Raw genomic sequence first — 57,671 nt, forward strand, 5'->3', positions numbered from 1 at the left:
AACAAGAAGGAATATCTCGCCACGGACAGCCTGTTCTAATTCTATAGAGAATAGCTTCAATAAAATTGCGTAAATTTGAGTTGTGGTGAATGGATAAATTACGCAGAATAACTTTCAACTTTTGCCAGTGTTGATCTGTCAGCATGGTACGAGGCATAGCGAATAGTAAAATTGGGTTTGGCGATTTGATTTTACTACTTCGCTATTTTTTTAAGCTAAAAGTGTCAACACACCCTAATGTCATAGAGAAATAGTGGCAGTCCAAGAATAGACGATATTTGTCTAGGAGAGTGGTGGCAGTCCAAAGAATAGACTAAATTTGTCTAGGATACTTGGAGCAGTCCAGTTGTCCAATCTAATCCACAAAGTTTAATGAGACTTTGAGCAAAGCTTGTAATCATACAAAGAAAGGCGGAACAGAAATTTGATCATCAGAACAACATTGAATAACTAACAGACTTAATTGACTATACCTTGAATTAATTACCACTATTTATTGTGACAAAAAATGTCAACAATTGAAAACTATTTTAATATAAAGACAAGAAATATACTGTTTACAAAAAAAATGTGATGAGTGTCATGTTTATGTTTATTTTTATTTTTATTGATGTAAAAATGCAATGACATTATGTTTAGAAATGTATCAAAAATGTTTAAATCCGAAAAAAAATTGAATCTGAGTCCTCTATTCTTGTTATTAATCTCAGGATTGACAACCTATTCTTTCGCGAATAGTCAAGCTCTAATTGCAGATATGAAAGTGTTTCAAATAGAGGCAAACCAAAAAGTAAAAAAAGAATTAAAAGCAACAGATCAGGTAAAGCCGAAGGCATTACTCGAATACAAAGTTGAATATTCAAATGTATCTAGTCAAAGTCTGAAAGATTTAAAGTTGAATCTTCCACTTCCTGCCGATGTAACTTACACAGGGCAAAGCTTACCCAAAGATGCCTATGCTTCCTTAGACGGTAAAAGTTTTGCTAAAGCCCCATTAACCCGTATGGAAAATGGCAAAAAAGTAAATGTCCCACTGGCTGAATATCGCGTTTTGCAATGGAATGTGAGTGAGTTAAAACCAAAACAGAAAATTATTGTTTCTGCTCAAGTCCAAGTTAATACATCTAAATAAAATTTTTAATTGGTCAATATCGACTTTATTGTTAGGTTCTTTATGAAAAATAATTTTCAATTAAGTAAAATTGCTGCATCACTGGCAGTAATTGGTGGGGTATCGTTGCTTGGTAGCCAGGCTATGGCTGCTGCACCTTTAGCTGGTACGAATATTAGTAACGTTGCAACCGCAACGTATACAGATAATACGCAAACTGAGCGCGTAGTAACATCTAACGTGGTTAAAACGCTTGTAGCACAAGTGGGCAGCTTTACTCTTGTGCAGTCTAATGAGCGTCAAACCGCAGCTAACAGCAGTGTAAGTTTCCCGCATATTTTGACAAATACCGGTAATGGTACGGACTCCTTCACGCTTAGGATTACAAATGAGGCTGGTACTTTTGATTGGGCTAGCCATGATGTTTATATTGACCGCAATCAAGATGGCATAGCTGATAACGGCGCAGCCGCTTTAGCATCAACAACAGCGATTGAATTAGCTGCCGGTGAATCTATTGGCCTGGTTGTAGTGGCTAAAACGCCATTGGCAGCGACAGCAGGTCAAAACGACAGCCTGACTTTAACTGCAACATCAAACAAAACGGCTCTATATGATATTGGCAAAGATACAGTGTCCAACACTGACAAAGCCACCATTATTACAGGTGCAGTCATTGAAATTAAAAAAGAAGCCAGTGTTAGTACAATTAGCGCCAATGGTTACATTACCTATACTTTGACTTTCCAAAATAAAGGTACAGCTGCAGCCACTTCAGATGTCATTATTTATGACGTACTCCCAAGCAATGTAACATTTGCTGATACGGCTGATAGCAAATTAACTGCCTATTATAATGGCAGCGCTTCAGCATTAACTCGTGATGCTACAGATAGTGATAAATTTGCTTATGTATCTAGTGGTCGTAGTGATGCAAAAGAGGTTTTTACCTTTAATGCAGGAAAACTTGCTGCGGGTTCAACCGGTAAATTAACTTTTACTGTTAAGGTTAAAAACGCTGCTGCAAATGGTGAAAAAATTACCAACACGGCATATGCGGATACTGATGGCTTCACACCAGGTACAAGTACGCCATTAACACCAGCGAATGTTCCATCTGTTCCACCGACAACTACGGATACGACATTAGTTCCATCTAACCCGAACAATGTTACTGTTGTAGGCATAACTGCCCATTCAATTAACGATGATAAAGACGTTTCTTGGATTGACAAGAATGTTCCAGTCGGCAGCGCTACGGGCATTGATGATGAAGTCCATGCAACAGCTTCGCAAGGTCAGGCCATTGTCTTTGGCAATAACACCTCGGGCGGCGATGTGATTTATGTCCACAACTCAGGCACAACGACTGACAGCTATAGCCTTAGTGTTGCTGCAACGACTGGCGCTTTGCCAAACGGCAGCATCATTGAAATTCTGAAGGCTGACGGTAAAACACCAGTGACAGATAACAATACTGGTCCGATTGAAGCGGGTGGCAGCTTAAAATTTGTGGTACGGGTTACTTTGCCAACCAGCGGCACAGTTGCTGCAGGCACTAAATTGACTATGACCAGCACTTCAGTCAACAACAGTAGCAATAAAGATACCATTTCTTTGGTTGTTGATTCATTTACAAAGAGTGCTGTGGACTTGGTACATAATACAGGCACAACAGGATCGCCCGTTTATGTCGGTGATGGCCTGAATAGCAGCACAGGTGTTCCTGACACAGCTTTAGTTCCAGGTACACCTAAACAGCTGGATGTTACGATCAAAAATACAGGCGGTACGCCGGACAACTACAATATTGCAGTTACAGGCATTCCAACCGGCTGGACAGCGGAACTTTTTGGAAAAGACGCAGCTGGCAAATGTACAAACACGAAAGTAACCAACTCCGGTACAATCGCCAATGGCGGTACGGGCAGTTACTGCCTGGTGGTTACAACACCAGATGGCACGCCAGCAACGGATATTGCAAAAACTATTACAGTCAACATCAGCTCGCCCTCTACCGGCAGCAATGATAGCATTGGATTCAAACTGACCGTTGCAGCACAGCGCGCAATCAGCTTTACGCCAGACCGTCAAGGCCAGTTAGCCCCTGGTGGCAGCATTATTTACAGCCATACCTTAACCAACATTGGTAACGTTACTGAAGCAGCTGATGGTAAAACATTGAACTTTATTTTACCAACGCCAACAGCAGGTGAAACGGTAACTGTTTATGTGGACACAAATGGTAACGGTATTCTGGATGCTAATGAAGTTGTAACAGGTACAGGTGCTTTAAACAGCATTTTGCAAAATGCAAAATTTGATGTATCTAAGTTAGCTGGTTTGCAGCAAGGCGAGTCCGTTACTGTTTATGTAAAAGTTGAAGCGGCAGCAACTGCAACGGCCGGCCAGTCTTATACATCTACAGTACAAATTCAGCCTGAAGCTAACGCTGTATTAGGTTCAAACAGCATTTTATCAATTACAGACCGCACAGTAATTAACCTGGGTTCAGTACGTTTAGAAAAATTCCAGTTTGCTGCAGACTGTACAGCAGCACCCGTTGATACTGACTATACTGCAAACTTACAGAATGCTAAACCTGGTCAATGCGTATTTTATAAAGTAAAGGCAACAAACCAGGGTAATGCTGATGCAACTGCTGTTGTAATCAATGATGCTGTGCCGGCATACACAAAGTACAAAACCGGTTCTGTAGCACGTGAGCCAGCAGCTCAAGGCACTGCACCAACAGAAGCTAACGGTAATGTAAATTACAATGTCGGTACTTTAACTCCTGGCGCTTTTGCCACATTGAAGTTTGCTGTCACAGTTGATAAATCAACCACTCCATAATCTTTAAAAACTCTTCTCCCTCTTTTTTCGAAAAGAGGGACTCGATTCGTTTGTTCTAATTATTTGTATTTTCTGTTCCGGGGGGTGGCAATGAAAAAAGCAATGAATAAAAAAGTGGAGACATTATCCTTGTCCGCACTTGCATCTGCTTTGTTCTTTGCACAGCACGGTCATGCTGCGATGCCTATGGCTGGACAAATGATTCAGAATATTGCTTATGCAAGTTATGAAGTCAGTGATTCCAACGGTGGGCAATTACTGCGAACCACTCAATCCAATGCAGTCAATGTCGAAATTGCAAAGTTTTATGGTCTTGAACTATTTCCAGATCAGCTCCAGCAAGTAGAAGTAGGTTCAAAAGTCATCTGGTTAAATCAGGTGACCAATACCAGTAATACTCAGGCATGGTTTGATTTTCAAACCGCGCCTGTTAACCATTTATCCAATTTAAAAATCTATTTAGATGCCAATCAAGATGGTGTCTTGGATATTTCAGATACCCTGATTAAAGATGGATTGGAATTACAATCCAATCAAACTGTACACTTATGGGTCGTTGCAGATACTTCATTACAAACTCCCGATCAGGCCAAGTTAGAGCTTCCTTTAACGGCGCAAATTCGTGAAGAACCGCAACAAAAAAAAACAGTGCAAGACCCTATACAGGTCTTTGAAGCAAAGTTAAAAATAGAAAAAGCCGTAGACCAATTACTGCTGACCATAAATCAGCAGGCACAAACCCTGAATTACACTTTGACGGTAACCAACTCAGCATCATTAGCTGTATCTCCTGCAACAGTCACGGTGGATGGACAGAAACAATCATGGGTGATTGTTGAAGATCCCTTGCCTGCAAATACTATTTTTGAAGATATTCAGGTTTCAGATCCGGCTTCTAATACACTGGTTTTGCATAAATTAGCAGAAGGACAATATTCAAGCCATTTACCTCAGGATAAAAGCCAAATTGGCCATGCCGTGGTTGCCTATAAACAGCCGTTTGTAGCCGGTAAAAAAAGCGAGATTAAGTTAAAGGTCAAAACTCAACCGACCATTAGCTATACCACATTGGTGAATGGAGCTTATGTTCTGCATCAAAAAGGGCAAGTGGATCAAAAAACCTTGTCCAATAAAGTTGAAACCAAGGTTATGGGTCAGCCAACTTTGGAAAGCACCACAAATGATTTTGAAATTAGCTTGTATACCGGCAAGGTTAATGAACCAATTTATTTGAAAACCAATGCCGCGCTTTGTAATGCCAACCGTTTTAACAAAGAGCAGGTCCGCATTCGTATTCAGTCTAAATTGACAGGGGATATGGTCATTATTTCTGCCCTTGAAAGTGCGGAAAATACGGGCTTGTTTCAATTTAGTTTAGAGACTGAAGAAAATGCAGAAAAAAATCTGAATGATGCTGTTTTACAAACGCTTAAACGTGATGAAGTTACAGCAAGCCTGGTTGAATGTGTAGACGAGCAAGGTCAGACCACTACACCGATTAGTGATATCTCAACGCAGATATTGATTGATCCATACGGCATTATTTTCGATGCAAAAACCAAAAAACCTGTCGCTGGAGCAACAGTGATATTGGTTGATGAAAATGATCAACCTGTAGGCAATAATGTTGCTTTTGAAGTTGACCGTACCACAGGGGCTTTACGTTCAATTCCTGCAAAACAGGTCACATCTGCGACAGGTGAGTTTGTTTATCCGCAGGTGATTCCGGGTAACTACAAATTATTGGTTGATACCTCAACAATTTCGACTCATCAATATAGTTTTGTCAGCGATCAGGTGGTGTATCCGCTCAGTTCATTTAATGGCATGGCGGTAAATTCGCAATATTCTTATGGCGGTGTATTTACTCTGGCATCCAGCAGTCCAGCATTGAATATCGATATTCCGATTGACCCGCTATTAAGCCAATCAGGCTTGATGGTACAAAAAACAGCACGTGATAGCAGTATCGAATTGGGTGATTTCACCAATTACAGCATTACCGTAAGTAATCAAGGGGATGTACTGGCACGTGATGTCAAATTGCAAGACAGTTTGCCACGTGGTTTTAGCTATGTGCCGAATACCATGCGTATTGATGGCAAACCAGTGGCAGACCCGGAAGGTGGTAAAGGGCCTTACTTAACGCTGGGTTTGGGTAATCTTGCACCCAATGCCAAGACTAAAATTGAATACCGTGTTTTGGTCGGACCCAATGCTTTAAATGGGGATGGGATTAACCGGGCTCGTGCAGTAGATGGTTTTGGTCTCAGTTCAAATGAAGCGCAGGCCAAAGTTAAAGTTCGTCCGGGTATGTTTAGTGCCGATGCGTTTGTGGTGGGTAAAGTTTATAGCGACTGTAACCGTAATGGCATACAGGATAAAGGCGAGTTAGGTGTGCCGGGTGTCCGTCTCTATATGGAAGATGGCAGTTATGTCATCACGGATCGTGAAGGTAAATATGACTTTTACGGCGTGTCGGCAAAAACCCATGTACTTAAAATTGACCGCACCACTTTACCTGCCGGCGTAGAGTTACTGACTCAGTCCAACCGAAATGCAGGTGATCCATCCAGCCGCTTTGTCGATGTCAAACGTGGAGAATTGCATCGTGCCGATTTCGCTATGGCGGATCAGGCAGATGCCTGTTCTGCACCTTTAAGGGATGCAATCAAACAGCGTCAGGAAAAAATTAACAGCAGCAATTTAAATCTTGAAAAAGCGATTAACAAGCAACTCTCTATTGATGCACCAAGCTATCTGGAAAGTAGTGCCCGTTCAGAAAACACCCAAGGCTGTTTAGCAAATGACAATGATCAAAATTGCTTACTGAATCGGGGGGATTTTGCTGCACAAAAACAACCGCAATTGTTGATCGATCCGGTAAAACCGTCTGTTTTAGTGAATCTTGAAGAATATTTAAAGCGTAGTGATAACAATGCTTTAGAAATTTTAAACCTAAAGGATGGACAAGTTCTACCTTATGCACAAACCACAATTCAGGTTCAAGGTGCAGCGGGTGCAACCCAGCGTGTTTTAGTCAATGATATGGTGGTGGCAGATAAACAACGGGGTAAACTAGCTATCCTGGATGAGCAACGCAAGCAAGGCGTTGAATATGTCGGAGTGGCATTAAAAACCGGTAAAAACAGCATTCGTGCTGAACAACTCGATTTTGCTGGCAATGTCCGTGAAAGCCAACACATTCAGGTCATTGTTCCGGATGAAATTTATCAGCTGAAGTTACAGCACATGCCAATTCCGGTCATGGCCAATGGCCGTGATGTGATGCAGCTGCGAGTTCAGTTGCAAGACAAACAAGGCGTCAAGGTGGCTACCCGTACCTCAATCACTTTAGAAAATGATATCGGGATTATTGATCTTCCAGATTTAAATCCGAATGAACCGGGCATTCAAAGCTTCATTGATGGCGGCGAGATGATTATTCCGATTCTTGCACCGAATGCGCCTGCACGTGGAAAGCTACGCGTCAGCAGTGGTTTACTCAAAGAAGAAATCGACATTCAGTTTCAGGCAGATTTACGTCCGCTGATTGCCGTGGGTTTAATTGAAGGTTCAATTAACTTTAAAAATTTTGATAATACACAGTTACACAGTGTGAATCGCAATGATGGTTTTGAAGATGAATTGAATGAAATTGCCAAGTGGGGTAATGACACCTCATTGACCGGTCGCACTGCAATGTTTTTGAAAGGAAAAGTTAGAGGTGACTATTTGTTAACTCTGGCTTATGATTCTGATAAAAGTTCTAAGCAACGCCTGTTCCGTGATATTCAACCTGATGAATATTATCCGGTGTATGGTGATGCAGCAGCAAAAGGCTTTGAAGCCCAATCGACCGGAAAATTGTATGTACGCTTAGATAAAGGGCGTTCATATGCGATGTATGGCGACTATGTGACCCGTACAGAAAAAGATGAAGGTCTGGCTTTGGGGCAATATAACCGTTCATTGACTGGTCTGAAAGTGGGACATGAAGGAGATAAGTTTCAGGCATCAGCATTTATGGCTGAAACCAAATCGCGTCAAGTGGTGACAGAAAATCGTGCATTGGGTATTTCTGGTCCCTACAGTCTGGGTTCAATTTCAAATGAACTTATTTTAGATAATAGTGAAAAAGTCGAGATTCTGACCCGCGATCGTAATAATCCGGGGTTGATTATTGCCAAACAAAGCCTTACCCGTTTTAGCGATTATGAAGTCGACACCTATAGCAACAGCATTTACCTAAAACAGGCTGTCGCCAGTGTCGATCAAGATCTGAATCCAAACTTTATCCGTATTACGGTGGAAGCGGATGAAATTGGTGAAGAATATCAAGTCGGCGGGATGAGTTTTAGTTATGCCATGAAGAGCCATCTGAAAATGGGTGGTTCATTTGTGCAAAGTAATGATCCATTAAATCAGGAACAGATTGCCAGTTTAAATACCGTGGTGAAAGTTGGGCAATACGGTAAATTAATTGCCGAAGTGGCACAGTCTAAAAATACCGACTCTACGGCAGATCAGATTACTCAGATCAATAGTGATTCAACCCGTGATAAAAACCAAGGTACCGCTGCAAGGGTCGAATTTGAATATGCACCGAGCTTTGCCCATGTTCGTGCCTATCACCAGCAAGCCGAAGAAGGTTTCCAGAATGATGCGGCAACCATTAGTGCAGGACGTAAAGAAAGCGGCATCAAGGCTTCAGTACCCATTGCAAAACTGGGCCTGGCTCGTATTGAAGCAATTCGTACTGAAGATCAAGAAAATAACGGCGTTCGTACCGGATTGTCTGCGAGTCTGGAACGTAATTTCTTTAAAATTCTCGCGGTCGAATTAGGGCTGCGTCATTATGATGAAACCAGTGCTGCGGCAACTTTAGCGACAGAAAATCTGGGTCCATATAATGGTACGACCGGGCGTATCAAATTTACCGGTAATCTGCCTTGGAAAGGCGCATCAGCTTTTATTGAATATGAACAGGATCTATCCAATTCTGACAAGCAGGTTTTATCGGTGGGTGGAACAGCTAAAGTTCTACCCAATACTGAAGTTTATGCTCGCCATGAAGTGATTTCAGCAATTGACGGCTTGTACTCCATCACTAGCACAGAAGAAACCAACAGCACGGTGTTTGGTATTTCCAGCAACTATATGAAAGATGGTTCAGCATTCAGTGAGTATCGTGTTGCAGATGGCATCAGTAACCGTGAAGCTGAAGCAGCATTGGGGTTGCGTAACCGTTGGCAACTAAAACCGCGTGTATATGTCAGTAGCAGTTTTGAGCGTATCCAGTCTTTATCTAAAAATGAAGACAATACGAGTAATGATGCCACTGCATTGAGTCTTGGACTTGAATATTTAGTTCATGAGAATTGGAAAGCAACCACCCGTTTGGAAGGTCGCCGTTCGGATACTTCAGATACACTCATCAATACCACTGGTTATGCCTACAAGCTATCTGATGATTCAACCGTGCTGACTAAAAACACGCTCAATTTTGTGGATAATAAAGCAGCAGATCAGGGTGATCACTTACGCAACCGTTTCCAAATCGGTTATGCATGGCGCGATTATGATCAAAATAAACTCGATATCTTATCGAAAATTGAATACTACTATGAAAATAATGCCACTGATTTAGAAACGGAATTCAAGCGTGAAGCCTATGTGACTTCTATTCATACCAACTATCATCCACAGCGACGTCTGACTTTATCGGGGCAATATGCAGCAAAATGGTCTGAGCTCGATGAAGATAATGTTTCTAGTAATGCTTTAACGCAGTTATTCAGTGGTCGTGTGATTTATGACATTAATGAACGTTGGGATATGAGTGTACAAGCAGGTACTTTATGGGCAAACCGCGGAGTAGGTACTCGATATTTAATTGGTGCAGAATTGGGTTATTTAGTTGTTACCAACCTTTGGGTCTCAACAGGCTACAATTTCATGGGTTACCAAGATGATGAACTTGCAAACACCAGTTCAACAGGTGAAGGCGCGTATTTAAGATTTAGATTCAAGTTTGATGAAGATTTATTTGGTCGTCGTTCGGCAAAAACAAACTTTGCTTTAGAGCCGGAACAGGGACGATAAAACATGAAATACCTTACTGGACTACTTACAATCTTACTCTTAGGGAACAGCTTGGTGTATGCTGAACCCGTTTCAGCTGCTAATACTCAACGTCAAATAGATACCTTATCCATTACTTTACAACAGTATACTGATACTGATGCACTGACTCGTTATCACGCTTACAAGGCAAAAATGTGGCTAAGCTATGCGGTCAATCAACAATCCGAGCGCAGTTTAAGCATAGCTGGACGAGAGGCTTTACAACAGGCCCAACGTATTGTCACTGGATTGCAGTCCAAGCAAAATTTGAGTTTAACCACGCCAATCTTAAGTGTGTCACAAGTCATGCGCCGGGATCTGTGGTGGCAAGTAGAGCATTTAAAACAGCAGGGCGCTATTGATAAAGCACCAGAAAGTCTGGCACATGCAGAAGTGATGCTGGTTTGGGCTGCAGCGGAATATTGTGAGTTGGGCTGGAGACACGCCCAAGAACCTTTTAATGCGGTACAACAGGCTTTATATCAAGTGGTTGAATCTACCAGTATACGGCTTACAGATACCAGCTGGCAGCCCGAGCAGTTGTCTTCATTGCAACAGCTGAATGGAAAGGGCTGTCATGGGGTAAATTCTGAATTTTGGCCTCTAGCTAAAGTACAATCAAATCAACAATCTAATAGTTTAAAAATCAATAATATTGTACATTTTGCCCAGGACAGTGCAGATTTAAGCCCAGCCAGTCAGACGGTGCTGCAACAATGGGGAACCCAGTTGAAACAATATCCACAATTGTCCGTTGTTTTAAAGGGTTATACCGATCGACATGCGAGCCCGAACTATAACATACAGCTAGCACAGCGCCGTGTTCAGGCAGTGCAAGACTATCTTGTAGTACAAGGTATGGATATTACAAATATTACGACTGAAGCCAAGGGTGCAGTTGATTTTCAAACCGATAGAGAGATGAAAATAGCTGAAGCCAAAAGTCGTCGTGTAGTTTTGCAGGTTGCAGATGCACCTGGGATTGAAATTAAATATCTACCGCAGTGGCAAGATTTACAAATAGAGTCAAAACAGCAAAAAGTGAAGGTGAAATAACATTATGATCAAGCGATATTTACCTCATGTTTTGGCATCTTCAGTTTTATTGCTCGGCGGTATGGCGCAAGTTGATGCGGCAGATACACAATTAGATAATTCAGCAACAGGCTCCACGCTGATTCAACGTAGTTTCGTAAACTTAGATTTTAGTAATCCTAATATTAATGCAAATTATAATGGCTTTGGTCAAGCAGGTACAGGAGCAACGAATGTTGCTCTGCCAGAAACACTGGTACCTGGTTGGAGGACAACGCATAGAGTTATGACAGCCGGTACATATTGGCAAGCTGGGCGATTGATTGAAATCTGGCGAGGGCAAGGTGCACCATCCGATAAGATGACAGGGGAATTATCGACATCAACCAATCAATATGCAGAACTGAATGCAGAAGAAGAGTCAGTTTTATACCAAAATATATGTTTAATTAAAGGCGAAACATTTAGCTATTCTTTTGCACATGCGACAAGGTCGAGTATCAGCGAGAAAGCAAAGTTTTCGATTGGTACAGTTACAGACACAGCCACAACTAAACGTGGTTGGGTTGCTCATCAAAATATAGTATCAGCTACGAATACGCTTACGAATAAGACATGGAAGACTTATAGTGATACTGCTACGGTAAATAGTATACCTGCGAATTCAGGAATTTATTCCTTAGGTTTTGAGGCGGTATCTACTGGGACAATAGGCAATTTTTTAGATAAGATTGCCATTACAGGTTTAAAGCCTGTGGTTGAGTTTACTACTGCTGCCGATAGTGCCTTTGAAAACGTATCTGGTATTGTGCCAATTAAATTTAAAATGGTGGGGAATGTTACTAGCACAAGTATGCCCACCTTAAAATTTAAAATTTCTTATAATAGTTCGGTCGCTTTGGAAAATCGCGCTATTTATGGAGTTGATTATGTTTTAAAGAAGCGTAATGGTGCGACGGGGACGACTTTTACAGAACTGACTGTAGCAGATGGACTAAATTATAATACAAGTACCGGAGAAGTTACTTTTTCTTATAAACCTGATTATAACTCAGGTTTAAATTATGAACAGGGTGTAGAATTTAATGGTTTAGTACTCGAGATTAAAGATAATAATAAATCTTTTGGAACCAAGACACTCCCGCTTTCATTTGAAACGATGTCAGATGTTCTTCTAATTACTCTGGATACTTGTAGCAAAACTAATATAAAAAGTTCATTTGATTTTTCTATTAAAGAAGACGATACCGATCTAGAGATTATTAAAAGTTTAACACCGGAGTCTGTCACTAAGGTATATAAAGACCAATATCTTGCTTACACGCTGGAATTAACCAATAAGACTAAAGTGGATGCTGATGAAGTTATTTTAAAAGATAATATTCTTGCTAATTTAGCTTATGAAACAGCGGGTGTAAATGCGGCAACTTTAAGCTGTGAAGCTATAACTAATGAAGGAACAACATCAACTTGCCCGACTTTACCTAATGATGCAGTAACTAAATTATTTTCATCTGGTGGATTAAATCTGGGTACTATCAAAGGGTTCGCCAAGTATAAATTTACTCTAAATAAGCTAAAAGCCAAGGAAGATGCAACAGGTGAATATACTGGTTATATAGTGAATAATGCAGTAGTGACAACTACTTCAACTGATATTGACTCGAGCAATAATACATCCACTGTAAAAACAATGATGGCTACCAAAACTGATCTGTCCAATAACAAAACAGGTGCACCCGTAACAGAAACAGGTATTGGCATGTTTGTAATTGGAAAAGAGGGTAGAACCGGTTCCACACCACTTTGGACTCAAAAATCAGACAATAACACCAAAGTTTATTTCCCGCTCAATATTCAAAATTACGGCAATCTGGCACAGGATTATCAACTGTATGCCTCTAGTAGCAAAATTGAACCAACACTGGGGACGGGTGACTATTCAACCTTGGTTAAAAATAGTATTACTCCCTTTAGTTCTGGTTTAAAAATTGAATTTTATAAGGCAGATCTTGCACAGTGTAAAACGGGTGTAAGTGGTCAGCAGATTACTCAACTGAATGTTGCCGCCAATAGCACTACACAGCTCTGCGCAGTCGTGACCGTTTATTCTTCTGTGACAGCGACCACCAATATTTGGTTTGCAATCGAGTCACTTCAGTCGGGAATGGCTGACATTATTCTGGATGCCGTGATTCCCCAGCCCAAGAAACGTACATTGGAATTAAGCAATGATCAAAGTGCACAGGTGGGGATCGGGGGAAGCTATGTATTTTTGCACCGTCTGATCAACTATGGTGTGGAAAATGAAACTAAAGTGAAGGTCAGTCTTAACCCAGTCAATCGTACCGATGGCTTTTTATATACCTTGTTTTTGGATCAAAATGGCAATGACACGCTAGATGCCAGTGATACTTTGCTATCCGGCACAGAAACTGAATTAAACAATATCATTGAACCGAATAAATCGGTCACTTTATTGATTAAAGTTGAAGCCCCATCAACGGCCAACAATGGTATGAGTAGTCAAGTTAAGCTGATTGCCAAGCCGGATAATGTCGGGAAAGACATGACATTAGCTGATTTAAGTAATACGGACTTGATTACGGTCAGTCCGAATCAGTTAAAAATTATGAAATCGCAATTCAAAGTTGAAAATTGCAGTATGGCAAATGCCGCGGCAGTGATCAATGCAACGTATACCGTACAAAATGAAAACCTGAAACCGAATCAATGTCTGATTTACCGGATTATGGTGAAAAATACTGGCAGTATGGCATTAAGCAATGTAGTGATTAACGATATGTATCCCGCTTATACCCAGCAATGGGCACTTTTAGGTATATTGCCAATTGTAGGAAGTAATGGTCAAAACATTACCGATAGTAGCAACAATACAATTGAAGATGATAGCACAGCTAAAATTAAGACAATATTAAAAGAGCTGTTATCACAACAGGAAAAGTCTCTGTATTTTGGCATCAAAATGCAATGAGAGGTTTAACATGATAATGATTGTCTAATTTATGATGTTCCTATCATGGTAGTGCTCTGTACTAACGTGATAGCTATCTAAACCATTTTCATTCTGTAATTTCCAGTTGCCTGCAAAGGTATAAGCTGATTTACCTTGCAAGACTTTAAGCTCACCCGTTGGTGACTGCTCAACCATTAAATCAAGAAAGACCTTGGCATCACCTAAGAAATCCTCCAAAGAATCTGTCGCCTCACTGTCTAAGCTGATAAATACGAAACCGCGATAATTAGAAATGCGATCTTGTTTGAGACCAAGTGTGGTTTTATCGAAGTGTTCGCAATATTCATCTGGAGCCTTCACTTTAATTAAGCAGCCATCTGATTTACAGGTCCATGCATGGAAGGGACAGGTAAATGTGACTTATTTTTCTCTACTGAAACGTGTCAAGGTAGCGCCGCGGTGTTCACACGCATTGACCATGGCATGCAGTTCACCATTACTATCACGGCTAATAATCAGGGGTTGGCGACCAATTTGAACCGTCAAAAAATCATTATTATTTAGAATTTCACTTTCATGACAGGCATAAATCCAGACTTTTTCAAAGATCTGTTCTATCTCCAAGTCAAATAGTTCAGCTTCAGTAAACATTTCTCGAGCAATGCGTTACAAACCATCGTGTGGCATTACAAACTAGCAAAGATCGCTCAAATTCTGCACATTTTATTGAGTTTATTCTGCAAATGATTGTAGATGAACTTGTGGCATCTAGCACTAGTGATCAAGACACCGTTCAAGCTGATTAAATATCCAATACAACCTGATATGGTTTAAATCCCTCTAGTACAGCTTGAGAAACCAGTTGAATAAAAGCTTCAGTCTTTCCATAAGCCATCCATTGATCTAGGGCTTCATAGTAGGCCAATCGGTTTTCAACTGTGATGACGCAAGGTGGATAACCAGCTTTAAGCAATTCGAGATTCATCAATAGACGTGATGTACGGCCATTGCCATCAATGAATGGATGGATACCTACAAAATCAGCATGTACTTTAGCTCCACGTTCAATGGGGTGAAGCTTATGTGCCTCTGAATTATACCAATCAACTAACTGAGCCATCTTTTCATTTAATAATGTGTAATCAGGTGGGGTAGATGTAGCACCAGAGATTAGGACATTTTGTTGACGATAGCGGCCAGCATTATCATCATCAATATTCTTTAAGATAAGCTGATGGATATTACGAATTTGCCATTCAGAAAAAGGCTCCTCTTTCCGAATGATATCTTCAACATAGTAAATTGCATTTCTATGGTTGATCGCTTCGAAGTGTTCTCTTAATGCCTTTCCACCAACAGTAATACCTTCGAGTACTACTTTAGTTTCTAGCAGGGTGAGTGTATTGCCTTCAATTGCATTCGAATGATAGGTCCAACGGACAATAAGATCTTCTTGTAAATTTTTGACAATTGATGGAGAAAGAGGGCGATGTTGATCTAATTTTTTCTTTAAATCATCAATAGTTTCAAACATTAACTTATCCCTGAATGAGTCTAAAAGAATAATACATCAAAAAAAAATATCAAAGAAATGAGATGGACTGCTCCCAGTATCGTAGACACGAGACAGCCTCATTTTGAAGCTGCCTCAAAGACTTCTGGACTCATCCCATCGAGATGCGAATGACGCCTGATTCGATTGTAAAACATCTCGATGTAATCAAACACATCTGTACGAGCCATTTCTCGTGTTTTATAGATCCTCTTTTTAATTCTTTCCTTCTTCAAGCTGCTAAAAAAGGATTCAGCAACAGCATTGTCCCATGAGCAGTATACTGCGCAAGGCCTCTACGGCTCATGCTGGGTATTAAGTTATGCTTCTGACAGAATTTCTGCCAGTCTCCACTGCTGTATTGTGAGCCTTGGTCTGAGTGTATGATCACAGGTTCATTTGGCCTACGTCGCCATACCGCCATAAGAAGTGCATCCAAAACGATATCCTTGGCAAGCGTAGGTTTCATTGACCAACCGATGACTTTTCTCGAATATAAATCAAGAACCACAGCTAGATATAACCAGCCTTGCCATGTGCGAATGTAAGTTATATCAGTCACCCAAGAGGTATCAGGTGTGTTTACAATAAACTCTCGATTTAAATGGTTAGATGGCACAATCTGAGGACGACCACGACCATAGCTTTTATGCTTCTTATATCCTCGAACAGCGGCAATACCATTGTGCTTCATGATCTTCAGCATACGATTAGGTCCACAGCTTTCACCTAGCTCTTTAAGATCCAGCGTAATGCGACGATAACCGTAGATGCCATAACTGGCATCATAAGAAGAACGGATGAGCTGTAATAACCGCTTATCTTCAATAGTCCTGCCTGATTCGGGTTCATCCAACCAAGCATAGTAGCCAGCACGAGCAATCTTAAGAACCCGACACATCGTTTTAATCTTAAATTGATGGCTGTATTCCAGGATAAACTGATACTTTACTCGGGCAGGCTTGCAAAGTACCTTGCGGCCTTTTTTAGAATATCCCGTTCCTCTTCAGTTTGTTTGAGCTGACTTTTAAGGCGAAGGATTTCTTTCTTTGCCTCGAGCAATTCATGTTCATCAGGATTGTTGCGTAAAGGCTGTACGGCCTTTAGCGATTTATAAATGCTGTGTTGTGATACACCTAAACGTTCTGCAACATCAGTGACAGAATATCCACGTTCGGTAATCAATTTAACAGCTTCATCTTTAAATTCTGGGGTATAGCGTTGTCCACTCATAAGGTTCTCTCCTATGCAAAAAGAATAGACGAAATTTGTCTAGGAGAGTGGTGGCAATTCAATCTATCTAAAGAGGATAAAAAAAAATAATTTTTGAATAGTGAGAATATATATAAAACTATGTAATAGATGAGTGGTTAATAAATAGAGATAATAGAAATGAATACTATCAATTTTGAAAATGATTATGTTGTCGGGCAGAAAAACAATAATTATAATGAAGTGATGGCTAAGTTCAAAGAGCTAAATCATTTAGCATTGATCAGCAAAAAATGGAAAAAAAATATATATTATGGTTTTCATGAGCGAGAATGCTTTGACCTGTGCTATGCAGTAGGGGATGCAAAAGCAATTTTTGTTTACCTACATGCGGGGTATTGGCAATCAAGAGATAAAAACCAGTTTTACTTTATTGCTGACCATTTAGCAGAACTTGGATATCATGTTGCAATTATGAATTATCCTCTTTGCCCAGAAGTAAGTATTGAAAAAATAAAAAAATCATTAAGTTATTCTTTATTTACATTAAATACACTTTTAAATTTTGATTCAAAAAAATTACCTATGTATATTTGTGGGCATTCGGCAGGTGCGCACTTAATAACAGAGCTCGTATTAAATACCAGATGTTTAATAAAAGACTGGTTAAATGTTAAGGGTATAATTCCTATCAGTGGTATATACGATTTAGTTCCTTTGATATCTACTAGCTTAAATATAAATATTAAATTAGATAGTTCTCAGGCAAGGGAGAATTCACCGATATTAAGAGTATCTGACGATTTAGTTCCTGCTGAGTTTTTTGTTGGAAGTTATGAAACCGAAGCCTTCATTCAACAATCCCAAAAAATGAAAGAACAGTGGGAGTTTAAAGGGAATTTAGCAAATTTTAGAGTTCTTAAAGACAGTGATCATTTTAGTTTGCTTTTTCACTTTCTTAGAAATGGTGAAATTGTAAAATCAATTGAAAGTCTTTATACATCTACAAATATATAAAAATTTTAAAAATTAAAAAAACTACTTTCAAAGAGTAGTTTTTTTATTAATAAATAATAAAAATAGCTGCTATAGCTAAGATTATGGTGAAAATAGCCGAAGATAATAATATGAGACGATAAGTAATTAAATTTTTATTATCAGTTCTTAAGGTTTTTATTTTATTAAAGTTAATGAGTAAAATAAAATAATAGAGACAAATTGCTGTGGTAATGAAAATAGAAATATAAAAAAAATAATAAGGCTTGTTGATCAAATATTTAAAAAAAGTAAAGTTTACTATGATATAAGAAAATAAACTCCTTTCTATAGATAAAAAAGTTCTTTCAGGTTGAAGTCCACTATCTTGCATAATAATTCCTATTTAATATGAATAAAAATAAATATAATTAGAATTAAACTAAAAATTGATAATATTGGGGCCATAAAAGGATAGGGGAGAGACTGTTTGGTTCTCAGTGCATATTCAACTCTAAACCAACGAAAAATAGCGCTAATACTAAGAAGAATAGAAAGTAAAATTAAAGAGATAAAAATATGATTGGCAATTACTTCTTCAATTATTCCATTATTCAATGTAATAAATGCTATGGCACCCACTAATATAGCGAGTGCTGTTCTATTCCATGCTAAAAATGTTCTCTCATTGGCAAGTGTAAAACGAGGATCCGGGTCTTCTCCATCAGTTAGTTTAATGATTTTAATTAAATTTTTCATAATTTTTTGATCAGTTAAAATCTAGAATATATAACTCTTGAGTAATAAATGCTATGCATTCTTAGATGATAATCTATGTATTTTATATGTCTTATTTGAATAGAAACTCCTTAATAAATGCATAGTTCATATTTTGAAAAGTTGTTGAAATAACAAAAAAGGGAGACTTACAATGCAAATGCTAGATCAGAAACATTTATCTTCTTTAGTGTTTAATGAAACACGATTAAATAAAGAGCTTAAAAATATTAAATGGAATGTGCTTGGACATGTATATGAACCTATATTAGGAGGAGATCAGCAGTCAAGTTTTGCTTGGATTTCAAATGATCCTCCTGGAACTTTTGTTCCTCCTCATATGCATCCTGTACAGGATGAACATGCTTTTATTCTTGAGGGCGAGTATTCGCTATATTTAGACGGTGAATGGACAACTGCCAAAGCAGGGGATTATCTTTATTGGCCACGTGGAACAACACATGGATATAAAGTTACTTCAGAAGGCCCCGCTAAAGGTGTTTTTTGGGTAAGTCCAGGTAATGATTTAGCCAGTTTGTTTTCAGAACTGCACAATTTGACAGATCCAGAGAAGGTAGTCCAGGTCTCAGCAGCTCGTAATATTCGTTTCTTTAATCCATCCAGCCTTCCTAACTGTGAGTTCTAATCGTTAAAATATTTATTCTAAATAATTAAATAAAAAGCCTTCATAATTATGAAGGCTTTTTATTTAATTATTTTACCAAAAATTATTGTGTGTTCACTTGGATTTAAGCAAATGAAAAAAATTAAATTAAGCATAATAAATTTATAAAAAGTGAATATTAGTCGAAGAATAAAATAAATTATATTTATAGAGTGTTATTAGCATGAATTTAAAAGGACTATTCAATGAAAATTAATAATCAACAGGGAATGAAAATTATTGCTTTAGGTACAGGTGGTGGCCCAATCGTATCTAGTTCTAGAGCAGGAATCTCAACAGCTATTTGCATAGATAATGCGACCTATATCGTCGATTGTGGTATGGGGAGTATTCGTAATTATAGAAGTCATGCTACTTGGGGTGAGTTACGAGGTATTTTTATTACTCATCATCACTCTGACCATATCTATGATTTAGGCTCTTATTTATTCACAGGTTGGCAAGTCCCAGGTGAGTCTTTTAGCCAGCCTATCCAAATTTATGGTCCTGGAAAGCCTTTACAAAATCCAGCTATGCCGACTCATACTCATCCCAAAATTAAAGGCTGTTGTGGCGGAGATCATCCTATGGTAGGAACAGCTGCGATGGTTGATGCTTTAATACACAATGTATTTGCATCAGATATTGCAATTCGAATGGCAGATGAAGGTCGTTCAAGTCCAACCGAATGGATTAAGGCATTTGATATTCAGATTCCTGAAAATGCCAAAGCAGACCCTGTCCATAATCGACATCCGGAAATGGAACCTTTCGTTATTTATGAAGATGAGCTGGTTAAAGTGAGCACAATTTTGGTAGACCACCGTCTATGTTTTCCTGCTTTTGGTTTCCGGTTCGATTCTAAATATGGTTCTGTCGTAATTTCAGGTGATACGACATATTCTAAAAACTGTATTTTACTAGCCAAAGACGCAGATGTATTAATGCATGAGGTTATTGATCTAGACGCAATTTTAGCTACGTTCCCTGAGGGACCGACACGCAACGGTATTGCAGTCCATCTTGAAGAATCTCACACATCTTATGAGAAAGTAGGCGTAGTTGCCCAAGAAGCAAATGTGAAAGCACTTATCCTGCATCATATTGTACCAAATACACCAGACTCAGCAGATGTTCAGAAGATGGTCAATACTGCTCAAAATGATTTCGATGGTTTGGTATTGGCAGCAGAAGATAATGATACTTTTAATGTAATTGATATTGTAAAAACTCATCTTGATGAGCGCAGAGCACATGAGTTTTTACGGGAGGTAAATACATGAAAAGCCAAATCAAAAGCCTTCCTACTTCACTTATAGAGCCATTAGAAACTGGGAGAATTACAAGTCGAGCGTGGTTAATTACTGGAATGCTCATCATATTCCAAATGATCAACTTTGCTGATAAAGCTGTTTTAGGCCTGGTAGCTGAACCCGCAATGCGTGAACTAGGAATGTCGAGTAGTCAATTCGGTTTTATTGGTAGTTCTTTTTTCTTTTTATTTGCTATTTCATCGATTGCGGTAGGTTTTTTGGCGGCAAAAATACAAACCCGCTGGATCCTGCTTACCATGGGAATTGCATGGGCAGTTTTACAATTCCCCATGCTCATGGGAGGAGGGATAACGCTCTTATTGGTCACACGAATTATCTTAGGTGCTGCAGAAGGGCCTGCTACACCTATTACTTTGCAACATATTCATGGATGGTACGAGCCAAAGGAACGTGGATTGCCAAGTAGTTTGGTGGCCATAGGATCGACCTTAGGTCCTATTATTGCTGCTCCAATTTTAGCAGCTATTATTGCTCATCCGTCTTATGGATGGAGATGGGCATTTGGTTTTTTAGGATTTTTTGGTCTTGGCTGGAGTTTGTTATGGTTTTTAATTGCGAAAGAAGGGCCATATAGTCATATCAAAGCGAAACAGCAGCTTACTCAACCTAAACCACTTGTGCATCCTAGTACAAGTTATATTAATAATAAAAGTATTGCTGAGTTTTCAGACCAATTAAAAGTAGTACCTTTATTTAAAGTTTTTATTTCACCCATGTTCATTTCTGCTTTTTTAGCAGGTGCTGGATGTTTTTGGGCTATGGGCTTTTTAACCACATGGTCGCCTCGCTATCTATCTGCGGTTATAGACACGTCTCCTCAGATGATCGGTATGATTTCAACTTTTCCATGGATATTTGGCGCTTTAACTTTATTGGTAGCAGGCTATCTATCTAAAATTTTAATGAAAAAAGGGTGCTCAGTACATAAATCCTTAGGCTGTGTATTTGGTATCTTAATTTTAATGTCAGGTATTTTCTTTTTACTATTACCTTATACGACAGGGATTGCTGCAGTTGGTGTTTTGACCATTGCTGCAGGTTTGGCGATGACATTCCCATTAGCACCTATTACTTTGGCCTATAGTATTTGTTCTAAACAACGGGCAGCTGTTATGGCGACTGTTACGGCTCTAGCCTCTTTAGGGGGGATGATTTCGCCAACTATGGTAGGAATGTTTATGGAGTCTGCAGGATACATCCAGCCAGTAAAGGGAATACTTCCAGATGCTATAATGCTCAATAAACTAGTTATGGGAATGAACTTAAGTTTTTCTTATATTGGTATCTATTTATTAATTGTAGGATTAGCTGCTGTAATATTTCTTAATCCAGATAGAACAGCGAAAAAAATGCAAAAAGATATTCTAAAAGATGATGAAGAAAAAGTATAAATAGATTATCTGATTCAAAGATAAGAGCACTTTATAAATGAAGTGCTCTTTTAATTAGCTTAAATCTATATAAATAAAATAGGTGGTTTTAGTGAATACTATTTTTTAATGTTTCAGAAGGTAACTCTCCAAAACGGTTTTTATATTCTTGTGAGAAGCGTCCTAATTGCTGAAAACCACAATCCATTGCAATACTTGAAACATTTTCCCAAGGTTTTATATTTTTTAAACGTTTATAAGTTTCTTCGAAACGCAAATTACGTAAGTAAGCTACAGGAGATTGACCATAGTAAGTATTAAAATCCTGGTATAATTTTTCACGTGAGATGCCTAGAATTTTTTCAAGCTCATTAAGTGTAATTGGTTGAGAAAGATTTTCTTTAAAAACATCTTCAATATAATTTAAATATGAGGGTTTTCCTTTTAATCGATGCTCAAGCTCTAAACTGTAATTATGAGGTTGAGAGTTTAATAAAATAGAAATTAAATTTTTTTCAAAGTTGCTCCAGATATTTTGAAAATCTAGAAGATATTCAGCCTCTAACAAAAATTCTTGAAAATTCATGGCTAAATTAAACCATTTTTTAATCGAACCTTGCATAGGTGCTTGAATATCAAAGATTAATGGTTTAACTATCTTATAACCTAATAATTGGGAAAGATAGTTCTCTACCTTATCTTTTGAAATTCGAATCATTTGTTTTTGGCAGTTAGGTTGTAAAATCATAGAAAATGGTTGATGAGGTGAAAATATAGCAGCTACCTCATCACTAGAATATATAGTTGATGATTTAATTTTAATTTCTTGAATGCCTTCAATAGGTACATTAAAAATATAACAATGTTGTAAATTATCAATAGAAATATTTGCTAGAGTAGAATATTGAACAGTACCGAAAGTAATCGCACCAACGTTAATACCCTCATGTAAAAAATCAATTTTTTGAGGGTCTGGAATGTAGAGGCGATGCGGGCCATTTACCTTTATCATCCATTGCAACACATCTTCTGGATGCTTTAAATTAGTAGAAAACTTTTTGGGTGAATTTTTTTCAAATTTATCTAGATTAATCATCACGATATCCTTGTAGACTGATTAAATATAGGTACTTCTAACTAATAAATCTTATTATGTATTTTATATATAGCAAGAAATATTTAATTTAAACAATATTTTTAATGTAAGAATTATTATTTATTTAATATACCCTATTGGTATAAGTAAATATTTTAAAGGTATTTTTTTGTTTTTAAGTTTTATGGTGCTACGCTAATTTTTATGTCATTGATTATAATGGTTATATTAATTTTTTATTTTACCAATAAATAAATTGTAATACTAGGAAAGGTTTGAGATTGAATTTAAATATAGAATCTGTCTATCCAGATAGCTGTCCTAACTGATATATTTAACAATATTATAAATTTTAGCTAGGTGAACAAGGAATGCAATCACTAAGCCAAGAAGATATTGAATTGAAACATTATTCAAAAAAAGCCGATTTTGCTCAAAATCTTATGTCAAACATTTGTGGCGAACATCGCTTGGATACCAGTTATCGGAATACTTTAGATTTTCATTATGATGGAATGCGCCTACCTAGTAAGCAGATGACGATCGGTACCATTTCTTATGGCGCTAACGTAGCAATAAATACTTCCCATCTTAAAGCTTATAGTATTAGCCTACCTCTATGTGGCAAACAAATTTTAAATATGAGGGGAGAACAATATTATTCAGATGAAAACACTGGACTTATTATCTCAAATGCCCAGTTGCAAGATCTTGCAATTGATAAAAACTGTAAAAAGCTTCAAGTAGTCATTCCTGAAAGAAGTTTACATCTTGTATTAGCAGATCTTCTTAAGCAACCTGTGGATGATTCTGTTATATTCAATCCGAAAATGCATTTTGATTCACAGCAGCTTACTAATTCGTGGTGGAAATACATCCAGAATTTCTTAAACTCAAAATCTCAATATATTAGTTTTCATGGATTATCTTTGCTTGCTGAAGACTATGAAAATTTCATCATTAAAACCTTATTACTTTCTCAAGAAAATAATTATTCAGAGCAGCTTAGACAGTTATCGAATCAACGGCAGCCTACTTATATTCAAAAAGTACATAAATTTATAATTACCCATGCATGTGAGGAAATCAGTGTTGATACTTTGCAAAAATTAGCAGGAGTCTCAAAATCAAAATTATATGAAGAGTTTCAAGCCTATTATGGAACGAGCCCTTTAGCTTATCTAAAAAAGTATCGATTACAACAAATTTATAAATCCTTATGTACGCCTGAGCCTGGTAAAAGAATCTCTATTTCACAGTTAGCTTTTAAATGGGGGTTTAATCATTTGAGCCGATTCTCTCAAGATTATCATGAGGAGTTTGGCGAAAAGCCGAGTGATACTAAAAACAAATTTAAAGAGTTTTATTAAAATATTAAAAATGTAAAGATTAAAAGCCAGGTTTAAATCTGGCTTTTAATGCTATTAGATTAGTTTAAGCTATTTCTTTAATTTCAGTTTGTTCTGGGTATTTTGATTTCTCACTTAACACTTTTAAACTCAAGGAAATAAATGAAATAAATGTAGGAATTGCAAGGATGTAGAATAAGCCGCTTAAACTCAGATCAAATGTGAAAATTAAGGATCCAAAGAAAGCACCTAAAATTGCTCCAATTCGACCAATGCCATGCATCCATGAGACGCCTACAGCTCGACAGGTTGAAGGATAGGAAATGGCTGCTAAAGGTAGTAAGGAAGATTGAGCACCAGTAAGCAAAGCACCAATTAAGAATATGGTAATTCCAAAGAAAAATATGTCTGAACTTAAGAAGCCTGCTACAATAAATAAGCCAAAAGCAACCAGATAAGAGTATCGAATAACTGTATTAGGATTGGTTTTATCCATATACCAACCCATGATTATAGCGCCAATTACTCCACCAAAAGGAAAGATAGCGGCAATTAAGCTGAATTGCTGAGTAGTAAAACCTGCTGTTTTTAAAATGACTGGCATCCAACTGGTTAAAAGATAAAAGACTAATAAGCTCATAAAACAGCAAAGCCATAACATACTTGAGCTTACTAAATATTTACTTAAAACTTGCTTAACAGGACTTTGAGTAGACTGTATTTCAGTATGAGCCAATCTAATTGTGATTATATCGGAAAAGGGTTTTCCTTGTATAAGCTCTAAAATATGCTGAGCTTTTGAGAGTTGATTATTTTTGATTAAATATTGTGGTGATTCTGGCAATTTGACGAGTAGTATAATGACCAGAATAAGTGGAATAACACCGCCAATAATAATGACTTTAGCCCAGCCTAAACTCTCTAATAAATAAGCGGATAGAAGGCCGCCACAAGAAATTCCAAGCATGAATCCACAACCTGCCAATCCAGTTAAAAATGCTTTACGTTTTACAGGCATATATTCTGAAACAATTGTACTAATATTTGGCATAGCTGCACCTAAGCCAATACCAGTAATGAACCGGTAAATCATCAACTCTTGTGTTGAAGTAGCAAGTCCGCATAAAACTGTAAATACACCAAAAAGTAATGTGGTAAAAGTAATAACTTTTTTCCGCCCAAATTTATCAGCAAGAGGGCCAGACAGAATAGCGCCAATCGACATACCGACCAGGGCAGCACTCAAAACTGGTGCAAGTTGAGGTTTGCTTATCCCCCAATCATCTAATAATGCAGGTGCAATAAAACCAATAATACCAGTGTCTAAACCATCGCAAAAAAATACTAAAAAGCCTAGCGTAAATACTAGCCATTGTAATGGTGATAGTTTTTCACGGTCTATCACCGTATTAAGATCAATTGTTTTCATCTTTATTCCCTTAAAATTTTTAGAATTTTTTACTGTAATTTACAAAAAAACGATTCTCTGTGAAATCAGTGCCATATTTAACGTGATAATCAATTAAAAGATATTGCAAAGCTAAACCTTTAAGATAGGGTTGTTGAAATGCATAGCTTCCAATAAAATTAGCTTCACTTTCTCTATTTTCGCGACCATCAGCGGCGTTAAAGTTATTACCATATACATATTTAAGTGTTGTATTCAGTCCTGGAATATAATCTTTAAAATCGTAGCTATAGATGAAGTGATAAGACTTTTCATTTTCTTTAAAAAATCCTGTTGCATTCCAATTGATAAAATAAGGCTCAGGTAAAAAACCATCAAGTAAAGGATAGGCAGATTCACCCATAATTTGTTGATAACCTATACCGATACCGTGGTTCTTTATCTTTACGGTTTCAAGTAAACCAATGTTTTGCGCATCTATATTGAGTTGGTTATTGTCCTGTTGCGCATTAAAATATTTTAGCCTTGAATTTAAAGAAAAATGATCGGCTTTCCAGTTATGCTCAATACCTAAGTAATGTTTATTATAAAGATTTTCGAGATTACCAAAATAATATTCTGTTTTTAAATTGGGTGAAACTTGATAGCGCAGATCAATATAATTTAGAGCATCTGAATAGTGTTTGACTCCTGCAGCAGTATAAGAAAACTTGCGAAAATCTTCTTCATTTCTTGGAGATAACTTAGTGATATGTCCAAGCTCAAGCTGCAGTTGATCATTTATTTGAGAACGTAAATTTCCACCCCAATAAGAGTTCAGTAGCTGACGGCTACCGTCAACTGTAGTCAAAGGAAGATCTAGCCAAAGCTCTCCTAAGCTCAATAGCGTATCTTGATAGCCTAATTTTAAGGTAGCCCCATATTTAAAATAGTCAGCAGCTTGTGATTGAGTGATAGGATCAAACGGTAAAATAGCATCAGGTACATGTTTGTCTGAGCTGAGACGTACTGCATATTGGGTTGAAGCATTGACACCTATAGTGATAGGACTTCCTGCAAGACTAAGCGGAGTATCCTTCATTTGCGACGTATAAAACAATGATGCTGATTGTGACCAGCTTCCGATATCTTTTATTGAAGAAGAGTCAAAATCTCGTTCAATATAAACATTTTTAAGTGTAAATTTCCATTCTTGCTCAGTTGTTTCCGCTTGGCCAGATAAGCTTATTCCACTTAAAATACTAAATAATATAAATGATTTTTTTGATCCTACTTTTATTCCTTGCTGACCTATCATCTCATACCTTCCTTAGAGAAATTGATTATTCCTTGCTGTATTTCATTCACTTAAAAAACTTTTTCAGAGTATTGATTGAACGCTTTTTGCTTCTTTTAAACTATCCAGAAATTCCTAAACACCATCCATTTTTTCCAAATCAGATAATTGGGATATTTAGCTAAATAACTAAAAAAGATTGGGGGTATGATGTGTGAAGGAAAGATTTTCCAAAGAGAAGATTGTGCTAAAAGACTAGAGGCTTTTAGGAATATATTATTTTTTTAATAAAATAGGATTGAAGATAGATACATCAGTTTTTTAGAGAAAAGTAAAATAATTAAGGATAAAAAAATATCTATTTCAATTGAGAAGTTTAGAAAATGGGGATGATATAATTAAGTTTAGCTTAATTTAAAACCCTCCACTTGAACCCAGATTAAGACTCAGTTCAAGTGGAGAGAAAAAGAGCACTATGCACATAAGCGACGACGTTCAACTTCTGCTGAAGGCGCTGAAACACTGTTTTTGACCAGAGATATATTAAATGTAATATGTTTAAAAGGTCTATCTACGCCATAACGTTTAATTTCGCTTGGATCGGTAACTTCTACTGCTGTTGCGACTAAACCATCGCGCGTTGCGAAAGCAAAGTCATCCCATAAATATTGATCACCTTCAATATTGAACTGGGTGGTGAGCTTACGGAATCCAGGCGCAGATACAAAATAGTGCACGTGGGAAGGGCGATTACCATGACGGCCTAACTTGTTTAGCAAAGCCTGTGTAGTACCTTCTGGAGGACAGCCATAACCGACCGGCATCGTGGTTAACGCTACATATTTTCCTTTATCATCGGCAAAAATTGTGCGGCGTAAGTTGAAGTCTGATTGAGCTTTATCGAAGAAGGAATAATTTCCTAAACTGTTTGCATGCCATATTTCGACTTTGGCATTTTCAATTAGATTACCTTCTGTATCGGTTACTGTCCCTTCAATAATGAGAGTATCAATTTGATTAGACTCAGAGCCATCATCCATACGGGCAAAACCCACAGACTCAGGTGCACCTGCTACATACAGAGGGCCTTCAATGGTACGTGGCGTACCTCCAGTGATACCTGCTTCTAAGTCGATTTCATCAGCTCGCAAGTCTAAAAAATGCTCCAATCCCAAGCCAGCTGCGAGTAGGCCCAGTTCATTAGCTTGTCCAGCATCAGTTAAATATTCTAAGCCTTTCCACACTTCAGACGGCTGAATATCGAGCTCATCAATGGCCTGAAAAAGATCTGTGACTAAACGGACAATAATTTCCTGTACTCGTGTGTCGACAGGTCCAGTGGCGGTGTCTACATTCATTTGCTTAACCAGATCACTAATTTGTTTGCGTTCCATGCTATTTTCCTTAAGTAGGTGTTTGATTTACATCCAAGCTATAAAGCTCAATACTTTTATTTTGGGTATTCCCATGTTCTTAAAAACGATTCGTTGTATTGCTTTGCAAAAATTTTTCACTATAAATGCGGTAGTCCTGTAGGGCTTGATCTTCCAGCCAGTCTTTTACCGCTTCAATCATTGGGGGTGGCCCACATAGGTATATGTCAAATGCTTGCTCTGCAAGCTGGTCTTTATTTAAATGGTCCTGAATATAACCGGTTTTACCAGTCCAACTTTCTGACGCCTTACTAATTATTGGCTGATACTTAAAATTAGGCATACGTTCGGTATACTTATGTAAACGTTGTTGTTCACACAAATCGGCTTCTTGGTTCACGCCATAATAAAGATGTACTGCTGGGGCATTAGGTTGTTCAACGATATTATCCAGCATCCCTAAAAAGGCAGATAATCCCGTCCCACCAGCAATAAAGACCAAGGGGCGCTCGACTTCACGCAAATAGAAACTGCCTAAAGGAGCTTCCATATAAATGGTCTGTCCTACTTCACAACATTCACGCAAGTAATTGCTCATTACACCGTTTGGCAGCAGGCGAATTAAGAATTGCAACTGGTTGGTTGCATTAGGCTGGTTTGCAAAAGAATAAGAACGCCATTCCTCAGAATTCGGAATTTGCAGACGTGCATATTGACCCGGTAAAAAGTTCAAAGGTTGCTTATAACTGCTGGCATCAATATGCAAAATGGCCGTGGTTTCAGAAACAAGTTCTACTGCAGTCACTGTAGTGGCAATTTTTAAAGATTCGCCAGCATTACAAAGATTTGAATTATGATCGAAGTAAAAAGAAGCATTAGATTTTACCCGGGTTTGGCAAGCCAATATCTTACGTTCTGCCAAATCGCGTTCACTGAGTGCCTCTTCATCGACATATTCCTGTTCGTAAGAACCGCTTTCACATTGGCCCTGACAGGTTCCACATACCCCTTCACGACAATCCAAAGGTAGTGTAATCCCTTGACGAATTGCTGCATTGAGCAGCAATTCGTCATCATGTACAGAGATGAAGAAGGTTTTACCATCAGCGAAATTGAGCGCGACTGAATAAGTCATAGTATTGATCCTTAAACATGATAAAAGTCTAAGACAGAGTCAATTTTGTCATTTAGCAAAACTGTATGTTGACGGCGGATACGGAAGCTATCTTGATCTTTGCGTAAGGTATAAGTGGCATGACCATAAAAACTGCCTTCCAAGCCTTGACGGTTATACAGGGTGTGCCATGCTACTTTTGCTTCAATTAAGCCATCATCCAGTTCTTTAACCCGAACATTCTTAATCATGTGTAAGGTGCGTGGTAGGGGCGTGGCAGAGGCCGCCTTACCGGTACGGATGCGAAAAATTCGGTCTTCCAGCCCTGTACGGTCTTCATAATAAATATACGACAAGCCCTGATTCGGATCTTGGATATAGTTATGATCATCAATCCACTGTGGAATATGGTATTCACTATCTTCATCATATAGATCAAGATAAGCATCCCAATCATAGGTATCACAAAGTTCAGCTTTTTTGATTAAAAACTGAGAAACAGCAAAGTTAAGTTCAGCAGTCATGATTACACCTCGTCCTTGATAGTGTGTTGCTCAAAAGTCACATCTTGCATTTTTAATGCTTTTTTATTTAGGCCATTTAGCATTAAACGTTGCCATTGACCATGTTGATTGACATACAGGCCTTCATGGGTAAATTCACGTCCAGTAATGACTGGCTTAATGTTTAAATCTTGAGCATTTTGGGTAATACCATATTCCCAAGTATGATGACCTCTAGAAATATCACTCCAGCGCTCGAGTCGAGCTTGGAAACCTTTTTGTTGTTCACGGAATTCTACAAGGTCATCTGGGGTGCCTAAACCTGACACGTTAAAAAAGTCTTCAAACTGGCGAATACGGTTACGACGTGCTTCGGCAGACTCACCCTTAACCCCAATACATTGACTAATAACTTCTGTTTTATTCCATGCCACAGGACGAATAATACGTAACTGAGAGCTGATTTGATCCATAAAGAATAGGCTAGGGTACAAATTCAGATTTCTTAAACGATGCATTGCCCATTCGGCACGTTTTTCTCCGTATTTTTCTAAAAGGTATGGCATTACAGTGCTATAACCTGGACGAACTGTTGGATTAGGCATATCACTGAACAATACACTATGACCATTTTTAAAGCTGAACCAACCATCATCAGTTGCAGAATCACCAGCACCTAATTTGCTGTAATCTAACGTATCTAAGTCAGCCCCTTTTTCGAGATTGACTTGCTGACGATGTTGAACAGTCGATACATAATTATAGTGCACTGTACTAACGTGATAGCCATCTAAACCATTTTCATTCTGTAATTTCCAGTTGCCTGCAAAGGTATAAGCTGATTTACCTTGCAATACTTCAAGCTCACCCGTTGGTGACTGCTCAACCATTAAATCAAGAAAGACCTTGGCATCACCTAAGAAATCCTCTAAAGAATCTGTCGCCTGACTGTCTAAGCTGACAAATACGAAACCGCGATAACTAGAAATGCGACCTTGTTTGAGACCACGTGTGGTTTTATCGAAGTGTTTGCAATATTCACCTGGAGCCTTGACTTTAATCAAGCGGCCATCTGATTTATAGGTCCATGCATGGAAAGGACAGGTAAAGGTAGCTTGATTGCCTTTGCTTACACGTGTCAGGGTAGCACCGCGGTGTTCACATGCATTGACCATGGCATGAAGTTCACCATTACTGTCACGGCTGATAATTAGTGGTTGGCGACCAATTTGAACGGTCACAAAATCATTATTATTTGGAATTTCACTTTCATGACAGGCATAAATCCAGACTTTTTCAAAGATTTGTTCCATCTCAAGCTCAAACAGTTCAGCTTCAGTGAACATGTCTCGAGCAATTCGGTACACACCATCGTGTGGACGAAAATCAATACAGTTCTTAACGAAGTCTTGCCATTCAGTAATGCTGCGTGAGGTCATTGTTGTATCCTCTAGTCCATTAGGGTTATTTCCCTCATTGAAGCGAAATTCATCCTACAGAGCTATCCGAATCCTCCAGATCTTTATCCGCTTTTTAGGATACTAAATAATTACTTAATATTTAGGGTATGTCTGAACAGCCATCGCGGTGTGGGTGTAATGTCAGGGAATCGAGTCGTGCATATAGCTTCGCCTGCAAATCAAGTCAACCGTTTAAGAGGAGCTATTGCAGTGGTTAGCTGAAGGCAATGAGCACTCATTAATTCACAGTTCAGTATTTTATTATGAGACACCTATTTACTGATGGTAATGGGCGAATAGAGCGTTTGTGGCAAACTTTAATCTTAAGCCAGTGGAATCCAATTTTTCTCAATATCCTTGTAGAAAGCTTGATTTATCAAAACCAAAAAGCTTATTACGATGCATTGTAAGCGAGCACAGATCGTTCAGATTCTGCACCTTTTATTGAGTTTATTTTGCAGATGATTCTAGATGCAATACTTAGTTCTGATGCCAGCGATCAAGATACCGCTCAAGTTAGCGATCAAGTTAAATATCTCATCCAGCATATGGAGCAGAAGGAATATAACCTAACTGAGCTGATGGCTTTATTAGACTTGTCACACCGAGCAACATTCCAAAAAAAATATTTAAATCCAGCATTGGAGGCTGGGTTAATTGAACGAACGCTCCCTAATAACCCAAAGAGTCCTAAGCAAAAGTACAAATTAAAAAATTGAACTGTACTGAAGTTGATGTGATTATTAATATCATAATGAGCTAATTGAAATGTTATAACATTACATTTACTTCTAGGTGTAATTTGCTGCTATAATGCCGTACGCCACTTTAAATCCTCAATTCGGATTTGAACAAGATTTTAAAGTGATTCAATGCACTAAATCTAATTTGGGTCAAAATTGGGTCAATGAATTTTTTTATTCAATAAAATATATTTAGAATGAATAGGTTAGGATTTGAGTTCAATTGACGCCACCTCTACCAAAATTCTTGTTATAAATCAGCCGCTTATTTAAGTGGCTTTTTTATTGCCTAAATTTTATAAGCAATTTAAAAGAGCAAATCAAAACTAGAACGAATACGCTCAATTAATAAATGTTTCGACTCTGACAAATGGGTATTTTTGCGGACCATCAATTGGGTCTGAGCCGTGTTTCACAGCTCGGAATCAATAGTTAAGGCAACGGCCTGACCTTCTTTAACCGCATCTGCGATATCTGCATAGCGCATGGCGGAAATCCCATGTCCAGCCACCACATAATTTTTTAAGGCATAAATAGAATTGGTGGTCAGACCAATATTCAGGTTCACTTGTAAGCGCACCATTTCACTGTCGAGTAGCTGACGGAAACCATGCCCTACGGGCATTAAGGCAAATTTATAGTCTGAAATTTCGGAAAGACAAATGCGATGCTTGAGCTTGGCAAGAGGATGACCGGCAGGAACAGCCAGAATAAAAGGTTCTGTTTTATGGGCAATGGTGCTGATGTCTGTATGAAATGGAGGATTATACGCCAGTCCAATATGCGCCAGGCTGTCCACAATATGTCGTACCACATGCTGGGCACTCATTAATTCTAACTGGATTTCAAGATTTGGATATTTATAATGCACATGTCGAAGTACATCATAAATCATGTGTTGCATATAACTTTCACTTGAAACAATGTTCACTTTGCCGAGTTGAGAAGATTGCAGCTGAAATAAACTATCAAATAATTCATTTTCACGATTTTTATTTTCCTTGAAATACTCAAGTACCAGATAGGCGGCTTCAGTCGGAATAATATGCCGACCCTTACGTTTGAACAGGTTTATTTTTAATTCTGATTCAAAGAGTTGAATTTGTCGGCTCATGGCGGACTGTTCAATATTCAGGATATCTGCCGCTTTGCGCATCGAGCCAAACATCATCACCGTATAGAAATAACGCAAACGCTTTTCATTGATTCCGTTCAGTGGCGCAAGGAATTGCAAGTTTCTGTCCATAAAAACTCTGATGCTTTTAAAGCATCAGTATGCTAAATAAATTACATTGTTATCAAGTCAGGAGCATGCTTACATGGATTTTGAACAATAAGAAGATCTAGATAAAAAGGAGTTTTAGATGGATTTAATAACTTCCCGTCAACAACGGTTAGACCAGATTTACAAGAAAGTAAGCTGGCGGCTACTGCCATTTTTATTGCTGTGTTATTTCTTTGCTTATCTGGACCGGATCAATATCGGATTTGCCAAGTTACAAATGCAGCAGGAGCTGGGCTTTAACGATGCAATTTATGGCATGGCAGCCGGCATATTCTTTTTAGGTTATGTGCTGTTTGAAGTACCAACCAACCTGTATTTTGAAAAAGTCGGCGCCAGAAAAACCATTACCCGTATCATGATTTTGTGGGGCCTGACCTCCATGTCGATGCTGTTTGTCACCACCCCACAAATGTTTTATATCTTGCGCTTTTTGTTGGGTGTATTCGAAGCCGGTTTTGCCCCGGGCATGATTTTCTATCTGACCTATTGGTATTCCGGTGCACGCATGGCACGTGTGATGGCGATTGTTATGCTGGCTGGGCCGCTCGCTTGCATGTTAGGTGCGCCGTTATCGACGCAAATTATGAGTACTTTCCATCAGATTTATAATCTTTCTGGCTGGCAATGGTTATTTTTATTAGAAGCTGTGCCAACCGTGCTATTGGGTTGCGTAGCGTACTTTTATTTAACCGATCATCCTTCACAAGCAAAATGGCTGTCTCAAGAGGACAAAGCCTTATTGGTGAAAGAAATTTCCCAACATCAGTCTGCCACTGGTCATAGTAATTTTAAAGCGGTATTAAAGGATCCCTGGATTTATTTCATGGCCTTGGCCTACTTCACCATTATCTGTGGGATCTATGCGATTGGCTTCTGGCTACCATCTTTACTGAAGTCGGGCGGTATCCAGAATTTGCAGATGATTGGCTGGCTGGTGGCGATTCCATATTTATGCGGCGCAATTTTCATGATCATTTTTGCCCGCAGCTCGGACAAATGGCAGGAACGGAAATGGCATTGTGTAGTGCCTACGGTATTGGCCGGAGTCAGCTTGATATTGTCGGTGATCAGTGCGAATTTCCTGCTGTCCTTTATTGCGATCTGTACCGCAACGGCCTTCATGTTTAGTGCCTATACCATTTTCTGGTCGATTCCATCGAAATACTTAAGCGGTAGTGCGGCAGCAGGCGGAATTGCCTTAATTAACAGTATTGGATTACTCGGTGGTTTTGTCAGTCCAAATATTATGGGCATGGCGTAGTCAATGACCGGTTCCATGCTGGCAGGCTGGTTCACGATTGCTGTGATCATGATGCTCGGAGGCACTTTCCTGATTTATGCCTTCAGACTGAAAAAGCAAGTTGTTTCCCAGCAAGTCACACGCGCTGCCTTAATCGTCGATAAATAATCAATCATGCAGCATAGGAAGGATTCAAGATATGAAGAAAATCATCATTGCGGGCTTTCAACATGAAACCAATACCTTTGCCCCGACCAAAGCAAGCTACGCCGATTTTGTCCAGGGTGGGGGGATTTCCGCCGCTCAGCCGCGGCGCAGATGTCCTGAAATTTCGGGAACAGAACATTCCGATTGGCGGTTTTATTCAACAAGCAGAACAATTCGGTTATCAACTTTTGCCAGTGATCTGGGCGGGTACTTCACCTTCAGCACATGTAGAGCAGTGCACTTACCAGCGGATCTGTGATGAAATTATCGCGAGCATCCAGCAGCATCCGGCAGATGCAGTGTATCTGGATCTGCATGGCGCCATGGTCAGTGAACAGGTGGATGATGGCGAAGGCGAATTGTTAAGACGGGTTCGTGAAGCAGTCGGGCCGGACATTCCGGTAATTGCCAGTCTGGATTTCCATGTCAATGTCACGCAAGCGATGTTTGCTCATAGTGATGTGCTGATTTGCTATCGGACCTATCCGCATGTAGATATGGCTCAAACCGGACAACGCTGTGCCCAACTGCTAGATCAAATATTCCGGGGTAAAAAGCTGCATAAGCAAATGTATAAGCTGCCGTTTTTGATTGCGCTGAATGCACAATGTACCGAGCTGGAACCTACCCAATCATGCATGAATTTACTGGAACAGCTAGAGCAAAATAATTCTGTCCAGATGAATTTCACGCCGGGTTTTCCGGCGGCAGATTTTGAGGAATGTGGTGGTTGTATCTGGGGTTATAGTGAAAACGCTGAGCAGTTAGATCAGGCCATGCAACGCTATATCGCCCATGTGCTGCAACAAGAAACGCATTGGAATATGGATTTTTTATCACCAGATCATGCCGTGCTGCAGGCACTTCAACTTTATCAACAGCATCATTCGACCAGACCCGTGGTGATTGCAGATACTCAGGATAATCCGGGAGCCGGTGGTGATTCGAATACGACCGGGATGCTATCGGCGCTACATCGGCATCAGGTTAAAAATGCACTGATTGGGCTTATTGTTGATCCTGCGGTGGTGCAACAAGCCTATCAGCTTGAGCTTGGTCAGCATTTTTATGCGAAATTGGGCGGAACATCAGGTATTGCGGGGGATGCTCTATTTAGCGCTGAATTTAAAATCAAAGCCTATAGCGATGGGAAATTCAGCTATGGCGGGCCCATGATGCATGGCGTTAAGGCGGATATCGGCCCGAGTGTATTACTGGAAATAGATGGTATTGAAATTGCAGTCAGTTCCTACAAAGCCCAGTTGCTCGATCGTAATATGTTTAGAATTTTTGGTGTTGTGCCTCAAGATAAATCGATCATCGTGGTGAAAAGCTCGGTACATTTTCGTGCAGATTTTCAGGACATGGCTGCTGCCATTTTAGTCGCGAAAGCGCCTGGAGCCATGAAAGCAGACCCGAATGACCTGCCTTGGCAAAAGATTGATCCTGATAGACGACTCGTGCCGATGGACGAAAGTCTGGCGCAACGTGATCAGCCATTGCGTCGTACTGTTTAACATTTAACTAATATCCAATTAACACCCAAACGATTGAACAGGCTAGATCCATCACGATCAAGCCTGTTTTTTTTGATCACATCTTCATTTCCTTAAACTCAATATAATTTTCTGGTACCTGATCCCGCGTCTGAATCTGCCAAAGATGGACTAGTCTGATATCAAACAGGGCTAGCTAAAAAAAGCGGACAGGAATTCAACATTCTTTTCAAACTCAACAAAATACCTATAATTCCAATTAGAAACTTGTTGTAAATTAAACCTTAGGAAAAAAACAAATACAGTTTTGACTTTCTTATTTTAAATTAGACGAATCAACCGGAGATTCTCATTGCGCGCTGCCCGCTATAAAATTTTGCTCATTATCGTATTGCTACTGGCAGTAGTGTTTGCTCTATTTCGTTGGTGGCAGGGGCCAGTGGTGCCTAGTTATACGCTGAGTGCCATGCCGCTGGTACAAAATGTTGTTGCGACCGGACGTGTTGCGACAGTTTCACGTGCCCAGGTAGGCAGTGAAATTAGTGCTGTGGTTCTGCAACGTCTGGTGCAGGAAGGCGATCAGGTTAAACCGGGTGATCTGCTGGTGGTATTGAAATCGGATGAATTGCTGGCCCAAGTCAGACAGGCCGAGCTGGCATTGACCAAATTGGCAAGCAGCCGACGGCCACAGGCTGCAGCAGAACTGGCCAGTGCCAAAGCCCAGCTGGAGCAAGCCAGCCGAGAAGCTACACGTCGACGTAATGCAGAAGCCGGTATCCTGTCGAGGGAAGAAGTCGAACAGGCTGTGGAAGCAGAAAGAGTCGCGCGCAATAATTATGAGACAGCTCGGGTAAAAGCAGCCGCATTGGCTGCGGGTCAAGTCGAAGAAGCGTCGCTTCGGGAGCAGCTTGCAGTGGCACAGGCTCAACTGGCCAAAACCAAGATTCAGGCTGCGGTCGCCGGCACAGTACTGACACGCGATGTCGAGCCGGGTGATCTGGTTCAGCCGGGACAAACTTTATTTACCATTGCGTTAACAGGGAATACAGAAATCCGGGTACCGCTAGATGAGCGGAATTTACCGCAACTCGCCTTGCAGCAAAATGCGACCGTCATTAGCGATGCCTATCCGGATCAGTCTTTCCCAGCTCGGATCAATTTTATTGCGCCAAGTATTGACCCACAGCGCGGTACAGTAGAGGTCAGGTTAACTGTCAACCCCGTACCTGATTTTCTGCGTCAGGACATGACGGTATCGGTGAATGTCGAGACGGCCAAACGAGCCCGGGCACTGGCTATTCCAAATGATGCTTTAAGCAGTATCAAGGGAGATAAAGCCGTGGTGTTAATGGTACGTGATGGAAAAGTACAGCGTCAGCAGATTACTTTAGGCTTGCGTGGCTTGGCCATGTCGGAAGTGAAATCCGGACTGAGCGAGGGTGATCAGGTGCTGGCAGATGCCGAATCTTCATTGGAGGATGGCACCAGAGTTCGCTTAAAACCACAACAGAGTTCATTGCAGAATTCTGCTGATATAGCCAATAGCAAAAATGAATTACCGGTGAACTTCGATTGAAAAACTTATTCGGGCGGCTCTGGATCGAATGGAAAATCGCGGTCAGTTTTTTGCGCGAGGGTCGCGCGCAGTCCATCATGATTACCATCGGGGTTGCCGTGGGCGTAGCGGTGATCGTCTTTATCACCGCTTTGATTCAGGGGCTGCAAGCCAATATTGTCGAACGAACCTTAGGTACACAGGCACATATTCGTCTGTTGTCACCGGATGAAGTCAACCGGATTGTGTCACCTCCCGCCGGGACCGTGCAATTATTGCAGGAAGACAAACGGGCACAGCGCCTGCGTTCGATCAACAATTGGCAACAGATTACTGAAACGCTGGATCAGTTACCTGTACTGACCGCTGTCTCGCCGGTGGTGTCTGGGCCTGCTTTTGTGCAACGCGGTGATGCGATTGAATCCGTGGCCTTGGTTGGGATGAATTTGGAGCGTTATCAGCAGATCATTCCATTAAAAGAATATTTAACCAGTGGTCAGTTGCGGGTTGGCGCGGATGATGTACTGATCGGCAGTCAATTGGCCAAAGACCTCGGTGTTCAGGTCGGCAGCAAGTTGCGGCTGGATACCGGCCAACAGAATAGTGCCTTGGTGAATATTGCTGGTATTTTTGAGCTGGGCGTGCGCGAACTGGATGCGCGTTATGTCTATCTGGATCTCAAGCAGGCGCAGTCCTTACTCGGTCTGCCGGGTGGCGTAACAGTCATTGATCTGACCATTGCCGATATTTTTGAGGCAGACCAGGTTGCAGCACAAGTCGGACGCCTGACCTCATTAAAAGCCGAAAGCTGGATTGAAACCAATGCACAATTGATGAATGCCATTACTGCACAAAGCCTGTCCACCAATATGATCATTGTCTTTGTCGCAATTTCGGTGGCTTTCGGGATCGCCAGCGTTATGTCCGTTAGTGTGGTGCAGCGCACCCGGGAAATTGGTATTTTGCGGGCGACAGGCGCGACCCAATCGCAAATCCTGAGGGTTTTTCTGTTTCAGGGCGCAATCTTTGGCTTGCTCGGTTCAGTGCTGGGCAGCATAGTCAGTTATGGCTTGGTTTGGGTATTTAATAACTTTGGGCCGGGATTATTCTATATTCCGATATCGATTGAACTGGTGATATTGGCGCTATTGTTGGCAACATTAACAGGCGTACTGGCTGCAGCGGTGCCATCACGCCGGGCTGCGGCACTCGATCCGGTGGAGGCGATTCGTCATGTCTGAGCAATCTCAGGAAGTTCTGCGTCTGGAAGCGCTACGCAAGTCTTATAACATTGGACAGCCCAATGAAGTTGAGGTTTTGCATGGCATTGACCTGCGCATTGATCGCAACGACTTTGCTGCACTTATTGGCCCTTCCGGTTCTGGAAAAAGTACCTTACTGAATATTCTGGGACTGCTGGATAAACCAACGAGTGGCGAGCTGTATTTGTTGGGACAACCTACCAGTGCGATGGATGATACCGGCCGTACGGCGCTGCGCGGCAACAGCATCGGATTTGTATTTCAGTTTCACCATCTGATTCAGGCATTTAGTGCACTGGATAATATTCTCATGCCTTTAATGATGGCGCATGGCAAACCGAATCAGCAGGCAATGCAACGCGCACGTGATTTACTAGCGGCAGTGGGACTGGAAAAATTTGCCGAGCGTAAACCGAATGAATTGTCCGGAGGACAGCAGCAGCGGGTGGCCATTGCTCGGGCCTTGATTACTGAGCCGGCATTATTATTGGCCGATGAACCGACAGGTAATCTGGATACCCAGACCGCGGCTGATATGTTTGAACTGTTTCGTAAAGTGCATCGTGAACGCGACTGCGCCGTACTTTTAGTCACGCATGATCCGCGCCTGTCTGCCACTTGTGATCGTACCATCAATCTGGTCGATGGCCGGATTGAAAGTGATTCGAGCAATTCTCCTCAAGATTAAGCTGTACTGTAAGGAGCCAGGAGGGCTAATTTTTTGAAGCGATCGAAAAGATATTTCAGATTTATAGCTTTCAAAAAATGATAGCCATATATGAGATTGAAATAATCTGTAAACAATCTGTTTGTTAAAAAAAGGATGTACGCGATTGCCTACATCCTTAAATTTTGACGGTTTAATTTTAATGATCCTGACTTTTAGCTTGATCTAATCATTGAGTGCCGATAAATCCCTCTAATATAAACGTCAGGATGAAACCGAACTTAGTGGAACTACCACAAGTTTGCGCTTCATCCTTGCATAAGCCCCATCTCAAAGATTCAATCCGACTTTATTGTTCCAGATTACTTCTCAGCATCCAGGCAGTTTTTTCGTGTACTTCCAGTCTTTGCGTGAGAATGTCAGCAGTCGGCTGATCATTGGCTTCTTCAATGATCGAGAAAATACTTCTGGCAGTACGTGCCACAGTTTCATGCGCATCTACCAGTAAACGTATCATTTCTTCGGCTTTAGGCACACCTTCGACTTCTTTAATGGAGGTAAGTTTCACAAACTGTTTATAAGTACCGGGTGCTGCAAAACCCAAAGCCCGAATACGTTCAGCAATGACGTCCAACGCATTCCACTGCTCGGTGTATTGAGTCATAAACATGTTGTGCAGGCTGTTGAACTGGGGGCCGGTGACATTCCAGTGGAAATTATGGGTCATTAAATACAGGGTATAACTGTCTGCTAAAAGTCTGGATAAACCTTCGACAATTTTGGCGCGATCATCATGCGAAATCCCGATATCAATTTTCATTGCTTTAGATTCTTTTTTAGAAGAGGCCATGCTCTTACTCCTTCAAACTTAACGCGATACGGTGTATTAAAATAAAGTCGGATGTAGTCGAAGCCCGAGCCAAGAGATGAAATGATCTCTATGACTTTGTATTTGATCTGAACAGGCTAAGAGATTTAAGTGGTTATAAGTTATAGATATTAGATCAATATACGGGCAGGAAGTTTAGTCATTATGTATAAGCAGGGCGCGGGATTGTAACTATTTAAATCTGTCAAATTTTGATTATCTTCAGCGGTAGTACGTTAATTTCTCATAGCAAATTCAACTTCTAAAAAACTCCTAAGTATTTCAGGATTGAAACATCGTGTTAGGGTATGACATCTATTTATGAGCAAGATCACATATCACCATACTAAATCTTTATTTCGAAATATCTCTGCGAAATTTTAATATTTTATTTTAAATAAATAACTTAGATGAAAATCTGAATCATTAATAAACCCGAAATTTATAAAAAATAACACAATGCTGCCTTAATTAAACAAGGCACTACAAACAATAATAAATCTCTTTCTCAAATGCAGTTATGTTAGGACACAGGCGAAACCAATAACAATATTCCCAGAAAAGCAAAAATGCTTCGAGTCAGCATATTCAGAAGAAATATGAGGCTGATACAGGATCGGATGTAGCAGATTGACTTGCGGGATGAGTTTGATTGGTCAAACCATGCAACATATCAGCTCAAGCGACTTTGAGATAGACCAAAAATATCTGAACTAAACTCAAGCTCAGCAAGGAATACATCATGAAAATTAAGGCCAATAGCCCCGCGACTGGTAAAGACGGTTTAGACAAACAAAATACCAATAAAAAAAGTGAGCAGCTCGACGCATATCGCAGTGATGCGACCGAGCAGGCACTCACTACTAATCAAGGGGTTAAAATTTCCGACAACCAGAACAGTCTCAAGGCAGGCGTTCGCGGTGCGACCTTGATCGAAGATTTTATTCTTCGGGAAAAAATTACCCATTTTGACCATGAGCGAATTCCAGAACGTATTGTGCATGCCCGCGGTGTCGGCGCACATGGCTATTTTGAGGCTTATCCGGGGAATGAAAAACTGACCAAGGCAGGCTTCCTGACCAATACCAGTGTGCAAACGCCAGTATTTGTGCGTTTTTCTACCGTTCAGGGCCCGCGTGGTTCAGCAGATACGGTACGTGATATTCGTGGTTTTGCGACCAAGTTTTATACGGATGAAGGTAATTTTGATCTAGTGGCGAATGATGCGCCGGTATTCTTTATTCAGGATGGGATCAAGTTCCCGGATTTCGTACATGCAGTCAAGCCTGAACCTCAGACCGAGATTCCTACCGGTGCATCTGCACATGATACTTTCTGGGATTTTGTCTCATTAGTGCCTGAATCTGCACATGCGGTGATGTGGGCTATGTCGGATCGGGGCATTCCGCGTAATTTAAGAGCCATTCAAGGCTTTGGTGTGCATACTTTCCGTTTTATCAATGCCGAGAATAAAGCGGTTTTTGTGAAATTCCACTGGACCCCAAAACAGGGTCTCGCCCAACTGGTGTGGGATGAAGCACAAAAACTGGCAGGTAAAGATCCGGATTTCCATCGTCGTGACTTATATGAAGCGATTGCCTCCGGTAACTATCCAGAATGGGAGCTAGGTGTACAGGTGGTTCCAGAAGAAGATGAGATGAAATATGACTTTGACCTGCTGGATCCAACCAAGATTATTCCGGAAGAGCTGGTGCCGGTGACACCGATTGGCAGAATGGTACTGAACCGTAATGTGGATTATTTTTTTGGTGAAACCGAGCAAGTGGCATTCTGTCCGGGACATATTGTGCCAGGACTGGATTTTACCAATGATCCATTATTACAAGCACGTCTGTTCTCCTATACCGATACTCAGCTTAGCCGTTTAGGTGGTCCGAACTTCCACCAGATCCCAATTAACAAGCCGGTTTGTCCATTCCACAATAACCAGCGTGATGGTTTACATCAGCGTATTGTGCATACTGGTCAAGCCAGTTATGAGCCGAACTCGATTGACAATAACTGGCCGGCTGAAACACCACCAGCAGCACAAGGTGGGGGTTTTGAAAGCTATCAGGAACGTATTGATGGACACAAGATCCGTCAGCGCAGTGAATCTTTCAGTGATCACTTTAGTCAGCCCCGCCTTTTCTATCGCAGCCAGGCGCCACATGAGCAAAAGCATATTGTCGATGCCTATGTCTTCGAGCTGAGCAAGGTAGAACGTAAATATATTCGTGAGCGTGAAGTTCTGGAAGTGCTCTGCAATATCGATCTGGACTTGGCACAGCAGGTTGCTGACCAATTGGGTATTGAAATTCCGGCAGAGAAAAAAGCTGCGAAATTGTTAGATGTGCAGATTTCACCACGTCTATCTTTCGAGACATTTAAACCCGAAGATATTAAGGCACGCAAAATTGCGCTATTGGTGCACGACAAGGCCAATGAGGCCAGTATCAAAGCTGTTCAAGCTTGGGCAGAATCGGAAGGAGCTGTAGTGGATGTACTGACCCCAAAACCGGGTCCGGTACTGGGTCAGCAAGGCGAGGTGATTCCTTCCGATGGGATGCAAAAAGCCGAGCCATCCATCGCCTATGATGCCGTGGTGATTGCTGACGGTGATAATTACGATGTGGTGATGAAAGATGGCGTGGCGACTCATTATCTACTGGAAGCCTACAAGCATTTAAAACCGATTGTGTTCTTGGGCGATAAAGGCAAGCTGATTGAAGATCTGCGCTTGGTTAGCGATGAAGGAACTCTGGTAAACGGACAGTTTGAAGCAGTACAAGATAGCTTCAAGACTTTGATCCTGAACCATCGTGTCTGGGCGCGTGAAGCAATTGCGGAAGCGATTCCTGCCTAAATGATTCAATTAATGTTTTAGAGGATAGAGGCTCCGGCTTCTATCCTCATGGTTTTAAAATGGATGAAGAGATGGTGAGACCGGATGTCAAAAAGTTGTTGGCTCAAGCACAACAAGCCAAATGGAGCAGAGAGCAGGATATTTATCTCATTGAACATAATCATTTGCCTTTAGCTGAACTGATGCAGCAACTTTGTTTCAATGAAGAAGAGATTAATACACGGCGTAAGATATTAGGGCTGACCACTCGTTTAAAACAAATGCGCAAGCTTTCTCATTAACTGACTTTACAAACACAACAACATTATCCGTATTTTATGAGGAACCGCATGCATGAACCTCGGTTCAATATTACAAAGATTTGAAAATTCTCCTCTGGAGCTACAAGAAAAAATTCAGCACACTTTAATGGAGCTGGTGGCGATTTCTGACCAGGTGCCTTATTCCGCTTCCGGAGCCACCTTAAAACGCTGGCAGATACTCAGCCAGGTTTCAGCCAGCAATCTGAGTTTGGGAAAACTGTATGAATCGCATTTAGATGCTTTAGCTATTCTGCATGAACTGAATGTTCCTGTAGAACAAAAAGGCTTATGGGCAGTTTGGGCGGCAGAAGGTGGACCCAAACCTTTAACATTGCAAGCAGGAAAGTTAAGCGGGATTAAGCCTTGGTGTTCTGCATCGGTCTGGGTGCAACATGGCCTGCTGACTTACCGTGATGAGCAGCAACACTCCCAGTTACTAATTCTAGATTTGTCTCAAGAAGGCATTCAGCATCGTCAGGATGCCTGGCAGGCAGTGGGTATGCAGCATACCGTGACTGCCCGGCTGGAACTGGATCAGGTCGAGGTAGAAAAAGTCGCAGCTCCGGATGCCTATCTGGATCGGCCTGGATTCTGGCACGGTGCCGCAGGTGTGGCTGCGTGCTGGTATGGCGCAACCGTGCGTTTGGCTGAATATTTAAGGCAGACGTTCTTGCTCAAACCGCATGCCTATAAAGCCATGTATCTTGGTGAAGTTAGTCGGGAGCTTTTAGCGACACAGTCCTTATTTCATCAAGTCGCTACATTGATTGATCAGCAACCGCAACATTCACATGAATTAAAGATTCGTAGCTTGCGTGCTCAGGTTGAAGCGACGGCTTTAAATGTACTGACTCATGTAGGTAAGGCCCTAGGTGCTGCGCCGTATTGTGAGCATCCGCATTTCGCCCGGCTTGCAGCAGATCTTCCGGTATTTATTCGTCAAAGTCATGCCGCATTTGATTTGGAGCGAATTGGTGAGCTGACTGCACAGGAGGAACAATTATGGACGTTATAAGACATGAGATTGTAGGTGATCGTGTCATCCATGGTGAAGGCACACGGCTCGAAGAATGGCGTTCCTGTCAGATCCTGCAACAGATGCCGGAGTTCGATATTCCTCAGGTTATTCCCCTAGATGCAAGAGTCTGCATCATTGCCCCTCATCCTGATGATGAAATTTTGGGCTGTGGAGGCCTGATTCAGCGTCTGGACAAATTGGGCTATCAGATCGTACTTTTTGCCGTTACCAATGGGACAGCCAGTCATCTCGGCTCTAGTCTGTATACTCCCGAAGAGTTGAACCAGATTCGTCCTGCTGAAACGCGAGCAGCTTTAGAAGCGTTACCTTTAAAACAGAATATTCTGCGGATCGCTTTAGACATTGAGGATGGTAAAGTTGCAGAACAGCGGAATGTGTTGCAACAGCATCTGCAATCTTATCTGCAGCTGAATGATGTGTTAATTAGCACATTTGTTCATGATGGACATCCCGATCATGAAATTACGGGGCAAGTCACACAGCAGCTGGCGACTGAGCTTAATTTAACCTGTATTCAGGTCCTGATTTGGGCATGGCATTGGGCAACACCTGGAGATACCAGAATTCCCTGGACCGTCGCTCATCAACTCAAATTAACTGAGGAAGAATTACAATATAAGTCTCGAGCTGCGCGGTGTTTTAAGAGCCAGATCGAGCTTGATCCGACGATAGATCAATCACCGATTCTGCCAGAGCAGGAATTACAACGTATTTTACAGCCCTGGGAGGTGTATCTGTATGAACAGTAAAGCAGCCTATGATCAGGAATATTTCGATGCCTTATATGCACTGAATCAGGGAGATCCCTGGCAATATGAACAGCGTTGGTATGAACAGCGCAAACGGCAGATTTGTCTGGCGATCTTGCCGCACTTGCAGTTTGACTCCGCGATTGAGATTGGTTGCAGTAATGGCATCTTTAGTCAGGAACTGGCGCGGCGGACAAATAGCTTAATGTGTCTGGATGCCAATAATACTGCGATCCATTTGGCGCAGCAGCGTTTACAAGCTTATCCGCATGTACAGGTGTTACAGCGGATCGTGCCAGATGATTTGCCCGAACAGAAATTTCAGCTCATTGTCGTCAGTGAGATTTTATATTATTTGAACCCGATTGCTCTGCAACAGGTGCTGACATGGCTGCATACTGCACTGGAACCGGGCGGATGTATCTTGAGTTGTCATTGGCGCGCGCCAATCTCGGGATTTAGCCTAAATGGTGAAGATGTCCATCAGTATCTCAAAGCGCATTTAAACTATGCACATCGTTTAAGTTTGCAGGATTCCGATTTTTTGATAGATCTCTGGCTGAATTCAGCGCAATCCGTAGCAGAGCAGGAGGGCTTAAGATGAAAAAAATCGGTGTGGTGATTCCGGCCTGTAATGAAGAAGCCTATATTGAACGCTGTCTGTTAGCCTTAAAATCAGCACAAACTTATTTTTTTCAATATTTTAAAACAATAGAAAATCTTCCTGAAATCCAGATTCTCGTGGTCTTGGACCATTGTACTGATAGCACCGCCGTTAAAGTTCAGCAAATGGGCATTCCGGCTATGAGCTGCGACTTCCGAAATGTCGGTAAGGCACGCCATTTGGGGATTCAGCAAATGATCGAGCAGGGCTGTGACTGGATTTGCTGTACCGATGCCGATTCATTCGTACAGTGTGACTGGTTTCAGATGATGTTACAGCATCAACCCACCGATGCGATTTGTGGTGTAGTCGAGCTGGATCAATGGGATCATTTAAGCCGGAAAACCCGTCAGGCTTATCTCCGACATTATCAGGACAGCATGGGACATCGGCATATTCATGGCGCAAACCTGTGTTTTAAAGCTTCGGCTTATATACAGGTCAATGGGTTTCAGCAACTGGACTGTCATGAGGATGTTGATTTCATCCGTCGTTTAGAAAAAGCCGGCGCGCAGATTGTCTGGTCGAATCAACTGAGAGTCACCACCAGCAGTCGTCTCAGCTCAAAAATTGCTGCAGGTTTTGCCCATTTTCTGCAAAAACTTGAGCTTAAGCAGGCCGCTAAAAAACCGATCAGCCTGTGCAAATAAAAGCATAAAACTATAAATTTTATACAATCAGATACTTGTAAAAAATCTTAAAATTCGGTTCTAAAAACTATTCCATTTAAATTTATTCTGTTTATAATTCACGCAAATTCAGCCCCGCATACTTATATATTTCAACTATAAGTCTGTGGGGTTTTTCTATGGATGATCGGTAATGGATGCCTGAGCCTTCTTTTTTGGTAATACAATGTTCAATCAAACACTGCTTTCTCGAATTCAGTCTCCATCACCATATCTATGGCAGAAAATAGCGACTGCGTTGTGCTTCTTTAGCTTGGGCTTTAGTACTGCGGCTTGGGCACCCTTAATTCCATATGCACAGCAGCGCCTGTTATTAAATCATGCTGATTTTGGCCTGTTATTGCTGTGTGCCGGAATCGGTTCAATGCTGGCGATGCCACTGGCTGGCCGACTGGCCAATGCCTTAGGTTGTCGTACCGTTTTGGCTGTAATTCTCAGTGCATTTTTGTTCATTTTGCCTGCTCTGGCTTATAGTCCGAATCATTTAATGATGGCAATCAGCCTGTTTTTCTTTGGTGCCAGTGCCGGGGCTTTGGGCGTGACTGTCAATATTCAGGCTGCACAGATTGAGAAAAAACTCGGTAAAAGTTTAATGTCGGGTTTTCATGGGGTGTGTAGTTTAGGTGGTCTAGCAGGCGTACTGGGCATGACCATGTTAATGGGATTCGGCTTGGCACCTTTAACTGGTGCGGTGATTGTTAGTGTGATTTTGCTGCTTATTGCCTTATTTGCTGTTCCTTTGAGCTTGGGTGCTGAGCCAAAAACAGCGGTAGAAGACACATCATCAGAACAGCCAGTGAAAAAAGCAGCACCGACCTGGGCAATTTTAGGTATTGGTCTGATCTGTTTTGTGGCTTTTCTTTCGGAAGGTGCCGCCATGGACTGGAGTGGTATTTATCTTGCTACTGAGTTCAGCCTGCCTGCGGCGCAAACCGGTTTGGCTTATAGTTTCTTTGCTGGTTTGATGGTACTGGGACGTTTTAGTGGACACCTGATTATTCAGCAGTTTGGTGAAAAAAATACGATTCTGTTAAGCGCACTCTTGGCTGCAACCGGTTTATTAACCGTAGTCTTTGCGCCAGTCTGGCAAGTGGTGTTGGTCGGCTATGCGATTTTAGGTTTAGGTAGTGCCAACATTGTACCGCTGATGTTTTCCCGTGCAGGACGTCAGAAAACTTTGGCTTCACATGTGGCATTGTCTTATGTATCGGTATTTGCTTATACAGGTTCGTTGATTGGGCCAGCATTGGTCGGCTTTGGTAGTGAAATCATCGGATTGAGTCTGGTATTTAGCGTCATTGCGATTGGTCTATTGAGTATTGTGATTTTGAATCATCTCACTGCAGACCCAAGCGAAGTACAACAAAGCGAAGAGATTGTGGCTCCTCTTCAAAACGAAACACCAGCTTAATGCTGGTGTTTTTTTACTTAAAAATTTAGGCATGCACACTGAACTGGTTTGAAGCTCCTGCAGCCACCGGGCGATAGATCCGCAGGCTTTGTGAGTTTTTCAGGTCAGTGATAAACTGATCACGCCAGCGAATAATATCGAAATTTTTCAAGCCTTGGCTTAAATAACGATAGCGCTCTAAACGTTCTGATTTAGACATGCGCAGTGCTTTTTTTAAGGCTTTGGCCATACTGTCATGCTCATAAGGATCGACCAGTAAGGCTTCTTTCATTTGTTCAGCAGCACCGGCATATTTAGATAAAATCAAGACACCTGGATCTAAAGGGTCTTGTGCTGCAATATATTCCTTGGCGACCAGATTCATGCCATCCCGGATCGAATTTACCCAGCAAATATCTGCCTTACGATACAGTTGCATCAAGGCCTCATGGCCCAAGGTGTCATAGCTGCAATCGAAGGGTAACCAGTCTGCTGTGCCATGCTGGCTATTGAGTTCATGTACGGCAGATTTAAATTGCGTATACAGGTTCTTATAGGTTTTTACATCCAGTCGGCACGGGCAGGCAATTTGTAATTGCTGGAATTGATTTTTAAACTCCGGTTGATCTTCCAGCAAGCTCTGCAAAGATCCGATTTTCTCCAATAAGCCTTTACTATAATCAATCCGGTCAACTGAAATGATGGTCTTATACGGCTGCACTGTATCCAGATCAAAGGGAAGCTTTTCCAGATGAGTATCTGAGGCCTGATTCTGTAGTTGCACAGGATGTACACCAATCGGATAGCATTTCACATGAATCTTCCGAGATTGATAATTCAGGATTTCATTGTGACGATGCTGCACTTTTAAGGTCTGTTCAAGGAAATTCAGACAGTTTTCCTGATCGCGAGAGGTCTGCAAACCCAGTACATCGTAGTTGGCCAAATGATGTGCCAGATCGCGATGGGCGGCTAAAGTCTGCCAGAGCCTTAGTTCAGGAAAGGGAATATGCAGGAAAAAGCCAATACGGTTACGCATGCCCAGTTTACGGCAATAATGCGCCACGCTTAAAAAATGATAATCATGGATCCAGATAATGTCATGTGGAGATGCCACCTGTTTCAGGTGCTTGGCAAAACGCAAATTGACATCCTGATAGATCTTAAAATCCTGCGGCTGATAATCTACAAGCTGATGCTGGTCGTGCATCAGTGGCCACAACGCATTGTTGGCAAAACCACAATAAAAACCTTGATATTGGGATTCAGTCAATGGACTCGTGTGATATTCAACATTTTGATGCTTCAGGATTTGAAACTTCTGCTCTTTTGTCTGGTCAACTCGGGATCCATTCCAGCCAACCCAGATACCGCCTATATCCTGCAAAGCATCCTGCAATGCCACCGCTAATCCACCTGCCTGTGTATTGTCTGACTTAGGTAGATTTACACGATTTGATAACACTATGAGTTTCGACATGTAATTTCTCCAATAATAATTGTTGTTGTGCTTTCAGTATTTCTAGAAATTCCGCTAGAAAAGCCTGTACTTGAGTCACGTTTTCGAGGCGATGTTGTGCCACGGTGTTGCCTGTACCGACTTTGATAGAGCAGCCTTTGAATGTGTTGATGAGTTGAAAACCGGCTTCGTCGGTCAGGTCATCGCCGATAAAAATGGGGTAATGATCATTTAAGTGATATTGCTGAATGATTTGTTGGATAGCTGAACCTTTATTTGCACCTTTGGGCACCAGTTCAAATACAAACTTTCCAGCCTTAAGTTCAAAATCCTGAAAATGAGCGAGACAATCCAAGGCAAATGCATGCACTTGATGCTCTAAATGGGGGTGTTCACGAAAATGCAGGGCGACTGAATAGTCTTTAATTTCTATTCGAGTCTGAGGAATATTATTACTATGCTCTGTAATATAATTTTTTAATAATTCAAACTGTTCAGGATTTAAATCAATTAACTTGCTTAAACGCAATTGATAGCTTAATTCCAGACCATGAGAGCCTGCAATATTCCAGTCAAATGGATAAATAAGTTTTTGGGCTTGTGCAATTGAGCGACCGGTCACTAATACTAGCTGAATATATTGTTGTAACTCTTTTAAAGTATTTAAGGTTTCGCTCTTAATTATACTTTTTGCTGGATCTGGGTGGAATTCAGAAATGGTTCCATCAATATCAAGAAATAAAACAATTTTATGAGAATAAATAATAGGTTTGAGTTGATTTAAAATCACTTGAGGTAATATATAAGAAGATGTAGCAAGTGAATCTTCTAGGTCTTGAGCTTCTTTTAGAGTCGACATAAATACTACCTAAGCCTCTGAAGTTAAATTGATTTAAAAGTTAGAATTACCTGAATGATCATTGCTTTGATTAAATTTATAACATATTTCATTTAACAGACTGGCTTTAAGTGCAGAAACGAAACACTTTTAACAAGTACAGTTACTTTGTAAGATTTAGAAATATTTTGGTAGAAATCCAGTATTGTTAATAAATTTTAAAAATAAATTATGAGGATTTTATATTTTAAGATTTTCTTGGATTGATTGTTTTTCAGGATTTTACATAATAAGATTTATTATTTAATCTTTATTTTTGAATATGTATTTTTTAATTAATTTTTTAGAATAGAGTATTTATTATTAATTTATTTTTTTATTTTTTTATTTTTAAATATATGAGGGAGATGTAATTTTGAGATCCTTTTAAATGTAAAAATCTAAATAAATTTATAAATCAGGTATATATAATTAAAATATTTAACTTAAGTTTATGAAAATTAATAATTTTTAAAATTGGCTAAGCTGTCTTAAAAGAAAAAATACTAATATTGGCTAGAGGGAAATTTCGTATTATCAAATTTTCTTGGGATCAATTGCAGAGCTATACAATTTAAACAGCCTCTTAATTTAGCATCTCAGATTATTTTTTAATTCCTATTGATAAATTTTATCAGAGGATAAAAAATCGAAGAAAGATGAACACCAGTTCTATGACTAAACTCTGAAAATAACTTGAATATTCTTTTTTTTGAATCGAAGCGTAGGTATTAGATGAAGTTGAGCTAAACAGAGAGAAGAGATGTAAAGGTGTCATCGCAAGGACAGAGTAGATACAAAAGACCGAAAACAGATCATTAGTGATCTTACATAGGTTACAAAACTAAATGATGTTTCAATTAAACAGAATTTTTTGCTCAAATGGATATGAGCCAATTTAAAATCAGTAAATGATGACAGAAGAGGAAAGAAATAATTTTTTGAAAAAATAATAAAAGAGCAATCAAAGCGGAGAGAAGCTAAGGGTCGTATCATATAAGTAAGTTAAAAAACCAAACTCAGATACAACCCGTCTATTTGCATGAGATAAAAATACTCAGATCTCTCGCCACACTTCATTTTTGTCTTTTAAAGGAATTGTAAAGTTAAAGTCATCATCATTACTGACCAGAAGACTGGTTGGAGTCTGCATAACCACTTTAAAAACAGTACCTGCTTCAAAAATAATAGGATCGCAGTTTTCTTTTTGTAGAGTCACCGGTTTAAGTAATTCAATTACTGAACTTTCCATAGTTTTTTCCAAAATAAGATTACTTTTCGATAATTAAATCATAGCATGATTTTTGAAAATTTAACTGTTTCTTCAAAAACTGAGAACTTGATCAATGACTTATTCAAATAGGGAGAAGTGGTCTATTTAGATAAAAGATACCTAGAAGACATGCAGTATGCCTGATTTTCACCCTATTCTCGCAGTACTCGGAAGCATAAGGTTCTTTTACATAAAACCGACAGATAACAGGCATAAAAAAAATTATCAAAATAACGAAAGGTCAAAAACATGATAATTTTTTTGTTTTTGATATCGCTCGGCTGAATGATAAAAATCGAGAATATAAGGAAAATCATAACGCAGAGCTGAATGATAAAAATAAGTTTCTAGAGACTCGATATCCTTCTATCCTTTTTTACACTAAATTGAAAATTAATGCTTTATAACAGTAAAAATCTAAAATAAGAATAAACTATGCGTCATTTGGATGACCAAGAGACATAAGGAGAACTGGGTCGGCATGTTTAAGTCATTTTTCCCGCAACCCGTCTGGTTTTTTAGCAGCCTGATTTTGTGGTTTATCATTAATCTTGTGCTTTGGCATGGTGGCGGATCAGGATGGGGAACCTATCTGGGTTTTCCTGAGGGTTATTTTGATGAAAAGCTTACAATCGGTATCGGGCGTTTCTGGTCAGCTCAATTTATCTGGTTCTATCTCTGGTATTTCATTGCAACTACGATATTTGCGCTGTTCTGGCAATGGAAAGCCGGACACCGATGGCAGCGCTGGTCGGTCTGGGGCTCGGCATTTATTCTGTTTAATATCTGGTTCGGGGTACAGGTCAATGTCGTATTAAATGAATGGTATAGCCCGTTTTATGATCAGATTCAACAAATGCTCACTAAGGGTGGTGGGGATGTTTCATTGCTGTATCAAGGCGCATTAACCTTTATTTATATTGCGATGGTTTATGTCACTTTAGCGGTATTTAACCTGTTTTTTGTCAGCCATTATGTCTTCCGCTGGCGTACCGCGATGAATGATTATTACACCGCACATTGGGAGCAGTTACGTCATATTGAAGGTGCATCACAACGTATCCAGGAAGATACCATGCGCTTTGCCAAAACCACGGAGCAGTTAAGTGTTTCCTTGATTGAAGCGCTGATGTTGCTGATGGCATTCCTGCCGATCTTATATCAGCTCTCTAGTCACGTGAAGGTTTTACCAATTGTCGGGGAAATACCGCATGCTTTAATGTGGGCCTCGATTGGCTGGGCGGTATTGGGTACGGTCATTTTAATGGTCGTGGGAATGAAATTGCCCGGACTGGAGTTCAATAACCAGAAAGTTGAGGCAGCCTATCGTAAAGAGTTGGTCTATGGCGAAGACTATGCTGATCGCGCACATCCGCTGACATTACAAGAACTGTTTAGCCGGGTACGCTGGAATTATTTCCGGTTGTATTTTCACTATGCTTATTTCAACATGGTTCGGATCTGGTACTTGCAGTTAGACAATATTTACGGATTATTTATTCTGTTTCCAAGTATTGCAGCAGGGGCAATTACTCTTGGTTTGATGATGCAAATCCTGAATGTATTTGGCAAAGTGCGGGAATCTTTCCAGTATCTGATTCTGTCTTGGCCGACGATTATTGAACTGATGTCGATCTATAAACGCTTAAAAGCATTTGAATCACATATTGATTAATTTTTTCTCATATTATTATCCTGCTTTATCAGCCAAACAGTTTTAGGTTTGGCTTTTTTTAGGGCGAGTTAATTTACAAAATCCAATGGAAAATATCGATCTGACCGTTGGTCAGATGACTTGGGTAAATCGTGTCAGAACCTCCCAATATTGGGGTATTCAGATATTTTTTTCTTGTCTAAAATCCTAAGGGCCAGCCAAGATGGCGTTTAATTTCCGATGGTTTGACGTATAAAAATAACAAATGTACGTTGAGGAAATTATTCTTATGCTGAACTTGTTCAGGCAATGTTATAGCGGATAAAAGGTAAATTTATTACCCATTATAATAAAGGTCTGTAGCGTTCCCTGAATAAGCCGCTGGAGAAGGACTCACCGCCTTCTTCGGTTTTTTATGTGTTTTTTCTATCTTTTTCTTGAGTCCTGAATGGAATTGTTTATTATTTGATCTTGGTTAAAAATGATACTTGTGTCAATTTTTATCACATGAAGCTTGGCACAATCAGCAAAGTTGAGGCTGATATGTGCCTTTTTACCGTTTAAATATTATAGTTATCAATATCTTGTGTTTGTTGTTTTGTGCTATTTAAGCTATGTTATACGGGATTTTGGGGTTGAGATGTTTGCTGTGAAGCTAAAAGTAATAATTCTAATAATAGGGGCAGCAGGTTTAGCTGGGTGTAATAGCGTGAATCGGTTGAAATCAGAGGTTTTACATCCTTTTGCCAGTCCGGAAGAACTGATTGCCAAACGGGCTTTGAATCAACGTGATGGTAGTGCAAAAGATTATGTTTATCTTTGGGGACAAGCTCAGAAAAATAATACGACTCAGGCCATGTATCCGCGTTCGATACTGACGCAATATTGTCATGAACAGGGCGGTAAATTTTCCCTGCTGTATAAAAGTAATTTTAGTGCAGTGGCAGATGTTTCCCAGCGCAAACGCCTGAGTGCCAATCGAGGTGTTGTACAGGGGAGCGGTGCCTATCAGTGTCGTATGGATGACCTGACTGAAAGTTGGATTGTCTCGATTGAGCCAACTTCTGAACGACAAGTTGATAAAACTAGCCAGACGCGTAGCGTTCGACTACTCACCCAGGTCATGACTCCTTCTCAAGCGAAAAACTTTTATCGTCCAACTAAAGCCAGGGTTGCTGTGGAGAAAACCACCCCTGCATCGATAAAAACTACGACTCCTCCTAAGACTCCTGCCGCAAAGACGACAAATGAACTGAAGGAATCAGCACGTAAAGAATTAGAGCGAAAGGAATTAGAAAGAAAAGAGCTTGAGAAAAAAGAAGCAGAGAAAAAGCAGCTAGCAGCGGCATCAGCTCGAGCTGCGGTAGCAGAAACACCGCAACAACATCAGATGAAAATCTATGTGGCAGCGCGACGTGATATTAATAGCGGTAAGAATCTGAATAATGCCTGTAACAACGCCCAGCGTGCCTATAACTATGGCAAATTGCAGGGCACAGAGGGAACACGTGTCTATACTGAATCAGGGATGCTGGTAGCGCGCTGTTTAACCAGTGTGCCGAGTTATAGCAGCCGTTTCCCAAATGCTAAAGCGCAATCCAAGCGGATTTTGCAGAATTTGGCCAATAACTATAATCATGCCGGAGCCAAGAATCTTTTGAGGAAGTTAAAATAAGCGCGGGATCAAAAGACTTAATCCAAAATCCGTATGATCCTTTTGACGATCGAGAAGATAGGCGCAAAAATCTGCTCGATCCGACGGGAGAGAACAGAAGAAAGCCCGCTTGGTTTAGTGGGGAGATCACGTGATCCGAGAATCTCCTTCCGCGATGTTGGATGGATGAATAAAAATACGATCAAAACGAAAAAAAGACAAGTCCCCACAGTATGATGCTGTGAAATATGTTGGTATTCATAATTATAAGTTTTTATTTTTATTGTTTTAGTCTAAATCATAGCGCTAAGTTTGACTGATCAATATCCTGACCTGATGAATAGCAATATGGACATCAGAATGACCATCCAAGTGTTGTAAATCTGGGTCAGTTTTTACAGAGTTCTATCAGTTTATTGCCCTGTTCCATGCTACAACTAACTGGTTTCATATCATTGGCTGGACATCGAAGAACAGGAAATTATGATGGCACATAAATCTTTTACAAAGCTTCGTACGTTTTTAATAAGTGCAACATTATTAAGTGTAACTCAGGTGACATTGGCTGGTCCGACAGTCAACCAGCTCAGTGACTGTTTGATGAAATCCACCACAGCCACAGATAAAACCACAGTCTTGCAATGGACCTTTGTGGCTTTAGGAAATCATCCCGATTTAAAGGCCCTTAGCAATGTGACCGCGAGTCAAAAGGAAGCATTAGACAAGAATCTGGCGACGGTGTTGCAGCGCATTTTAGTGGAGCAATGTTCAGTACAGACCAAAGCGGTGATTCAGGCTGAAGGGTTACAGGCTGTGGGCGATAGTTTTCAGGCTTTAGGCAAAACCACAGGCGAGGAAATTTTAAAGAATCCGGAAATTAATAATCAGCTCAAAGGTGTGCTGCGTTATATCGATTTGAATCGTGTTGCACAGACTTTTTTAACCCCAGATTTGTTGAATAAGTTGGGTTCGATAAGAAGCAAATAATATGAAATAAAAAATCCTCCGATACTGGAGGATTTTTATGAGGTACTAAATATAAGTATTTATTTCCATGCTTCTGGGAAGCTGAATAAATCCAATCCAAAAGCAAGCGGGAAAATAAAATAGACTGAAGCTACGATTAAAAGGGTAGCAAGAATGGTGACTAATGTCCCTTGCATAAGCATATCCCGAATGCTCACTTTACCTGTGGCAAAGATAACGGCTTGAGATGGTGTGCCAATAGGCAGCATAAATGCAAAACCGGCACCCAGTGCAGCAGCTGTCATTAAAGGTAAGGGGTGTACATCTAGGGCTAGAGCCAAAGTAGCGGCAATCGGCACAAAAATTGTCGTTACAGCAGTATTTGGAGAGACTTGAGTAATACTAATCGTTAGTGCTGTTGTTAATAATAATGCAATTAAATATGGCATACTTTTTAATAGCAGTAACTGCTGACCAATCCATTGTGAAAGATCTGTATTACTAAAACCAGCAGCTAAGGCAAGGCCACCCCCGACCAGTAATAAAACATCCCAAGGCATTTCATTAAGCGAATCTGCATTTAATAGACGTTTGCCATCCGTTGCGGGTATTGCATATAGAGCCATGGCCGCTGTAATAGCAATCATGGTATCCGAGATGCCTGGAATGATATCTTTCCAGATAAATGTACGCGTTAGCCACATAAATGCAGTTACTGCAAATACGATTGCGACCGCTTTTTCTTCATAGGACATTTTGCCTAAGCGGGTTTTTTCTGACTGAATAAATGCCTTACCTTCAGTAATTTTCTTCGCTTTCATTGGATAGGCAATTTTGGTCAACCAGAAGGTCGTGAATATGGCTAGAATTAAGCAAAGGGGAAAAGCGAAAATGAACCATTGCGCAAATCCAATTTCATAACCATAAATTTCTTTGACCAATCCAGCTAGAATCAGGTTGGGTGGGGTACCAATCAGGGTTGCACTACCACCAATAATGCCACCAAATCCAATTGCAAAAATAATGGCTTTAGTAAATTTGACCTCATCATCCGGATCGTGACTTGCTTCTTGTTTAAGTAAAGAAATGATTTTATGGACAATTGCCATTCCGATCGGTAATAGCATCATGACCGTTGCTACGTTTGAAATCCACATGGATAAAAACGCTGTGGCGAACATGAATCCATAAATCAGAC

At 40.3% G+C, this 57,671-nt stretch carries 43 protein-coding genes and 5 pseudogenes (1 of these 48 running past the window's edge); 29 read left to right on the forward strand and 19 right to left on the reverse strand.

From position 1 onward, the window contains the following. The coding region (locus MWG72_RS09890; RefSeq protein ID WP_153561934.1) for a transposase at positions 1-157 on the reverse strand (157 nt) is incomplete at its 3' end. A gap of 190 nt (positions 158-347) precedes the next feature. After that, positions 348-448 (reverse strand): annotated as a pseudogene (locus MWG72_RS15625) (IS5/IS1182 family transposase); the annotation flags it as partial. A gap of 183 nt (positions 449-631) precedes the next feature. Here MWG72_RS15625 and MWG72_RS09895 point away from each other — a divergent pair. The 5 genes from MWG72_RS09895 (at position 632) to MWG72_RS09915 (ending at position 14,123) form a co-directional block, all read left to right on the forward strand. Next, positions 632-1,132 carry a hypothetical protein gene (locus tag MWG72_RS09895; RefSeq protein ID WP_184413727.1) on the forward strand — a complete coding sequence of 167 codons (501 nt, stop codon included), beginning with the start codon at positions 632-634 and terminating at the stop codon, positions 1,130-1,132. A gap of 105 nt (positions 1,133-1,237) precedes the next feature. Beyond that, positions 1,238-3,967, forward strand: a complete 2,730-nt coding sequence (locus MWG72_RS09900) for an isopeptide-forming domain-containing fimbrial protein (RefSeq protein WP_247143942.1) — start codon at positions 1,238-1,240, stop codon at positions 3,965-3,967. Between the two features lie 90 nt (positions 3,968-4,057). Continuing rightward, the gene (locus MWG72_RS09905; protein WP_247143943.1) at positions 4,058-10,072 is read left to right on the forward strand and encodes an SdrD B-like domain-containing protein; all 6,015 of its coding nucleotides are present in this window, start codon (positions 4,058-4,060) and stop codon (positions 10,070-10,072) included. A gap of 3 nt (positions 10,073-10,075) precedes the next feature. After that, entirely contained in the window at positions 10,076-11,149 is a 1,074-nt protein-coding gene (locus MWG72_RS09910; protein ID WP_184413733.1) for an OmpA family protein, read from the forward strand. 4 nt (positions 11,150-11,153) lie between these two features. Then, a complete protein-coding gene (locus MWG72_RS09915; RefSeq protein WP_184413735.1) occupies positions 11,154-14,123 on the forward strand; it encodes a hypothetical protein in 2,970 nt (989 codons plus the stop codon). 45 nt (positions 14,124-14,168) lie between these two features. Here the strand turns inward: MWG72_RS09915 and MWG72_RS09920 are convergent. Then, positions 14,169-14,771 (reverse strand): annotated as a pseudogene (locus MWG72_RS09920) (Rieske 2Fe-2S domain-containing protein); the annotation flags it as partial. Between the two features lie 17 nt (positions 14,772-14,788). On the opposite strand from MWG72_RS09920, the pseudogene MWG72_RS09925 reads away from it, so the two are divergent. Continuing rightward, positions 14,789-14,905 (forward strand): annotated as a pseudogene (locus tag MWG72_RS09925) (Fic family protein); the annotation flags it as partial. 2 nt (positions 14,906-14,907) lie between these two features. On the opposite strand, the gene MWG72_RS09930 reads toward MWG72_RS09925, so the two are convergent. Further along, positions 14,908-15,639, reverse strand: a complete 732-nt coding sequence (locus MWG72_RS09930; RefSeq protein ID WP_247143944.1) for a Fic family protein — start codon at positions 15,637-15,639, stop codon at positions 14,908-14,910. 98 nt (positions 15,640-15,737) lie between these two features. After that, positions 15,738-16,890, reverse strand: a pseudogene (locus tag MWG72_RS09935) (IS3 family transposase). A 159-nt stretch (positions 16,891-17,049) separates the two neighbouring features. Between MWG72_RS09935 and MWG72_RS09940 the strand changes: the two are divergent. Next, positions 17,050-17,886 carry an alpha/beta hydrolase gene (locus tag MWG72_RS09940; protein WP_247143945.1) on the forward strand — a complete coding sequence of 279 codons (837 nt, stop codon included), beginning with the start codon at positions 17,050-17,052 and terminating at the stop codon, positions 17,884-17,886. 360 nt (positions 17,887-18,246) lie between these two features. On the opposite strand, the gene MWG72_RS09950 is transcribed toward MWG72_RS09940, so the two are convergent. After that, a complete protein-coding gene (locus MWG72_RS09950; RefSeq protein ID WP_005107645.1) occupies positions 18,247-18,603 on the reverse strand; it encodes a YidH family protein in 357 nt (118 codons plus the stop codon). A gap of 172 nt (positions 18,604-18,775) precedes the next feature. On the opposite strand from MWG72_RS09950, the gene MWG72_RS09955 reads away from it, so the two are divergent. From MWG72_RS09955 to MWG72_RS09965, 3 genes are all read left to right on the forward strand, one after another. Continuing rightward, positions 18,776-19,267 carry a cupin domain-containing protein gene (locus MWG72_RS09955; RefSeq protein WP_005107644.1) on the forward strand — a complete coding sequence of 164 codons (492 nt, stop codon included), beginning with the start codon at positions 18,776-18,778 and terminating at the stop codon, positions 19,265-19,267. Positions 19,268-19,491: 224 nt separating this feature from the next. Continuing rightward, positions 19,492-20,568, forward strand: coding sequence for an MBL fold metallo-hydrolase (locus tag MWG72_RS09960; protein ID WP_005107643.1), 1,077 nt, complete (start codon positions 19,492-19,494; stop codon positions 20,566-20,568). Further along, positions 20,565-22,010, forward strand: coding sequence for an MFS transporter (locus MWG72_RS09965; RefSeq protein ID WP_046206029.1), 1,446 nt, complete (start codon positions 20,565-20,567; stop codon positions 22,008-22,010). Before MWG72_RS09960 ends, MWG72_RS09965 begins: the two co-directional genes overlap by 4 nt. Before the next feature lie 88 nt (positions 22,011-22,098). Here the strand turns inward: MWG72_RS09965 and MWG72_RS09970 are convergent, their stop codons facing one another. Next, positions 22,099-23,085, reverse strand: a complete 987-nt coding sequence (locus tag MWG72_RS09970) for an AraC family transcriptional regulator (protein WP_005107641.1) — start codon at positions 23,083-23,085, stop codon at positions 22,099-22,101. A 371-nt stretch (positions 23,086-23,456) separates the two neighbouring features. Between MWG72_RS09970 and MWG72_RS09975 the strand changes: the two genes are divergently transcribed. Beyond that, the gene (locus tag MWG72_RS09975; RefSeq protein WP_005107640.1) at positions 23,457-24,455 is read left to right on the forward strand and encodes an AraC family transcriptional regulator; all 999 of its coding nucleotides are present in this window, start codon (positions 23,457-23,459) and stop codon (positions 24,453-24,455) included. A gap of 64 nt (positions 24,456-24,519) precedes the next feature. Here the strand turns inward: MWG72_RS09975 and MWG72_RS09980 are convergent, their stop codons facing one another. The 6 genes from MWG72_RS09980 to antA all read right to left on the reverse strand — a co-directional run bounded on the left by MWG72_RS09980 (position 24,520) and on the right by antA (position 31,547). After that, the gene (locus tag MWG72_RS09980; RefSeq protein WP_247143946.1) at positions 24,520-25,863 is read right to left on the reverse strand and encodes an MFS transporter; all 1,344 of its coding nucleotides are present in this window, start codon (positions 25,861-25,863) and stop codon (positions 24,520-24,522) included. Between the two features lie 19 nt (positions 25,864-25,882). Beyond that, the gene (locus tag MWG72_RS09985; RefSeq protein ID WP_100355936.1) at positions 25,883-27,139 is read right to left on the reverse strand and encodes an OprD family outer membrane porin; all 1,257 of its coding nucleotides are present in this window, start codon (positions 27,137-27,139) and stop codon (positions 25,883-25,885) included. Positions 27,140-27,591: 452 nt separating this feature from the next. Then, positions 27,592-28,512 (reverse strand): catechol 1,2-dioxygenase, encoded by a 921-nt coding sequence (catA, locus tag MWG72_RS09990; RefSeq protein WP_005107637.1) that lies wholly within the window; start codon positions 28,510-28,512, stop codon positions 27,592-27,594. A gap of 79 nt (positions 28,513-28,591) precedes the next feature. Then, complete coding sequence (antC, locus tag MWG72_RS09995) at positions 28,592-29,626, reverse strand: anthranilate 1,2-dioxygenase electron transfer component AntC (RefSeq protein WP_247143947.1); 1,035 nt, start codon at positions 29,624-29,626, stop codon at positions 28,592-28,594. An 11-nt stretch (positions 29,627-29,637) separates the two neighbouring features. Beyond that, positions 29,638-30,129, reverse strand: a complete 492-nt coding sequence (gene antB, locus MWG72_RS10000; RefSeq protein WP_005107634.1) for an anthranilate 1,2-dioxygenase small subunit — start codon at positions 30,127-30,129, stop codon at positions 29,638-29,640. 2 nt (positions 30,130-30,131) lie between these two features. Beyond that, a complete protein-coding gene (antA, locus tag MWG72_RS10005; protein ID WP_005107633.1) occupies positions 30,132-31,547 on the reverse strand; it encodes an anthranilate 1,2-dioxygenase large subunit in 1,416 nt (471 codons plus the stop codon). A 78-nt stretch (positions 31,548-31,625) separates the two neighbouring features. On the opposite strand from antA, the pseudogene MWG72_RS10010 reads away from it, so the two are divergent. Continuing rightward, a pseudogene (locus MWG72_RS10010) lies at positions 31,626-32,287 on the forward strand (Fic family protein); the annotation flags it as partial. Between the two features lie 436 nt (positions 32,288-32,723). Here the strand turns inward: MWG72_RS10010 and MWG72_RS10015 are convergent. Then, on the reverse strand, positions 32,724-33,557 hold the full coding sequence (locus MWG72_RS10015) for a LysR family transcriptional regulator (RefSeq protein ID WP_247143948.1): 834 nt from the start codon (positions 33,555-33,557) through the stop codon (positions 32,724-32,726). Positions 33,558-33,675: 118 nt separating this feature from the next. On the opposite strand from MWG72_RS10015, the gene MWG72_RS10020 reads away from it, so the two are divergent. From MWG72_RS10020 to MWG72_RS10050, 7 genes are all read left to right on the forward strand, one after another. Continuing rightward, positions 33,676-34,857: an MFS transporter gene (locus tag MWG72_RS10020; protein WP_247143949.1), complete on the forward strand. Its 1,182-nt coding sequence runs from the start codon at positions 33,676-33,678 to the stop codon at positions 34,855-34,857. Between the two features lie 3 nt (positions 34,858-34,860). Then, entirely contained in the window at positions 34,861-35,004 is a 144-nt protein-coding gene (locus MWG72_RS10025) for a hypothetical protein (protein WP_017397680.1), read from the forward strand. Between the two features lie 31 nt (positions 35,005-35,035). Then, positions 35,036-35,302 carry a M81 family metallopeptidase gene (locus MWG72_RS15545; RefSeq protein ID WP_276520275.1) on the forward strand — a complete coding sequence of 89 codons (267 nt, stop codon included), beginning with the start codon at positions 35,036-35,038 and terminating at the stop codon, positions 35,300-35,302. Further along, entirely contained in the window at positions 35,199-36,560 is a 1,362-nt protein-coding gene (locus MWG72_RS15580) for a M81 family metallopeptidase (RefSeq protein ID WP_338149412.1), read from the forward strand. Before MWG72_RS15545 ends, MWG72_RS15580 begins: the two co-directional genes overlap by 104 nt. A gap of 331 nt (positions 36,561-36,891) precedes the next feature. Next, positions 36,892-38,115 carry an efflux RND transporter periplasmic adaptor subunit gene (locus tag MWG72_RS10040; protein ID WP_247143950.1) on the forward strand — a complete coding sequence of 408 codons (1,224 nt, stop codon included), beginning with the start codon at positions 36,892-36,894 and terminating at the stop codon, positions 38,113-38,115. Next, positions 38,112-39,335 carry an ABC transporter permease gene (locus MWG72_RS10045; RefSeq protein ID WP_247143951.1) on the forward strand — a complete coding sequence of 408 codons (1,224 nt, stop codon included), beginning with the start codon at positions 38,112-38,114 and terminating at the stop codon, positions 39,333-39,335. The genes MWG72_RS10040 and MWG72_RS10045 overlap by 4 nt, the downstream gene beginning before the upstream one ends. Next, positions 39,328-40,044, forward strand: a complete 717-nt coding sequence (locus MWG72_RS10050) for an ABC transporter ATP-binding protein (protein WP_004646198.1) — start codon at positions 39,328-39,330, stop codon at positions 40,042-40,044. Before MWG72_RS10045 ends, MWG72_RS10050 begins: the two co-directional genes overlap by 8 nt. Before the next feature lie 328 nt (positions 40,045-40,372). On the opposite strand, the gene MWG72_RS10055 is transcribed toward MWG72_RS10050, so the two are convergent. Next, positions 40,373-40,873, reverse strand: a complete 501-nt coding sequence (locus MWG72_RS10055; RefSeq protein WP_086044053.1) for a Dps family protein — start codon at positions 40,871-40,873, stop codon at positions 40,373-40,375. Positions 40,874-41,633: 760 nt separating this feature from the next. Between MWG72_RS10055 and katE the strand changes: the two genes are divergently transcribed. The 7 genes from katE (at position 41,634) to MWG72_RS10090 (ending at position 48,611) form a co-directional block, all read left to right on the forward strand. Further along, positions 41,634-43,757: a catalase HPII gene (gene katE / locus MWG72_RS10060; RefSeq protein ID WP_247143952.1), complete on the forward strand. Its 2,124-nt coding sequence runs from the start codon at positions 41,634-41,636 to the stop codon at positions 43,755-43,757. Between the two features lie 71 nt (positions 43,758-43,828). After that, positions 43,829-44,038 carry a hypothetical protein gene (locus MWG72_RS10065; protein ID WP_247143981.1) on the forward strand — a complete coding sequence of 70 codons (210 nt, stop codon included), beginning with the start codon at positions 43,829-43,831 and terminating at the stop codon, positions 44,036-44,038. Positions 44,039-44,090: 52 nt separating this feature from the next. After that, on the forward strand, positions 44,091-45,074 hold the full coding sequence (locus MWG72_RS10070) for an acyl-CoA dehydrogenase (RefSeq protein ID WP_247143953.1): 984 nt from the start codon (positions 44,091-44,093) through the stop codon (positions 45,072-45,074). Next, complete coding sequence (locus tag MWG72_RS10075; protein ID WP_247143954.1) at positions 45,062-45,847, forward strand: PIG-L deacetylase family protein; 786 nt, start codon at positions 45,062-45,064, stop codon at positions 45,845-45,847. The genes MWG72_RS10070 and MWG72_RS10075 overlap by 13 nt, the downstream gene beginning before the upstream one ends. After that, the gene (locus MWG72_RS10080) at positions 45,837-46,451 is read left to right on the forward strand and encodes a class I SAM-dependent DNA methyltransferase (protein WP_247143955.1); all 615 of its coding nucleotides are present in this window, start codon (positions 45,837-45,839) and stop codon (positions 46,449-46,451) included. Before MWG72_RS10075 ends, MWG72_RS10080 begins: the two co-directional genes overlap by 11 nt. Then, positions 46,448-47,161 carry a glycosyltransferase family 2 protein gene (locus tag MWG72_RS10085; protein ID WP_247143956.1) on the forward strand — a complete coding sequence of 238 codons (714 nt, stop codon included), beginning with the start codon at positions 46,448-46,450 and terminating at the stop codon, positions 47,159-47,161. The genes MWG72_RS10080 and MWG72_RS10085 overlap by 4 nt, the downstream gene beginning before the upstream one ends. 205 nt (positions 47,162-47,366) lie before the next feature. Then, positions 47,367-48,611, forward strand: a complete 1,245-nt coding sequence (locus MWG72_RS10090) for an MFS transporter (protein ID WP_247143957.1) — start codon at positions 47,367-47,369, stop codon at positions 48,609-48,611. A gap of 25 nt (positions 48,612-48,636) precedes the next feature. On the opposite strand, the gene MWG72_RS10095 is transcribed toward MWG72_RS10090, so the two are convergent. From MWG72_RS10095 to MWG72_RS10105, 3 genes are all read right to left on the reverse strand, one after another. Next, positions 48,637-50,070 carry a trehalose-6-phosphate synthase gene (locus MWG72_RS10095; protein ID WP_247143958.1) on the reverse strand — a complete coding sequence of 478 codons (1,434 nt, stop codon included), beginning with the start codon at positions 50,068-50,070 and terminating at the stop codon, positions 48,637-48,639. Then, entirely contained in the window at positions 50,027-50,908 is an 882-nt protein-coding gene (otsB, locus tag MWG72_RS10100; protein ID WP_247143959.1) for a trehalose-phosphatase, read from the reverse strand. Before otsB ends, MWG72_RS10095 begins: the two co-directional genes overlap by 44 nt. Positions 50,909-51,983: 1,075 nt before the next feature. After that, positions 51,984-52,178, reverse strand: a complete 195-nt coding sequence (locus MWG72_RS10105) for a hypothetical protein (RefSeq protein ID WP_153567199.1) — start codon at positions 52,176-52,178, stop codon at positions 51,984-51,986. 502 nt (positions 52,179-52,680) lie between these two features. On the opposite strand from MWG72_RS10105, the gene sbmA reads away from it, so the two are divergent. The 3 genes from sbmA to MWG72_RS10120 all read left to right on the forward strand — a co-directional run bounded on the left by sbmA (position 52,681) and on the right by MWG72_RS10120 (position 56,494). Continuing rightward, entirely contained in the window at positions 52,681-53,874 is a 1,194-nt protein-coding gene (sbmA, locus tag MWG72_RS10110; protein ID WP_247143960.1) for a peptide antibiotic transporter SbmA, read from the forward strand. A gap of 619 nt (positions 53,875-54,493) precedes the next feature. Continuing rightward, positions 54,494-55,528, forward strand: a complete 1,035-nt coding sequence (locus MWG72_RS10115; protein ID WP_247143961.1) for a hypothetical protein — start codon at positions 54,494-54,496, stop codon at positions 55,526-55,528. Positions 55,529-55,993: 465 nt separating this feature from the next. After that, positions 55,994-56,494 carry a hypothetical protein gene (locus MWG72_RS10120; protein ID WP_247143962.1) on the forward strand — a complete coding sequence of 167 codons (501 nt, stop codon included), beginning with the start codon at positions 55,994-55,996 and terminating at the stop codon, positions 56,492-56,494. 59 nt (positions 56,495-56,553) lie between these two features. Here the strand turns inward: MWG72_RS10120 and MWG72_RS10125 are convergent, their stop codons facing one another. Then, a protein-coding gene (locus tag MWG72_RS10125; protein WP_247143963.1) for an SLC13 family permease crosses the window boundary here: on the reverse strand, positions 56,554-57,671 show its 3' portion. It continues 526 nt past the right edge of the window; 1,118 of the gene's 1,644 nt are visible here — the last part of the coding sequence; its start codon lies beyond the right edge, outside the window; the stop codon is at positions 56,554-56,556.

The sequence above is a fragment of the Acinetobacter lwoffii genome (assembly GCF_022967985.1).
In the GTDB taxonomy this organism is placed as follows: domain Bacteria; phylum Pseudomonadota; class Gammaproteobacteria; order Pseudomonadales; family Moraxellaceae; genus Acinetobacter.

Bases quoted from the DNA above. Each gene is read 5' to 3' on its own strand.
- antC (WP_247143947.1), bottom strand. From the start codon at position 29,626: ATGACTTATTCAGTCGCGCTCAATTTCGCTGATGGTAAAACCTTCTTC.
- MWG72_RS10025 (WP_017397680.1), top strand. From the start codon at position 34,861: ATGACCGGTTCCATGCTGGCAGGCTGGTTCACGATTGCTGTGATCATG.
- MWG72_RS09910 (WP_184413733.1), top strand. From the start codon at position 10,076: ATGAAATACCTTACTGGACTACTTACAATCTTACTCTTAGGGAACAGC.
- MWG72_RS09905 (WP_247143943.1), top strand. From the start codon at position 4,058: ATGAAAAAAGCAATGAATAAAAAAGTGGAGACATTATCCTTGTCCGCA.
- MWG72_RS10105 (WP_153567199.1), bottom strand. From the start codon at position 52,178: ATGGAAAGTTCAGTAATTGAATTACTTAAACCGGTGACTCTACAAAAA.
- MWG72_RS10115 (WP_247143961.1), top strand. From the start codon at position 54,494: ATGTTTGCTGTGAAGCTAAAAGTAATAATTCTAATAATAGGGGCAGCA.
- MWG72_RS10070 (WP_247143953.1), top strand. From the start codon at position 44,091: ATGAACCTCGGTTCAATATTACAAAGATTTGAAAATTCTCCTCTGGAG.
- MWG72_RS09975 (WP_005107640.1), top strand. From the start codon at position 23,457: ATGCAATCACTAAGCCAAGAAGATATTGAATTGAAACATTATTCAAAA.
- MWG72_RS10020 (WP_247143949.1), top strand. From the start codon at position 33,676: ATGGATTTAATAACTTCCCGTCAACAACGGTTAGACCAGATTTACAAG.
- MWG72_RS09960 (WP_005107643.1), top strand. From the start codon at position 19,492: ATGAAAATTAATAATCAACAGGGAATGAAAATTATTGCTTTAGGTACA.
- katE (WP_247143952.1), top strand. From the start codon at position 41,634: ATGAAAATTAAGGCCAATAGCCCCGCGACTGGTAAAGACGGTTTAGAC.
- MWG72_RS10055 (WP_086044053.1), bottom strand. From the start codon at position 40,873: ATGGCCTCTTCTAAAAAAGAATCTAAAGCAATGAAAATTGATATCGGG.
- MWG72_RS15545 (WP_276520275.1), top strand. From the start codon at position 35,036: ATGAAGAAAATCATCATTGCGGGCTTTCAACATGAAACCAATACCTTT.
- MWG72_RS09985 (WP_100355936.1), bottom strand. From the start codon at position 27,139: ATGATAGGTCAGCAAGGAATAAAAGTAGGATCAAAAAAATCATTTATA.
- MWG72_RS10090 (WP_247143957.1), top strand. From the start codon at position 47,367: ATGTTCAATCAAACACTGCTTTCTCGAATTCAGTCTCCATCACCATAT.
- MWG72_RS10050 (WP_004646198.1), top strand. From the start codon at position 39,328: ATGTCTGAGCAATCTCAGGAAGTTCTGCGTCTGGAAGCGCTACGCAAG.
- MWG72_RS09915 (WP_184413735.1), top strand. From the start codon at position 11,154: ATGATCAAGCGATATTTACCTCATGTTTTGGCATCTTCAGTTTTATTG.
- MWG72_RS09895 (WP_184413727.1), top strand. From the start codon at position 632: ATGTTTAGAAATGTATCAAAAATGTTTAAATCCGAAAAAAAATTGAAT.
- MWG72_RS10095 (WP_247143958.1), bottom strand. From the start codon at position 50,070: ATGTCGAAACTCATAGTGTTATCAAATCGTGTAAATCTACCTAAGTCA.
- MWG72_RS10015 (WP_247143948.1), bottom strand. From the start codon at position 33,557: ATGGACAGAAACTTGCAATTCCTTGCGCCACTGAACGGAATCAATGAA.
- sbmA (WP_247143960.1), top strand. From the start codon at position 52,681: ATGTTTAAGTCATTTTTCCCGCAACCCGTCTGGTTTTTTAGCAGCCTG.
- catA (WP_005107637.1), bottom strand. From the start codon at position 28,512: ATGGAACGCAAACAAATTAGTGATCTGGTTAAGCAAATGAATGTAGAC.
- MWG72_RS10075 (WP_247143954.1), top strand. From the start codon at position 45,062: ATGGACGTTATAAGACATGAGATTGTAGGTGATCGTGTCATCCATGGT.
- MWG72_RS09940 (WP_247143945.1), top strand. From the start codon at position 17,050: ATGAATACTATCAATTTTGAAAATGATTATGTTGTCGGGCAGAAAAAC.
- MWG72_RS10065 (WP_247143981.1), top strand. From the start codon at position 43,829: ATGGTGAGACCGGATGTCAAAAAGTTGTTGGCTCAAGCACAACAAGCC.
- MWG72_RS09950 (WP_005107645.1), bottom strand. From the start codon at position 18,603: ATGAAAAATTTAATTAAAATCATTAAACTAACTGATGGAGAAGACCCG.
- antA (WP_005107633.1), bottom strand. From the start codon at position 31,547: ATGACCTCACGCAGCATTACTGAATGGCAAGACTTCGTTAAGAACTGT.
- MWG72_RS10080 (WP_247143955.1), top strand. From the start codon at position 45,837: ATGAACAGTAAAGCAGCCTATGATCAGGAATATTTCGATGCCTTATAT.
- MWG72_RS10120 (WP_247143962.1), top strand. From the start codon at position 55,994: ATGGCACATAAATCTTTTACAAAGCTTCGTACGTTTTTAATAAGTGCA.
- MWG72_RS09970 (WP_005107641.1), bottom strand. From the start codon at position 23,085: ATGATTAATCTAGATAAATTTGAAAAAAATTCACCCAAAAAGTTTTCT.
- MWG72_RS09955 (WP_005107644.1), top strand. From the start codon at position 18,776: ATGCAAATGCTAGATCAGAAACATTTATCTTCTTTAGTGTTTAATGAA.
- MWG72_RS09930 (WP_247143944.1), bottom strand. From the start codon at position 15,639: ATGTTTGAAACTATTGATGATTTAAAGAAAAAATTAGATCAACATCGC.
- MWG72_RS09980 (WP_247143946.1), bottom strand. From the start codon at position 25,863: ATGAAAACAATTGATCTTAATACGGTGATAGACCGTGAAAAACTATCA.
- MWG72_RS10085 (WP_247143956.1), top strand. From the start codon at position 46,448: ATGAAAAAAATCGGTGTGGTGATTCCGGCCTGTAATGAAGAAGCCTAT.
- MWG72_RS09965 (WP_046206029.1), top strand. From the start codon at position 20,565: ATGAAAAGCCAAATCAAAAGCCTTCCTACTTCACTTATAGAGCCATTA.
- antB (WP_005107634.1), bottom strand. From the start codon at position 30,129: ATGACTGCTGAACTTAACTTTGCTGTTTCTCAGTTTTTAATCAAAAAA.
- otsB (WP_247143959.1), bottom strand. From the start codon at position 50,908: ATGTCGACTCTAAAAGAAGCTCAAGACCTAGAAGATTCACTTGCTACA.